The following is a 57671-nucleotide window of genomic DNA, read 5'->3' as shown; positions in this document are numbered from 1 at the left end:
GCGAAAGGATCGAAGCGATCGAGATCTAGACCGTGATAGCTCAGATAAACCTTGTCGCCCGCCCCGATCAGATCGCGCATATGCTCGAAACCGGTCCGCGTGCAGGTCACAGTCCAGCGGGCGCGGCCGAGTTTTTCCGAAAGCTCCCAGTCGGGCGACGTCCAGATGTCCTTGGCATGCGCCGAACACGTCCAGGGGATACCGGTCATGATGCTGGCATAGGAGGTTACCGAGGCCGGCGTGTGGATAAAGTGCGCATGCAGCCATTCACCGCCGTCAGGCCATTCATGCGCCAGCACCAAGGCCTGACCAAAACGCCGCACTCGGTTCGGTGTGATATCCCGTTTGAGATCGGCCCAGAACTGCTTCAGGAGCGGCTTGAACCCGGGCTTGCCGATGCCGGCAAAGAAGGCGCGAAGCACTCTCAGCGGTTCGTCGTGCAGATATTCCGGCAGATAGACGACGCGCGCCTTGATCTCGTCATGGACAGGATGGCGCTTCTTATCAGTGGGTTTGCGCATCGAGATCAGCGTCAGGTCGAAGCCAGCCTTCTCCAGGCCGAGCAACTCCTGCGCGATGAAGGTTTCCGACAGGCGGGGATAGCCTTTCAGGACCACCAGTATTTTCTTCCGCATCGACAGGTTCCGGTGATCTACTCGGCAACGATCGATAGCGGCGTGTAGCGCTCGCGGTCATCGAACCATTCGCCGATGGTGTGCGAGATGTGCACGAGCCCCTCGAGGCGCATATTGCTGTTGCTCGCCGAGGGCGGCGCCCGGTTCGGCAGGCGCTTCAAGGCAGCTGCAAGCTGCTTCGGGTCGGCCGATTCTTCCGGCAGCAGCATGTCGACGAGGCCGAGCTCGCTTGCCCGCTGCGCGCGGATGAGCTGCTCCTCGCGTGGCCGCGTGCGCGGAATGATCAGCGCCGGCTTGTCGAAGGACAGAATTTCGCAGTAGGTGTTGTAACCACCCATAGCCACGACCGCCTTGGCACCGGCAATCAGCTCTTCCATCTTGTTGTCGAACTCGATGACCTGCAGACAGTTGATCTTGCTGGCGCGCTCCAAAAGCTGGCTGCGCTCCTTGGCCGGCATATAGGGGCCAAGCACGATCAACGTCTTCTGCGTGAGAGAGCTGTCCTCCTCGAAAGCGGCGATGACGTCGCTCACGAGATCGGCGCCGTCGCCGCCGCCGCCTGTTGTCACCAGGATATAATCCTCGTCAGGCACATGTTCCGACTTCGTGCCCAGCGTGGAAACGCTGCGCTGCAGGAAGCCGACGAATTCCATCTTCCGGCGCACGCCGGAGGGAACATCGAGGCCGACGAGCGGATCGTGAAAATCCGGCGGACCATAGACCCAGACGCGATCGTAGAATTGATCGATCTTCTGCAGGACGTTGTTCTTCTTCCATTCGGCTTCCAGCAGGTGTGGCGCATCCATCACATCGCGCATGCCGAGAACAAGCGTGGTGCCCCGCGCCTTCAGATAGGTCAGCGTCTCCTCGACCTCGCCTTTCAGCCCCAACGGCTCCTTGTCGACAATGAAAACGTCGGGCTGGAAGGTTTCGGCCGTATGGCGAATGATCGATTGCCGCATCTTCAGCGTTTCCTGCAGCGCGACATGGCTCGCCATAGACGTGTATTCACCGTCGCGCAGCTTGATGACGCTCGGCACTTTGACGAAATCGACACGGGCGCGATAATCGAATGCCCCGGCGATCGTTGCGCCGGATATGATCAGCACGTTCAGGCCGCGATAGTCCTCAACAAGCGCATGGGCAATCGTTCTGCACCGCCTCAGATGGCCGAGACCGAACGTGTCATGGCTATACATGAGGATTCGAGCATCTTCTAAGCGCCGCTTCATAGGCAAAACCTCTGGGGGTGAAAGTTATACGCGGTATGTCGACAAAGGACATCCGCGGGCCGCTTCTCGAATTGCAATCCTGTCTTCGCCGTTCACCCTGCTATTTGTAGGGATCGGCGGCATCGCGCAAGCCGTCTCCTAAAAAGTTGAACGCCAGAATGATCAAAATCACCGGGATCATAGGAAAAAGGAGCCATGGATAGAAGGCGATGACGCTGACGCTCCTTGCCTCGGTCAGCAAAATACCCCAGCTCGTGATTGGCGGGCGAAGCCCCAACCCAAGGAAGCTAAGTGCGGTTTCGCCGAGAATCATGCTCGGAACGGAGATCGTTGCCGAAGCAATGAGATGCGACATGAAGCCGGGAACGAGATGCCGGCCGATGATGCGCGGCGTGCTGGCGCCCATCAATTGCGCAGCGAGAACATAATCCTCCTCGCGCAAGGACAAAAGCTTCGAGCGCACGGCGCGCGCAAGACCGGTCCAGTCGAGAATGCCGAGAATGATGGTGATACCGAAATAGACAACGATCGGGCTCCAGCTCACGGGCATGATCGCCGCCAGCGCCATCCACAACGGTAGGCTCGGTAGCGATTGCAGCACCTCGATCACGCGCTGGACGAGGAGATCGAAGAGGCCGCCGTGATAGCCCGCCAGACCGCCGATGACGATGCCGAGCACGAAGCTGACCGCAATGCCGATCAGCCCGATGGTCAGGGATATGCGTGCGCCATAGATGATGCGCGACAGCACGTCGCGGCCCAAACGGTCCGTCCCAAGCAGGTACATTTGTCCGCCGACCGCAGGACAGACCAGATGGACGTTCGAATCCACCAGGCCCCAGAAGCGATAGGCGTCGCCCCGACAGAAGAAGCGGATCGGCTGTACATCCGAGGGATTATCGGTATAGACCCGGCGGAGCGTATCAATATCGAGCGTCATCTTGCGGCCGTACACAAACGGTCCGACAAACTCTCCGTTGTTGAAGAAGTGCACCGCCTGCGGCGGCGAATGGATGTAATCGACGTTGCGAGTATGCAGCCCGTAGGGGGCGAGGAACTCGGCAATGACGATCATGCCGTAGGCCAGCAGCAGGAAAATGCCTGATGCAAGCGCAAGCTTGTGCTTCTTGAACTTCCACCACATCAGCTTCTTTTGCGAAGCCATGTAATAGCGCTGCTGGCCGGCCGACATGGCCTCGAACTGATCCGGATCGAAATCCGCGCTCGAGACATAATGCTCCAGGGGGGCGCCGGGTTTTGGCAGGGATACGCTCACTTTGTGCTCCTGCCTTGCAAGCGGATGCGGGGGTCGAGAAAGCCAAGAGCGATGTCCGAGATCAGCACGCCGATGACGTTGAGGAAGGCGAGGAACATCAAGAACGAGCCGGCGAGATACATGTCCTGGCTCTGCAGTGCGCGGATCAACATCGGACCGGTCGTCTCCAACGACAGTACGATTGCCGTGATCTCGGCGCCCGAAATGATCGACGGCAGGATGGAGCCAATATCGGCAACGAAAAAGTTCAGCGCCATGCGCAGCGGATATTTCACCAGCGCCTTCAGGGGATGCAGCCCCTTGGCCCGCGCAGTGACGACATATTGCTTCTGCATCTCGTCGAGCAGATTGGCGCGGAGGCGGCGGATCATGCCGGCCGTTCCGGCTGTGCCGACGATGATGACCGGGATCCAAAGGTGCGACAGGATCGAACGCGCCTTTTCCCAGCTCATCGGTTGCGAAAGATACTTTTGATCCATCAGATGCCCGATCGACACGCCGAACCAGACATTGGCGAAATACATCAGGATCAGTGCCAGCATGAAATTCGGAATGGCAATACCGAGCAGACCGAGGAAAGTCAGGCCGTAATCGCCCCAGCTATATTGATGGGTTGCCGAATAGATGCCGATCGGAAAAGCGATCAGCCAGGTCAAAAGGATTGTTGTCATCGACACGAGGATTGTCAGCCAGAGCCGGTCGCCGACGACATCCGATACCGGGAGCTGATATTCGAAGGAATAGCCGAAATCGCCATGCAGCATGCCGCCGGCCCAGTGCAGGTATTGAAGCGGCAATGGCTGGTCGAGCCCGTATTCGTGGCGAAGATTCTCCATATCCTGGAGATTGGCAGTGTCTCCCTGAGCGCGCAGTTCGGCGATCTGGCTGTCGAAGAAGTCTCCCGGCGGCAGCTGGATGATGGTGAAGACCAACATGGAGATGATGACCAGGGTCGGGATCATCACGGCGGTGCGCCAGAGGATATATTTAAGCATTCCGGCGATCCTCCTTCATCCAGAAGGTGTCCGGCATGTACACGCCGAGCAGGCAGGTCGGGTCGAAGCCGTACAACGCCTTTTCCGGTACATTCTGCATGCTGGCCGAATGCGCGATCGGCTGCAAAGTCGCGTTGACCAGACCGATGGAGAAGACTTGATCCGTATAGACCTTCAGCATCTTGTGCCAGATTTCGGCACGCTCGAAGGAGGAGGCGGCCTCTTCCCATTCGCCCAGCAGCTTGATCAGCTCGACGGCTTCCGGCACATCGGGAGCCACCCCCTGCGTCTGGCGCGACAGATAATACATGCCCCAAAGCGGCCATTGCATCTGGTCGCTGGTCGTCGGCGCCAATTCGCCCGGATTCATGTCGGCCGTCGCCACGCCATTATCGAGGCCGTACCATAACGACATCAAAATGCGGCCGCCCATGGCGCGACTGCGGAAAACATCACGTTGGGATACGCGGATGAAAAGCGCGATGCCAATCTTGCGCCAGTGATCGGTCACCAACTCGAGCACGTCGGAATCGAGCGTACTTTCGCCAGGGGTCTCAACGGTAATCTCCATTCGCCGACCATCCGACAGCAAACGGACACCGTCTTCGTCCCGCTTGTCCAGGCCGACAGCATCCAACAGAGCGTTGGCCTGATCCGGATCGTGCTCGATCCAGGCGGAGGCATATTCAGGTTTGAAAAGCGGGCTGTCGGGCAACACCGTGTTGGCGCTTGCCGTGCCGAGACCGTAGAACACGGCCATGTTGATCTCGTGACGATCGATCGCAAGCGACAGCGCTCTGCGCACCCGAACATCGCGCAAGAGATCGCGCCAGACTGCATCGGCGCTATTCAGATTGGGGTATAGGGCAACGCGCGATCCGCGCGCCGCCTTCCAGAGATCGACCTTGATCTTGCTCGGATCGCGCCTTTCCGCCTCCTTCAGGAACGTATAATCGTTGAAGTCTATGCCGGTCGCTTGAAGATCGCTTTCCCCCGCGCCGGTTTTGGCAGCGATAATCGCCGAAGAACTGATGTTCAGGATCATGCGGTCGATATAGGGCAGCTGCCGCCCGTTCTCGTCAACGCGATGGAAATAGGGGTTGCGTTCGAATACGAACTGCTCGGCCGGCGGCGCTGTCGTGTTTTTCCATGGGTCGAGTACCGGCAATTTGGGATTTTCAGGCCTGTAGGAGCGGCCCATCTTGATATGCAGATCCTGCCATTTCTTCACGCGGCTTTCCTTCATCAGCGAGGAAAGGCGAATGCTGTCCTGGTATTTCTTATGGAACTGCTTGAGATAATGTGCCGGCCCGGCGATGACGAGCGGCTGCGGGGCAGCCAGGATCGGCAAGAAATTCGGGTTGGGATCATCCCAGGAATAGCGCACCGTCAGGTCGTCGAGTAACTCGAAACGCGGCAGGCTACCATGCGGGCGCAGCTCCAACGCACCTCCGCCGGGCGTTAGCTCCTTGTTGAGGATAACGTCTTCCCACCAATACCGGAAGTCATGGGCCGTAAAAGGCTCTCCGTCGGACCATTTATGGCCCTCGCGCAGCTTGAAGGTGAACACCATATCGTTGACGGTGGAAAAGGATTCGAGAATATCCGGCTGAAGCGTCAGCGTGCTGTCGTAGCCAACCAGGCGGGCATAGCCATAGATGGTCATGAGGCGGATGTCGTTCTGGCTGCCGATGAGCGTGCGCACGGAGCCGCCGTAACGGCCCGCCACGCGGCCCATGGCTGCGACGTTGATGACACGGGGGAACTTCGGCAGGCGTTTGGCGAGGTGCGGCATCTGGCCGGCCCTCAGCCAATCGGCGAGGTATTCCGGTTCATTGTCGACATCAGCCGCCAGAAGAGGTTGCGGCAAAACTGCGGAAGCCATCAGGCCAAGGAACGTACGCCGGCCGATCATTTGCGCAACTCCTGGGCATCGACACCCCGACGCACGCGCACGAAATGTCCGCCGCCCAAATCCGCATAGGTAAGCTCCCCGTCGGCACCGTCCGAAAATTGCGGCCCCCATTTCTGCCGGGCAGCAGGGCCTTCGCTGTTCAGGGCGGAAAAATCCAGCGGTCGGTCGAGATCGGGAAACGGAACGGCGGCGAGCAGAGAACGCGTATACGGATGGACGGGGGCGCGCAGAATGACCTCCCGCGGAGCGATTTCGACGATGCGTCCTCGCGCCATGACGGCTATGCGGTCAGCCATGTAATCCACCACCGCGAGATTATGCGAAATGAACAGATAGGTCAGACCGAGCTCTTTCTGCAGATCCTTGAGAAGGTTCAGGATCTGCGCCTGAACCGACACATCGAGCGCCGAGACGGGCTCATCGAGGATCAGAAGCTTTGGTCCAAGCGCCAATGCGCGCGCAATTCCGATACGCTGCCGCTGGCCACCTGAAAAGCTGTGCGGATAGCGGCTCAGATAGTGCTTGTCGAGCCCGATCGCCTGCATCAGCGCCTTGACCTTCTCCTTGCGCTCGTCGCTGTCGCCACGCCCATGGATTTCCAAGGGTTCGCTGAGGATGTTGCGGATGGTCATGCGCGGAGAAAGCGAAGAGACCGGATCCTGGAAAACCATCTGAATCTTCGTGCGCAGATCCATCAACTCGTCGCCCTTGACGGCAAGCACATCGATCTTGCCGCTGCCGTCGTCGAAGCTGACGGAACCGCTATCGGCACTGACACCCCGCATCAGTATCTTGCTGACGGTGGTCTTGCCGCAGCCGCTTTCCCCGACCAGGCCAAGACATTCGCCGCGGCGAATGTCGAAACTGACATCATCGACCGCACGGAACTTCGTGCCATCGCGCCGCCCAAACAATCCGCCGGCCTTCGACGTGTAGGTCTTGGTCAGATTGCGCACGCTGAGCAGGACATCGGGCGCGGCGCCCGCAGCCGGCACACCGCTGCCGATAAGCTTCTTCTTGCCGGAAAAGGTGCCGAGATTGACCGGAACATCCCGCAGGGACTTCAATCGCTCTCCCGGCTTCATATCGAAATGCGGCACCGCCGACATCAGCGCCTTCAGATAACGATGCTGCGGCTGGCGAAAGATCGTCTCGACCGGGCCTGCTTCCATGATCTCGCCGTGATAGATGACCACGACTTCGTCGGCCATATTCGCGACAACGCCGAGATCATGGGTGATCAGCAGCATCGCCATGTTGAACGTCTGCTGGAGATTGCGCAGCAGGCCGAGGATCTGCGCCTGAATGGTGACATCCAACGCGGTCGTCGGCTCGTCGGCAATCAGGAGCGCCGGGTTGCAGATCAGCGCCATGGCGATCATTGCACGCTGGCGCATGCCCCCGGAAAGTTCGAAAGGATACATGTCGAAAGTTCGAACCGGGTCCTGAAAGCCGACGAGATGCAGCATCTCTTCCGTCTTTTCACGCTGCTCGGCTCTGCTGGTACCTGCGCTATGAATGCGCAGCGCTTCGCTGATCTGATTGCCGACCGTATGCAACGGCGACAGCGAGGTCATCGGCTCCTGGAAGATCTTTGCCATGCGTGCGCCGCGCAGCGCGCGGATAGCGACCCCGTCACGCGGCAGCTGGAGAATATCGGTGGTCTTGCCGTCGAGCGGATCGGTGAAGAGAATCCGTCCGGTCGCCTTCGCCGCCGCCGGAAGAATACCCATGATCGACTGGCTGATGATCGATTTGCCGGAGCCGGATTCGCCGACGAGCGCCGTGACCTTGCCCGGAAGCACCCTCAAGCCGGCATTTTTGACGACGCGCAGACTATCCCCGTAGAGGGAAAACGAGACGTCGAGGTTCTCGATACGCAGTAGATCAGTCCCTGACGCCATACATATTACTTCCCGCTCACATGACCTTTGTGGCCTTATGCGGCACACTAACGTAGGCCATAACGGGTGTCTAGCTGGTCAAAGCGATGCGGAGACTGTAAAAAAACTGTCGCCTTTCCAGTGATATATCGGCTTATGCTGAAGCATAAGGCATGCGCCGTCACGGAGCGAGGTTTTCGACTTGAAGACGGCCCTCGAACTTCTTGGCATCCCTGTGCAAGAGAATAACCTGTTCGGCCTCGGAGAGGCCGTCGGCCGCCGTCTCCTGAAAGATCTCCAGCGCGCTGCTGGCTGCTGCCGCGGCCTTCGGAGAGACGACTGTGAAGCGCTGGCGCACGCCGCGCAGCTTTTCTTCTCCCAGCGTCCCCCATTCGCAATCGGTGTAACTTGAGAAAGCCTGGCTCGCGACGACCTCCGTCGAATATTTCTTGGTCAGCGACTGCAGCCTCTCGACCTCATTGACCGCTGCGCCAAAGGCCGAAAAGGTCAGCCGGTCCTTCAATCCGACATTGCCGAACATGACGTTGCCGACATGCAGGCCGATCCCGTAGCGCACCTCGCTCAGATTACGCGACTGGCGATCGCTGTTGAGCGCGGCAACGCGACGCTGCGCTTCGAAAACAGCCGACAGCGCGGCTTCGCACGCGACCTTGGACGGGTCCTTGTGCCGGCCGCACGGATAGACCGCCAGAAAACCGTCGCCGAGAAAGCTCAAGATCTCGCCGCCATTGCGATTGAAAGGCGCAGCAATCGCATCGAAGAATTCGTTCAGCGTATCGATATAGGCTTGGCGCCCTTCCTTTTCGGCAAAAACTGTGGATTGCCGCATGTCGCCCATGACGAGCGCTGCTCGGATCGTCTCTCCATCGCCACGGCGGATTTGGCCGTTCAGCACGCGCTTCCCGGCATCGCCGCCGAGATAGGTGGTCAGCATATTGTTGGCGAGCTTGCCGAGAACCGCCATCTTGGCGGCCATGGCGAGATGGTTCTGCATGCGCATCAACGCGCCGATCATATCCTCGCTGAAACCACCGATGTTGTCGGTGGACCAGGAGCCCATCATGCCCTGCATCGAACCGGCCCCGAATGTCTGCACGAAGGCCATGTAGTCGGTCACCTTCTCCTTGCGCAGGTCCTCGAAGATCGGAAACTCGACCGCACCGTCACTGTCGATCCGACGACGCAGGTGCTGAAGATTGTTGGAGAGAAGATAATAATAGGGGCTGCGCATGAAGCGTTCCGGCTGTTCGTTCCCGTGCCGGTAGCCCTCGATCGTCAGACCGCCACCCCGACGCCAGGTAAAGCCGAGCGCGTCATAGAGCGGATGAAGCATGGAGAAGGTGAGATGCACGCGCTTGAGCGGCATCCCGGTAGCGGCCATGCGTTCGCAGAAACCGCGAACGACGGTTTCCAGGTTCTCGCCCGTTAGGGCGGCCTGCGTCAGCCATTCCGCAACTTTATCGATAAGAATATCAGAGACACCCGAATTGATTGCCATTATTCCCGCGGCCTATCCTGCAATGCTGGATGCCTCCACCCGCCTATGGCGTACCGTCGATTTCGCCAGCATCCATATCCGGGACTTCCAGCCCATCGTCAAAGACTGAAAGAAGCATCATGCGACGGCACCGACACGTTCCATTGCCACCTTGGATCGTGCAGGCACCCAAAATATCGACTGTATTTCCTCACACCCCGCACATGAAATGCGGCAAAAGGACAGCCGCCGCAACCAACGACTCTCGTTTTGTTCTCATTGAGATAAGGCGCATATTCAACTGACACAATGGGCAAAAAGCAAATGGATCGATAAAATTGCGACTGCAGCCCTGCGCGTTGCAGATGAAATCATTCGCCCGCTACAAGCGCGGGCGGCCGCTTTCCCCGCAACGCCATGGCTGCCATCGCATACCCCCCGCTCGCCCCATCGATGAAGTGCATATGGTCGCGCATGAGAGGCGTCGGAACGAAACAGGTCATCAGCGCACTGTCCTGCCGATGCAGACCGAAGCGACACACGCCTTCTGCCTCTGCCTGGCGTAAGCGTGCCTCGATACGTTCGAGATGTTCGGTATCGACATCGATGGTCATTTTCAGACCGTCATCGAACTTGCGGAAATCGGAATTCGCAGCGAGATCGCGTCGATAGGCCTTAGCGTCGAAGAATGCTGCCCTCACGCGGAACTTGTCGAGGCTCCAGAGCAGGATGACCTGGGCGTCGATAAGAAGCTTGCGCCACCAGCGGTTGGCCGGAGCGGCAAGAGCCCGGGCTTCGATATCGACACCATCGAACTTCAATGCTGGCGTCGGGCCTTCCACCGGTACGGGGTGGCTGTCGCGGCTCTGCTCTGCAGAGATGGCGATGATATCGGCGACCAATTGCTGAAACTGCGGACCGTTTCCAGCCTCGCCGGGGATGGCGATGATGGAGATGATCTCGCCATTTTGCGCCTTTATCGGATTCCAGCGGCAGGAAAGCCCTGTTAGATCGGGCTCCACCTTTTCCGGCGGCGCTTCGACGATGAAGCGTCCTTCCTTCATCTGCCGTTCTGCCCAGCTCGTGCCGCCACCCGAAAACATGGCGTAGGAAACATGGTCGTTGGGGTTGAAACGCGCGACCTGCACGTCGAACCCCTCGTCGCGGATGGCGGTCATCGGCACCAAGGCGGTGCGGAGATCGAGCTGCAGCTCTTCCATCACCCAGCCCCGCACCGCTGAAAGCGCCTGCCGCGCCCGCTCCTCGCCGGAGGGCGGGACTGCCACCAATGCGCCATCCCCGCCGAAGGCGAAGGGATAATCACCTCGATCCAAAGCGTTCAGCACGGCGGAAATCACGCTGGCGCCAGCCATGTTGACCGACTTGTAATGACCCGCGGCAATCGCCTTTGTCGAGCTGACGATGTCGGCGATCGCAATCAACCAGTCACCCGGCAGGGGCTGGTAGTTGGCGCTATCGGTGACTCCCTCGAAACGAGTGAAGCCCGAAAGCTTGTGGAAGAAATCATCGTTGGACGGCTCGGCCATGATATCCTCCTTTGGTGCGCGCCGCGACAATCTATCCCTACAGCAAATGCCTCGAAAAGCCAGCGGGTGGTCGACGCCGCGATACCCGCCATGCTAGGCCACGGCGGGAGAGGCATAGAACGCCAAGGATATTTCAAATACGATGAGCCGCCTGGATAGTTTCATTCGCCGCCTCAGCGCGCAACGCGACATTCTCAATGCCGTTGCCGATGAGGTGAAAACGCTCGACGGCCCGGTGCTGGAGCTTGGCCTCGGCAACGGCCGCACCTTCGATCATCTGCGCGAACTCTTCCCCGATTATCGCATCGTCGCATTCGACCGGACGGTCAACGCCTATGGTCCTTCCATGCCGTCGGCCGAAAACCTTGTTCTCGGTGAGATCAAGGACACGGCGAGAACTTTCATTGGCGCCAACGCCTCGCTCGCCCATGCCGATATCGGCACCGGCTATGAAGACAAGGACGCGATAACATTGACCTGGTTGCCGGAAATCATGGCTGGCGTGCTGGCACCGGGCGGGCTTGCGATCAGCGGCCTCCCCCTCGAACATCCGGATCTCGCTGTGCTGCCGCTGCCCTCGAGCGTCAAGGACGGGCGCTATTTCATCTATCGGCGCAGATAGGGTCAGCGCAGAAACAGAACGTCGAACTGTTCGCCCGCCACCGGCAGTTCGACTACCTTCATGATCCGCTCGCCGCTTTCGAAGAAGGCGAGACATTCGCCATAGTGTCCGGCGAGATCGGCGATGAAGTCTCTGGTCTGATCCTTGCCGTAGAAGGCCGGCGTGAACTCCATGTAGAGCGGCACTTTTCGAGCCATCAATGCGCCCATCGAACGGCAGGCAACCGGCTCGTACCCCTCGATGTCCATCCAGATCAGTCCGATATCGGCGGGATCGACGCCTGCCTGCAGGAGAATATCGCCAACCGGACGGACGGGGACCGAGATCTTCTCGTCGGTCGGGCTTTGCCGCAGCACGCTGCTTTTGCCATGGTTCTTGTGATTGAGATAGAAATCGAGCTGCCCCTCGCGATCGCCGGCGGCGCAATTGACCGCACTCACCATTTCCTGCAGGCCATTATCGGCAATATTGACTGCCAGCAGGCGAAAATTGCGCGGGTCCGGCTCGACGCTGACTATGCGGTCATAGGCACCGCTGAGGGCAAAATAGCAGGTCTGCGTGCCGATATTGCCGCCAAGTTCCAGGAGCGCCGATCCCTTGCGCAACAGGCCGTGCTCGCGCAGGACGCTCAGCAGGCGATCGACATGGTCGCGCTCGAAATGCCCTTTGCGAAAAACCTTGCGGCCGATGTAGTCGGCCGGCGAGAAACTGAGGACGTGATCGCCGCAATCGACGGTCATCGCCTTCACGCGGGGACCTATGGCACTGATAAGAATATCCCGGCCGAGCCTGGAGTCGAACAGGCGCGTGGCGATCGCGTCCCGCTTGCGGCGAAAAGCTCGCTTCCAGTATTTTCTTGTGAGAATCTTGGCGTCAAACATGAGCGCCATCTCTACACCGGCGCCATTCCGTTGCAAACGGACAAGGGCGACGCCGCCGCCACTCTCCGAAAATCAGGCAAAATGGGCGCTCGCCTCTTTCGAAACGATATAGACCCGCAAGGGCTCACCCCGGCCTCTGACAGCAATCTCGCGGCTTTCGGTGTCGGCGATATCGGTTTCCGAAAGCTGCGCCACCGGCTCCGAAAAGACCAACGCGGCGTTGAATTCCTTGGCGACGCTTTCCAGACGGCTGGCAACATTGACGGTATCGCCAATTGCCGTCACGTTCTTGACGCTGCCATAGCCCATCGATCCCACGACGGCGAGGCCGGTGTGGATGCCGATGGCGATTTCGAGCGGGGCAGCCAAGTCATCAGCCAGCTCGGCACTGAGCTTGTCGATCTCGCGGATGATTGCGGCGGCCGCCTTCAGGGCCTGACGATTGGCCTCCTTCGGGGTTGCGCGAAGGCCGAAGAGCGCCATGGCGCCATCGCCGATGAACTTATCCATCCGGCCACCATTTTCTTCGATGATGCGGCCAACGATGGCGAAATAGCGGTTGAGCAGGAAAACGATGTCGAAGGGTAGCCGCGATTCCGTTAGCGAGGTGAAATGGCGTAGATCGCAGAAGAAGACGACGATCTCGCGCTCGCGGCCGGGACTTGCGGCCTGCGTGTAGACCGGGATCGTCGACTCGGCCATCGGCGTCAGCAGCGGCACCACGCTGACATTGCCGGTCGGACGCAGCTGGCAGGCAAGCCTGACATCCGGTGTGGCGCCGATACGGTTCAAGGTCTTCTGCTCCAACGGCTCGGGCGGCGGCAGGTTTTCCGCCCCCTCGACGATCTGCACGCGGCAGGTGGAGCATTGCCCCTTGCCTCCACAGACCGAATAATGCGGGATGCCGCCGAGACGGCTTGCCTCAAGCACGGTAAAGCCGCGCGGTGCATGCACGACTTCCCCGCCTGCGTAACGAACGGCGACCTGATATTGCCGTTCTCGCAGTCTGCGATGCGCTCGGAAGGCAAAAAGAACGGCGATCGACAGACTGAAGGCGCCATAGAATCCGGCGCGGTAAGGCCACAAGTCTTCCGCCATCCTACCGCCGGGCGCCGAGCCTGTTTCGCCAAAGCTTCGTACGTCGCTGTAATAGCCGCCTGGATAGCCGCGCTCATCCTCCTGGGCGACCTCATGCGCCACCGTCTTGCCCATTGCGGCAAAGCCGAGCAAAGCGAGAATCGGCAGGACGATGGCAAGCGACAGCATGACGGGCGCGATCGTCATATACCAGGGGCGGTAGCGCAGCCAGAAATGAACGCCGATGCATCCGTGAAGCCAAACGATCAGGAGGACGAACGACTGGCGCATCCCATTGAACGGCGAAGTCACCCACAAGGTGCGCACGACCGCCTTATAGGTGTCGTGATAGCCGTAGACCTCATGAACGATGCGTGTCGCAACGATATGGTCGATCAGCAGGAGGGGCACCAGCAGACCGGTAACGATCTGAAAAGCCTCGCCGGCGGGCATGACGAGCGTCCTGCGCTTGTAGAGCATTCGCAGCACGAGCAGGATATGCAGGATCAGCGCCCCATAGAGCAGCACGGTTCCGAGCGGATTGCGCCAAACCACCATGAACCAATGTTGCGCATGTTCGGCCATGCCGAGTGAGATCAGGCCGAGGGAATGGTTGGCCAAATGCATGATGACGAAAGCAAAAACGATAAGACCCGAGCCGAGACGCAGCTTTCGCACAAGGCGATCGGTCATGATTGGCTTTCTTGCCTCTATGGTCATCAAACCCAATGTATATTGCCCGTTCACAACTGATCCGAAAACGGTTATCGCCTATTCATCTACAGCGCCGCGCGTCAAATATGACGCGCAAAGGTCGCTGTAGCACTTTTAACCTGCTGCATAATTTTATCCTCAAATCGATCCCGATTTAAGGAATTATGCAGTAGCCGCAACGCCGCATGCTGTCGAGGATGCGGCTTTTTGAAGCAGGGATCTTATTGTCACGCAACCGGTCGGAATTCGGGCAATCCTTTCACGATTCGGGTTCCTGCCATCACTTAATCGTCAACCGTGTGACGACATCATGAAAATCGCCTTTTACGCTCCCTTGAAGTCGCCTGCCCATCCGGTCCCATCCGGTGACCGGCTGATGGCGCGCCAGATCATCGCAGCATTGAAGATGGCGGGCCATCAGGTTGACGTCGCTTCCGAATTGCGCAGCTTTACGCCCACTCCGGACGCCGGCCCACGCGTGAAGATCGCCCGGCAGGCGAAAAGTGAGGAGGAGCAATTGCTGAAGCAGTGGCAGCATACGGCATCACCGGATCTATGGTTCACCTATCATCCCTATTACAAGACACCCGATCTCATCGGCCCGTTCGTCGCCGGGAGGCTTAATATCCCCTATGTCACGGCCGAGGCTTCCTACTCCCGCCGTCATGACGAGACCGGCTGGCACGAGAACCAGCGCCTGATTGCCGATGCGGTAAGGCTTGCCGCCGTCAATCTGTGCTTCACCGAGCGCGACCGGATCGGTTTGGTCGATGCAATTCCCGAGGGCCGTTACGAGCGCTTCCCGCCCTTCATCGACACCGCGCCCTTTGCACGCTCCTTCGCCGATCCGCGACGGCTGATTACGGTGGCGATGCTACGCAGGGGCGACAAGTTCGATAGCTACGTCATGCTGGCAAGTGCGCTCGATCTCATCCGCGATCAGGATTGGACCCTGACCGTCATCGGTGACGGGCCGATGCGCGGCGAGGTAACGTCGCTGTTCTCCGCATTTGGCGAAGACCGCATCATCTGGCGCGGAGAGCGTTCTACCGCAGAGATCGCGCAAGAGCTGGCGACAGCCGGTCTCTACGTCTGGCCAGGATGCAACGAAGCCTATGGCCTCGCCTATCTCGAGGCGCAGGCAGCGGGCCTGCCCGTCGTCGCGCAGGCAACGGCCGGTGTGCCGGAAGTGGTGATGGCGGGCATGACAGGACTTCTAACACAGGAAGGCGATATCGAGGCCTATGCCGGGGCTATCGCCGAGCTTTTGAACGACGCGAGCCGGCATCGGGCCATGGCAGACGCAGCCTATGACTTCGTGCATCAGGAGCGTTCACTGCCCGCCGCATCGAAGCGGCTGGAAACTATTCTTCGAAAATATCTAGGAGACACCTATTATGAGCGATAGAGCCGACTGGCAGCCCCTGCGCGACGAGCTGCAGCGATGGAGCGCGGCCGGGCGAAAGGCGAAGCTATGGTTCCGCGACGACGACGCCATCGAGCCGACCCCTCCCCTCGACCGGCTTCTATCGCTTGCCAATCGTTTCGACGTGCCTATCGCGCTTGCGATCATTCCGCAACCGACGGGCAAGGCACTCGCCGAACGGCTGGCGGGCGAAAGCCGCGTCACCGCCACCGTGCATGGCTGGACCCACCAGAACTATGCGCCTGACGATACCAAGAAGCAGGAACTCGGCCTGCACCGGCCGCAGGCGGTCGTGCTCGACGAGCTGCATCGCGGTTTCGATAAGCTCGAAGCTCTTTATGGCAAGCAGTTCGTACCGCTGCTGGTGCCGCCGTGGAACCGGATCGACGATGCGCTGCTGCCGCATCTCGCGCCCTTCGGCTATCGCGCCGTCTCCGTCTTCGGATTGGCAAAACAAGGCCCCATCGGCTTGATCAATACGCATATCGATATCATGAGATGGCACGGGGTGCGTGGCGGTTTATCACATGCCGAAGTGATCGGACGTCTCGTGGAAGAGCTCCGGATCCGCTTCGACGGTCACGACGAACCGATCGGGGTGATGACGCACCATCTCGTCCATGACGATCTCGCCTGGGATTTCGTCGAGACACTGTTCGAGGAAACGGCCGACCATGCCGCCATCGAATGGCGGCCAGTCGGCAACTTCGTATACTAAAGCGCATCGCGCTTAGCTAAGTTCCTGAGCAAGCCCGATGAGGAGCCCTTCAGGCCCGCGGATATAGCAGAGGCGATATGCGTTGCCATACTGGACGACTTCGCCGACGAGCTGCGCGCCGCGCATGCGGAGCCTTTCAAGCGTCTCGTCGATGTCGTCGACGGCGAACATAACCCGGAGGTAGCCCAAAGCGTTGACCGGTGCATTCCGGTGGTCCGCAACGACAGCCGGCGCGAGAAAGCGGGAAAGCTCGAGCCGGCTGTGCCCATCCGGTGTGCGCATCATGGCAATCTCGACGCGCTGATCGCCGAGCCCGGTGATACGCCCGGCCCACTCTCCCTCAATCGTCGCCTGCCCTTCGAGCTCAAGGCCAAGCTCGCCAAAGAAATCGATCGCGCCGGAGAGGTCTTCGACGACGATTCCGACATTGTCCATCCGTTTGACGGCCATGCTTGCAACCTCCCGAAAGTCGTTCCAGTCTAAGGGGTGCTGCCCGGTCTAACAATGGGTGCTTGCGGCCAAACGTACGTCAGAGCTGCAGCGATTGTCCGTCAAAGGCGAAGAACGCTTCGGGGAAGCTCTTCTGCGCATCATGCTGCATGTCATCCAGTTCTCGATCAGTTCGGCCAGGCGCATGATGGAACATGGCAAGCCGCTTGGCACCGGCCTTCTTGGCGAGCTTGATGCCCTCCTGCCATGTAGAATGGCCAAAACCGAGATATTTCTGCATCTCCGCTTCGAGATAGGTCGCATCGTAGATGGCAAGATCTGCATCCGCCATCAGTTCAAGCGCCGCCTCATCGAGTTTGCCTGCCACATGCTCGGTATCATAGACCATGGCGATCACCCGACCCGCCCATTCGATGCGATAGCCGATACAGCCGCCGGGATGGTTCAGCCTCGTCGTATGGATGACGATGCCCGGATGCGGCTTCAACGTATCGCCGGCGGCGAAATCGCGGAAATTCATCGTCGCACGACAGATGTCGGGTTCAACAGGAAACCATGGCGGCCGCATGAACTGGCCGATCAGCTGCCGCGTCGTCGTCTTGCCGGCCAGATGGCCCGACCAGAGATCGACGCTGACGCGCGGATCGTAGATCGCGTTGAAGAAAGGCAGCCCGATGATGTGGTCGTAGTGGGAGTGAGTGAAGAAGAGATCGATATCGCGGACCCCCTCCTTGGCAAGCGAACCGGCCGCTTCGCGCAAACCCGTTCCGGCGTCGAATAAGATATGCCTGCCCGCATGCCGTAACTCTATGCACGACGTATTACCGCCGTACCGCTCAAATTCCGGTCCCGATACAGGGATGCTTCCCCGCACGCCCCAAAATTTCAGCTCAAAACTATCGTTGTTCATGGAAGTTTTTACACCATTCCCCTTTCGGTCAAAAAAAGCACACTTTTGCTATCGTGCGAAGCCAGCAATTTCCAAAAGTTGCGCGGTGGTAAAAACTGGATCTCATCGGTCTGCCGACATAGATCGTTGAACGGATTGCCGCCAACGGATCGCACAGATCTAATATAGGTATGAAATGGCAGAATAGATAAGAGGCGGGAATTTGCGTGTGACGCCGGCGACCCAAATTATATTAGCGCTCGATGAAAAGCGAATCTTGGGAAGAGCCAAAAAGATTTGGGAGAAACTTGCGCGCCTTTATCTTACAGCGTCGCGGCCGACCGTGCGGCCTGTTCGTAATAGCCGGACAATGCCCTGAGATGCGAGGCGATATCGGAGAGGTCATCTTGCGAGAGACCCGATACCTTCGTCGCCTCGACAAGCAGCCGCTCGCGAATTTCGGTATAGCGCTTCAGCGCGTCCAGGCCCTTGTCGGTGACCCGGATAGTCTTTTCCTTGCCGGCCTTGCCGCTTTTGACAAGGCCGGCCGCCTCGAGCTTCTTGATGGCGTAATTGGCGACATGCGTGTCCTCGATGTCGAGGACGAGGCAGAGATCGGCAAGCGTTTTCGGCCGGTCGCGATGCCGCACGGAATGGATGATCAGGATCTCGATCGGCGAAAGGCCAGGCACGCCGGCCGCCGCCATACAGCGCACCAGCCATCGATTGAAGGCATGCGAAAAGAGGATCGACCCATATTCCAGCTCCGACAGGGCAGGCGAGCTACCACCGGCCAGATGGGCCGACGATACGATCAATTCACGCCGTTCGCTCTTTTCCTCGGACGTCACCTGAAACTCCTTCGAACCCGGATCAAGGCCCTGCAGATCAACAGGCCGAGCGGGCGATTGCCGCTCGGCTCCAACATTAGATGCCTATTCGCTCCGCTTTCCGTAGCCGCCACCCGTGGGAGTGACGACGGTAAAGGTCTCACCCGCTTCGAGCACAGTATGGGCCGAGCCGATCAGCTCTTCGATCCTGCCATCGTTGCGACGGACATAGTTGCGGCCGGTTTGGCCGGCTTCGCCGCCGTTGACGCCGAAGGGTGCCACACGCCGGTGGCCTGATAGGATGGCGAATTCCAGCTTTTCGCGCGTGCGGATGGTGCGCTGCGTACCGTTGCCGGCATTCCACTTGCCACGGCCGCCTGAATTCGGACGAATGTGGAAATCCTCCAGCACGACCGGGAACCGCGTCTCGAGAATTTCAGGGTCGGTCAGGCGCGAATTGGTCATGTGCGTATGCACGGCATCGGCGCCGTTGAAACCTGGCCCCGCCGGCGCTCCCGAGCAAATCGTCTCGTAGTACTGATAGACGTCGTTGCCGAAGGTCAGATTGTTCATCGTGCCTTGAGCGGCGGCAAGCGCCTCGACGGCGCCGAACAGGCAGTTGGTCACGGCCTGGCTGACCTCGACATTGCCGGCAACGACGGCGGCCGGATATTTCGGCGTCAGCATGGTGCCTTCGGGAATGATGATGCGGATCGGCCTCAGGCACCCCGCATTCATCGGAATATCTGCCTCGACGAGAACACGGAAAACATAGAGTACGGCGGCCCGCGTCACCGGCTGCGGCGCGTTGAAATTATCCGGGCGCTGCGCCGACGTACCGGTGAAATCGACCGTTGCCTCGCGCTTGTCTTTGTCGATCGAAATCTTGACGACGATCTTGCAGCCCTGATCCATCTCATAGCTGAATTCACCGTCCGACAGACGGTCGAGAACGCGGCGCACGCTTTCGGCGGCGTTGTCCTGAACGTGACCCATATAGGCGTCGACGACATCTTCACCGAAGTGAACGATCATCTTCTTCAGCTCGGCGACGCCCTTCTCGTTGGCAGCGACCTGGGCCTTGAGATCGTTGATGTTCTGCGCCAGCGTCCGCACCGGATAACGCGCACCTGTCAGCAGTTTGGTAAGTTCTGCCTCACAGAATCTGCCGCGATCGAGCAGCTTGAAATTGTCGATATAGACGCCTTCTTCCTCGATATGAGTGGCAAGCGGCGACATCGATCCCGGCGAAATGCCGCCGATATCGGCATGGTGGCCGCGGCTGGCGACCCAGAAGCGGATCTTCTCACCCGCATCGTCGAAGACCGGGGTACAGACGGTGAGATCGGGCAGATGCGTTCCGCCATTATAGGGCGCATTGATCAGGAAGACGTCGCCCGGATGAATGACGGCATTCTCGCGGATCGCGGTTGCGACGGAGGCATCCATGGAGCCCAGATGAACCGGCATATGCGGCGCGTTGGCGACCAGATTGCCCTCCGCATCGAAAACGGCGCAGGAGAAATCCAGCCGCTCCTTGATATTGACCGAATAGGCGGTGTTCTGCAGCGTCATGCCCATCTGCTCGGCGATCGACATGAAGAGATTGTTGAAAATCTCCAGCATGACAGGATCGGCCTTGGTGCCGATGGCACTGCGCTCCGGCAGCGCCTTGATGCGCGTGAGGACGATATGATCTCTGGCGGTCAGTTGCGCCTGCCAGCCGTCCTCGATGACGATCGTCTGGTTCGGTTCGATGACGATGGCCGGGCCGGTCACGGTCTGGCCGGGCTTGATCGCCTGGCGCAGAACGACGGCCGCATCGTGACTTTCGCCGTTCGAATAGAAGGCAGTGCGCCTTGCCGCCTCAGCTTCACCTTCGGCTATCGTCTCCAGCTCGACTGCGATATCGGCGGCAGCACCGCCGATCGTTTCGATCTCGACGGCTTCCACCACCAAAGGCTTATCCTCGGCAACGAAGCCGAAGCGGCGCTTGTGCAGCGTCTCGAACTGACTGCGCAGCCGCGCGGGAGCGTCAATCTCAGGAAAGGTCGTCTCGACCGCCAGCAGCGTATCGGTGCCGGCATAGCGGATGTGGGCACGCTGGACCGTCTTGATGTCGGCCGTTGCGACGCCCTGCGCTTCCAGCTCGGGCACGCATTCGCCGCGCAGTTCGCTGCCAAGCGCTGCGATAGCTGCTGGCGCGGCATCATCGAGGGAAACACCGAGCGCCTTCTGGCGCGTTGCGCGGATATCGGCAAGCCCCATGCCATAGGCGGAGAGAAGACCGGACATCGGATGCAGAAGGATGCTCTTCATCCCAAGCGCATCTGCGACCAGGCAGGCATGTTGCCCACCGGCACCGCCGAAGCAGTTGAGCGCATAGCGCGTTACGTCATAGCCGCGCTGTACCGAGATTTTCTTGATCGCCTCGACCATATTGGCAACCGCGATGCGGATGAAGCCGTCGGCGACATCTTCCGGGCTGCGGCCATCGCCGATCTCGGCTGCTAGCGCTGCGAACTTGGCGCGCACTGTCTCGACATCGAGCGGCTGATCCTGGTTCGGTCCGAAGATGGAGGGGAAGAATTCCGGCAGAAGCTTGCCGGCCATGACATTGGCGTCGGTGACGGCCAGCGGGCCGCCGTTGCGGTAGCAGGCAGGTCCAGGAAAGGCGCCGGCCGAATCCGGGCCGACACGGAAACGATCGCCATCGAAATGCAGGATCGAGCCGCCGCCTGCAGCGACGGTATGGATCAGCATCATCGGCGCACGGACGCGGACACCCGCCACTTCCGTTTCAAAGGCGCGCTCATATTCGCCGTCGAAATGGGCCACATCCGTCGAGGTGCCGCCCATGTCGAAGCCGATGACATTGGCAAAGCCCGCCTGTTCGCCGGTCTTGGCAAGGCCGACCACGCCGCCGGCCGGACCTGAAAGGATCGCATCCTTGCCCTGGAACATGTCTGCGGCCGTCAATCCGCCCGACGACATCATGAACATGACGCGCGCGCCGGTCCGCTCGACATCTAGCTCATCGCAGACCTGGCGGATATAGCGGCCGAGCACCGGCGACAGGTAAGCATCGATCACAGCCGTATCGCCACGGCCGACCAGCTTGATCAGCGGCGACACTTCGTGGCTGACGGAAACCTGATCAAAGCCGATCGATCGTGCGATCCGGGCGACCGCCGCCTCATGCGCCGGAAATTTATAGGCATGCATGAAGACAATGGCGACGGAGCGATAACCCCTAGCAAGGAGATCGCGCAGCGCAGCGGCCGCAGCCTTTTCATCCAGAGCCAGTTCGGCGGTGCCGTCGGCAAGCACCCGTTCCTCGATCTCGACAACATCTTCGTAAAGCGCTTCCGGCTTGACGATCTCGGTCGCGAAGATCTTCTTGCGTTCCTGGTAGCCGATGCGCAGCGCGTCGCGGAAACCCTTCGTCGTCACCAGCGCAAGGCGCTCACCCTTGCGCTCGAGCAGCGCATTGGTGGCGACCGTCGTGCCCATGCGGACCTCGCCGATCGCACCTTCAGGAACCGGCTCGCTCTTGCCGAGACCGAGATGCAGGCGGATGCCGTGGACGGCCGCGTCGCGATAAGCCTCGGGATTTTCCGAGAGGACCTTCCGGGCGTGGAGAGCGCCGGACGGATCACGCCCGACGACATCGGTAAAGGTACCGCCGCGATCGATCCAGAAATCCCAACGATCCGAAATCTTCTCCGACAAATCCGCCTCCAGCAGCATTACACCAACAACGATGATAATATATCGATAAATCGTCAACGTTTTGTCGTCAACATGAATCGATGCTCGTCGCCGTTAACAATTTTTGCCATCATAACGCTTGCAGCGAACCCAACCTAATCCTCGAAGCGGCTCGTTCCCTCGCGATCGCCGTCATATCGTCTCTCGACCGCAAACGGCGGCAACCAGGATTCGCGGCGAACGGTCCAGAGTTCGTAGGTCGGCGTCAGCTGATCCGGAGCATCGAGAGACCCGAGGTTCACTTCGATTTCGTCTGCGCTTCGCGAGAAAACGGACGAGCCGCAGTGAGGGCAGAAAAAGCGGCCGGCATAGTCGCGTGTTTCACCTTCGATCGTCACCGCATCCTCGGGAAAGATCGCGGAGGCATGGAAAAGCGCGCCGTGATGCTTGCGGCAGTCGAGACAATGGCAAATGCCGACCCGATAGGGGTGCCCCGAGGCCACGATCCGCACCTTGCCGCACAGGCAGCCACCGGTAAGTCGATCCATCTTGCACCTCCTCAAAAACAGGCAGGCGGACTGTCTACGATAAACGGAACAGTCGCCGCGATCGTAGCGGCGAGAAGGATGAGGTTTCATCATAAGGCCGCGCTCCGTTAAAGCACAGCCGGAGTGGATGCGCTAATGTAGTCCACCGACGCCGAGCAGACGCTCGACCGCACCATGATCCGCAGCTAGCGCCTCGGGCGTCCCCTTCCAGGCAAGCCGCCCGCGCTCCAGAATGACGACATCGCTGGCAAAATCCAGTGCGCTCTGGATCCGCTGCTCGACGAGCAGGATCGTCATGTCGCCCGCCTCGGCAAGCTCGGCGAAAGCCGCCATCAGCTCCTCGCAGATGACGGGCGCCAGCCCCTCCAGCGGCTCATCCAGCAGCAGGACGGAGGGGCGGCCGAGGATGGTGCGCGCCGTCGACAGCATCTGCTGCTCGCCGCCGGAAAGCTGGCTGCCTAAATTTTTGCGACGCTCCTTCAGGCGCGGGAACATGTCATAGGCTTCCTGCAAAGCGCTCTTCGGCCGTTCCTTCAGCCCAACGGAGAGATTTTCCTCCACCGTCAGTGTCGGAAAGACGTCGCGCGTCTGCGGCACGTAGCCGAGGCCCTGATGGGCGCGGCGGGCGCTCGGCAGGCTGGCGATGTCGGCCGAACCCAGCCGGATGCGGCCATCATAGCGCCGGGTCTGGCCGGCGAGCGTGGCAAGCAGCGTGCTCTTGCCCATGCCGTTGCGGCCGAGCACGGCAAGCCGGCCGCCGGCCGGCACGGAAAAGGAAACCCCTTCCAGCACCCGCGTCGGACCATAGCCGGCCGACAAGTTTTCGACTTCAAGCGGCGTGGCCGGCATTGGCGTAGCTCCCAAGATAGGCTTCGCGCACCCGCGCGTCCTGTGTCACGTCTTTTGGCGACCCGTCGAATATGATCGTGCCGGCGGCGAGCACGACCACGCGCTTGGCAAAACGGAAAACGAGGTCCATGTCATGCTCGATCATCAGCACGGCGAGATCAGCGGGCAGATCGGCCAGTGCCTGCTCGATGCGGCCGGTATCGCTCTGCGGCACACCGGCGGCAGGCTCGTCGAGCAGAAGCACCTTCGGCTTCAGGGCCATGGCAACGGCAATTTCCAGGAGCCGCTGTTGGCCGTAAGCAATCTCACTGACCTTGCGATGCGCGAGGGATGCGAGACCAAGCGTGCCGAGCAGCTCCTCCGTTTCGGCCATGACATCGCGCATCGCGAGGAAATTGCCGAATATGCGACCAGAACGGCCAGTCCGCTGCAGCACGGCCATGCCGACATGCTCGGCCGGCGTCATATCCTGAAACAGCCGCGTCACCTGGAACGAGCGTACGAGGCCGCGCCTGACACGGCCGATGGCATCGACCTTGTTGACGCTCTGACCGCCGATGCGGACCTCGCCGGAATCCGCTTGCAGATTGCCCGTGACGAGATTGACGAAACTGGTCTTGCCCGCGCCGTTCGGGCCGATGAGAGCCACACGATCTCCCGGCGCCATCGACAGGCTGACATTGTTCGTCACCGTCAAGCCGCCGAACGCCTTCTTCAGATTGCTAACCTCGAAAATCGCACTCATGCCCGCGCCTCCCGGCGACGGGCAACATAGGCGGCGGCCGTACCGTAGATACCCTTCGGCGCGAAGAGAACGACGAGGATCAACAGCGCACCGACAATCGTCAGCCAGTGGAAGGGATTGGCGGCAGAGACGTAATCCTCGAACAGCATGAAGATCAGCGTGCCGACGAGCGCACCGAACAGCGAACCTGTACCGCCGAGCACGAGCATGACAAGCGCCTCGGCCGATTGTGTGAAAGAAAGGCTGTCGAGGCCGACGACCTGCGTCGAGATCGCGGTCAAGGCGCCGCCGATGCCGGCAACGGCACCGGAAATGACATACATCTTGATGAGAGCCACCTTGGGCGAGGCTCCCATGGCGCGGATGCGCAAGGGATCTTGCCGAATACCGCGGCAGAGCATGCCGAAGGGCGAACGAACGAGAAAGCGCAAAAGCACGAGCACGATCAGCAGGAGTGCCACGCCGTAGAGGTAAGCCGTGTGCCCATAGAGATCGAACTCGAAAACACCGAACAACGGATCGGCTGAAATGCCCGACAGGCCGTCGCTTCCGCCTGTCCAGCTCGATGCCTTGTTGGCGAATTCGTGGAAGAGATAAATCAGCGCGATCGATAGCACGAGCTGCGGCAGGCCATGAGCTCTCAAAATGACGATGGAGCAGACCAACCCGGCAACCGCGCCGCCGGCGATGCCGGCAAGCGTCATCAGCAGCGGGTCGTTGATGCCGTAATGGGCGGATGCGATGCCGGCAGCGTAGGCGCCGGCACCGAACAGCGCTGCATGGCCGAGGGTCGCCACGCCGCAATAGCCGGTGACAAGATCGAGCGACAGCACCAGAAGCGCGATCGCGATCAGACGGGTTAGAAGAGCGAGGTTATCCGGAAACAACAGGTAACCGGCAGCAGCGAACAGGACGATGACCGCGACCGCGATGATATCCTGCCCAAATGTACGATGTCTGGTCACGATCGGAGCGGCCTCTCTTTCAAGCGTCAGCGCCATGTTACTTCATTCTCCCTGCAAAGCCGCGCGGGAAGACGCAGATGATGACGATGACGGCCAGATAGAAGAAGAATTCCCCGTATTCCGGCATAAGGTAACGGCCAGTCGTATCGATACAGCCGAGGATGAGGCAGGCGAGCAGCGCACCGGAGATCGAACCGGCGCCGCCGACGGAGACGACGACCAGAAACGTCACCATATAGCGCAGGGCATAATAGGGTTCGACCGGCAACAATTCCGCACCGACCACGCCGCCGAAGGCGGCAAGCCCAACGGCAACGGCGAAACTGACGGCGTAGACCACTTCCGTTCTGACACCGAGAGCCGCCGCCATTGCGGCGTTATCGACGGAAGCGCGCAACTTCACGCCGAAGGAGGTCTTCTCGATCGTGTACCACAATGCCAAAGCAACGATGAGGCCGCAGACGATCGCGAAGATGCGATGGGTGCCAATGGTACGGAAGCCAAGGTCGACGGAGCCTTGCAGGCTGCCTGGCAAGGGAATGGTCTTCAAGGTCGGACCGAAGACGTAGTTGGCGATACCGATGATGCAGAAGGTGATGCCGATCGTCATCAGAACCTGCGTCAACTCAGGCGCACCATAGATGCGCCGATAAAGCAGCCGTTCGATCGGGATGGAGATGATGACCGTGCCGACCACGGCCAGCAATACTGCGGCGGCATAGCCAAGCCCCAGATCGCGCGCGGCATAGGAGGCGATATAGCCGCCGATCATGGCAAAGGCGCCATGGGCCAGATTGACGACGCGCATCAACCCCATAGTGACGGAAAGCCCGATGGAAATGACGAACAGCACCATGCCGTAAGCGAGGGCATCGACTGCTATGCTGAGCACGGTTTGCATTGAAATTGCTGGTCCGGTTGTTGTTGCGCGGCCGCTGTCGTCACACCCCTGACCGGAGGCTTCCGATCAGGGGTTGGAGCTTCAGGAGCGCTTACTTCGCGGCAGCAAGGCCTGGATCGCCCTGCTTCTCGAAGGTCTGGATTTCCTTGTTGTAGTACTTGCCGTCACCGCCCTTGGCGACTTCGCGCAGATAGATATTCTGCGTGATATGCCGGCTTTCCGCATCGATGGTCACCGGGCCGCGCGGGCTGACCCAGGACAGACCCTTTACGGCGTCGACGGCCTTTTGCGCATCCTGCTTGCCGCCGGTCGCCTCGATCATCTTGTAGATGACATGCATGCCGTCGAAAGCACCGACGGCCGGGAAGGTCAGCTCGGCCGGATTGCCGATCGCCTTGTCGGCAGCGGCAACGAAAGCCTTGTTTTCGGGCGAGTCATGCGAGATCGCATAGTGGAAGGTCGTCTGCATGCCGAGTGCGGCGTCGCCAAGTGCCGGTAGATCGGATTCCTGCGTGAGGTCGCCGGGTGCAAAAAGCTTGATGCCCGCGGACTTCAGGCCATTCTCGTTATAGGCCTTGACGAAACCCAGCGTCGTCGGGCCTGACGGCAGGAAAGCGAAGACACCCTGCGCGCCGGAATCCTTGATGCGCTGCATGATCGGGCTGAAGTCGTTGGTCGACAGCGGCATGCGGATCGCCTGGACAACTTCGCCACCCTGCTTCTCGAAACCGGCCTTGAAGGCATTTTCGGCATCGACACCTGGACCGTAATCGCTGACAACGGAGATGACCTTCTTGACGCCGGCATCATAGGCAACCTTGGCGATCGGCGTCGAGGTTTGCCAGGTGGTGAAGGAGGTCCGCACGACAAGCGGGCTCTTGGTAACGATGGCCGAAGTCGCGGCGTTGAAGATCACCATCGGCACATTGGCCTGCTTGAGGATCGGCGTCACGGCCATCGCATCCGGGGTAAAGTAGAAGCCGGCGAGATACTGGACCTTCTCCTTGACGACGAGTTCCTGGGCCAGCGCCTTCGACTGGGCGGGATCGGCCTGCGGCACGTCGCGGTAGATCACCTCGACCTCGTCATTGCCAACCTTTTTGCCGTTGATTGCCATATAGGCATCGATACCAGCCTTGAAATTCTTGCCTTGCAGCGCGAACGGGCCAGAAAACGGACCGATGACGCCGACCTTAATGGTATCGGCATAGGCAGCGCTGCCAAGAGCAACGGCCGCAAGGGCGGCCAAGACAAACCGTTTCATTTTTTCTCCTCCCGGCAGCCGTTTCTTATGCCGCCCTTGATTATTTAAATCCTCATCATCGCCAATTTCTCATAGGAAATGGTGATGTAAAATGAAATAAAACGTTCCATCCATACTTATTTGGTTATGAATAGCGACGAATATCCTACTCGGTTATCGTTCCCAGGCGCTTGATCATGCCGATCAGTTGCAGGGCATGGCGTAGCGATGTCGCCGTCGCCACCACCATGGGCGGCAGCAGCAGCCATTCCAACGTCCAGGCAGCCCCCGAGCGCTCCTGCTCGTGTACTAGCGAGTGATGAATGCCCGAAAGCTGCACCGCATTGAAGCGGGCAAACGTGACCAGCGTTTCGGCGGCGACGGGGTTCTGCTTATGCGGCATGGCGGAGGAACCGCCACCGCCGGCAAGCTCGATCTCCTCGCCCGCCTGCGCCAGAAGTGCAACGTCCTGGCCGATCTTGCCGAGGCTGCCCGAAATCATGGACAGGAGCCCCGCCAGTTCGGCAATGCGCCCTCTCTGGCTTTGCCATTGCGGCTCGTCCGTCAGGCCGAGCGCCTGCGCCAGCGAGCTCCTGATTTCGGCGGCCCGCGGGCCGAATTTTTCCAGCGTGCCGGCGGCCCCACCGAACTGCAGCGGAAAACTCTCCTGCGTCAGCCGGTCGCGATACTGATCGAGGGGATGCCGCCAAGCCCGCAACCGATCGGACACGGTGATCGCGATCGCCGCCTGCATCCGGGTGCGGCCCATGAGCCGGTTCGATCCCAAACGCTCATCCAGCTTGGCGAGCGCGGACGATACGGCAAAGAGGCGGCCGCTCAGGATGAAAATCGCTGCCTTCAGCCGCAGCATCAGGCTGGTGTCGATGACGTCCTGGCTGGTTGCGCCGAAATGGACATGTTTGCCTGCATCCTCGCCGACAGCCTCACGCAACTGCCTGATAAGCTCAGGAACGACGACGCCATCCGATGCCGTTGCCGTCTTCAGGCTTGGCAGGTCAGGCTCGAAATCCGTGCAGACCTCCGCGATCCGCCCAGCCGCCGCTTGCGGGATCAGCCCATGCTGCGCCTCGACCTGCGCAAGCGCAGCTTCGAAAGATAGCATGGCGCGGATATCGGCCTTGGCCGAGAAATAGGCCGCAATCTCCTCGTCGCCGAGGAGGCCGGACAGGAATGGATGATCGAAGGGAGAAACGCTCATGGCCTATATATCGAGGAAAACCGTTTCCTTGTCGCCCTGCAAATGGATATCGAAGGTGTAGACGGAGCCTTCCTTTGCGGCAATCAGCGTTGCGAGGCGATCCCTATGTTCGATGCGTGCGAGCAAGGGGTCCTCGGCGTTGGCCGCAGTCTCTTCCGGAAAATACATGCGTGTATGCAGGCCGATGTTGATGCCGCGTGCGACGATCCAGACGGTGATGTGCGGCGCCATCTTGCGGCCGTCCTTGAAGGGAACACGGCCGGGCTTGATGGTCTCGAAGCGGAAGAGGCCGTCGGTGGACTTGGTCGGGCAACGCCCCCAGCCGGTAAAGTTCGGATCGGCCGTGCCGCGCAGCTCCGACGGGCTGTTGTAAAGCCCGGCGCTATCGGCTTGCCAGATTTCGAGAACAGCATCCTTGACCGGCGCTCCCGCGCCGTCCAGTACCCTACCCGTCACCGTGATGCGCTCGCCGAGCGTCTTGTCGTTGACCATGACGGAGCCGAGATCACTCTCATAGACGCCGCCGATTTCGCTGTAATTCGGTGTCAGGCCGATGTGGACGTAAGGGCCTGCCGTCTGCGACGGCGTTTCCTTCAGATAGCCGAGATCCTGTACCATCAATTGCCCTCCAGCCGGTTTTCGAACAGGGTCGAACGGCGACCGCGCAGCACGATATCGAATTTATAGGCACGGGCATCCATCGGGATCGTATTACCCCAGTCAAGCGGCGCGATCAGCTGTTCGATCGCCTGTTTGTCGGGGATCGTTCCGACGATCGGACATTTCCAGATCATCGGGTCGCCCTCGAAATACATTTGCGTGATCAGCCGCTGCGCAAAACCATGGCCGAAAACGGAGAAGTGGATATGTGCCGGCCGCCAGTCATTGACGCCGTTCGGCCAGGGATAGGCGCCGGGACGGATGGTGCGGAAGGCATAACGCCCTTCCCCATCGGTAATGGCGCGGCCGCAGCCGCCAAAATTCGGGTCGATCGCGGCGAGATAGGTTTCCTTCTTGTGGCGATAGCGCCCGCCGGCATTGGCTTGCCAGAATTCAAGCAAGACGCCCGGAACTGGCCGGCCGCGCTCGTCGAGCACGCGACCATGAACAATGATCCGCTCGCCGATCGCGCTCTCGCCAGGCTTGGCGAAATTATGGATCAGGTCGTTGTCGAGCTCGTTCAGTATGGAATGGCCAAAGACCGGTCCGGTGATCTCCGAGATCGTCCCGTCGAGCGAGAGCAAGGCGCGCTGTGGAGAGCGCAAAACGGAGGTTTTGTATCCCGGCGCGAAGGCCGGCGGATGCCAGGCGCGATCCCGCGCAAAAAATGCGCCCGTTTCGGGCTTGCTGTTGCTTCTATCGGACATGTCTGCCTCGTTTCATGCCGCCTGTTCGGCGTCCATCTGTTCGAAAACCTGCTTCGCTATCTTGATCGCGTGGTTTGCGGCCGGCACGCCCGCATAGATCGCCACATGCAGGAGCGCCTCGCAAATATCGTCGCGCGTCGCGCCGGTGTTGCGCGTGGCGCGCACATGCATGGCGACCTCATCATCCTGACCGAGCGCTGCCAGAAGCGCGATCGTCACGATCGAGCGCTCCCGCCGACTGAGAGTCGGGCGCGACCAGACGTGCCCCCAGGCCGCTTCGGTGATCAATTCCTGGAACGGTTGATCGAAATCGGTCGACCCCTGCTGGGCCCGATCGACATGGCTGTCGCCGAGCACGGCGCGACGCGTCGCCATGCCCTGTAGATAACGCTCGGACGGCGCGGTAGGGTCATTCATCAGGCTTATTCTCCACGCAGGACGACGTCGATGAAGGCACGGATGACTTCGGTCAACGCCTCGGGTTGTTCGACGCAGGGAATATGGCCGGCGTCCTTGATCACTTCATAACGCGCATTCGGAATGAGCTTTGCCGTCGACAGCACCAGTTCCGGCGGGGTCGAGCCATCTTGATCACCGACGATGCAGATGGTGGGCACGGCGATCTTGGCCGCGGCTTCAGTCAAATCGGCATCGCGAAGGGCAGCACAAGTGGCGACGTAACCTGCGACCGGCTGGCGGATCAGCATGTTGCAATAGCCATCATAGGCAATGTTTTCCGGGCGGCGGAAGGCGGGAGTGAACCAGCGCTCCATGATGGAATCAACGATGGATTCGATACCATCAGCCTCGACCTTGGCGATGCGCGCATTCCAACTCTCGGCCGTGCCGATCTTATGAGCGGTATCGCAGAGGATCAGCGCTCTCACCAGATCCGGGCGCCGCTGATAGAGCGACTGCGCGACCAGGCCGCCGACCGACAGCCCGCAGATAATGGCATTCTTGACCGAGAGGAAATCGAGCAGGCCGGCAAGGTCGGTGGCGTGATCCTCGATGGAATAGGGCATCTGGCCGAGATCGGAGAGCCCATGGCCGCGCTTGTCGTAGAGCACGATGGCGAAATCGCCGGCGAGCCGCACGATCACATCCCGCCAGATCCGGAAATCGGTGCCGAGCGAATTGGCAAAGACAAGAACCGGCTTGTCGGACGGACCGCCGATGATCTGATAGTGGATCGTGACGTCGTTAATGCGGGCAAACTGCACTGGAAATCTCCTCGGACGCGAGATTGGATGTATAATCCGGTTAGGTAAAATGATATTTCTTTGCTCTACGATAACTCCAGGGTTATGAGTGAGCATGCTCGACGCACGCATCAAGTTCCGCCATCTGCAGACTTTTGTCGAGGTTGCGCGCCAGAAAAGCGTGATCAAGGCGGCTGGCCTGTTGAATATCAGCCAGCCGGCAGTGACGAAGACGATCCGCGAACTCGAAGAAGCACTTGGGGTCGCCGTCTTCGAACGCGACGGGCGCGGCATCCGCATCACCCGCTACGGCGAAGTCTTTCTCCGCCATGCCGGCGCGGCACTCACCGCCCTCAGGCAGGGGCTGGATTCCGTCTCGCAGGAGCGTTCCGGCGAAGCACCACCAATCCGCGTCGGTGCGTTGCCGACGGTCTCGACACGCATCATGCCGCGAGCGATGGACCTGTTTCTCAAGGAGGAGACCTGGAGCCGCATCAAGATCGTGACAGGCGAAAACGCGGTGCTTCTGGAGCAGTTGCGGATCGGCGATCTCGACCTCGTCGTCGGCCGATTGGCAAGCCCCGACAAGATGACCGGCTTTTCCTTCGAGCATCTCTACTCCGAACAGGTCGTCTTCGCCGTCCGGGCCGGCCATCCGCTGCTTTCCGCCCAGCAGTCGCTGTTTTCCGATCTCAATCGCTACACGATCCTGATGCCGACGCGCGGCTCGATCATCCGCCCTTTCGTCGAGAGCTTTCTGATCGCCAACGGCGCCGGCGGACTGCCCAACCAGATCGAAACCGTCTCCGATTCCTTCGGCCGCGCCTTCGTGCGATCGAGCGATGCCGTTTGGATCATCTCAGCCGGCGTCGTTGCCGGGGATGTCGATGACGGGCTGCTGGCGCTTCTACCGATCGATACCAGTGAGACGAAAGGACCTGTCGGCTTGACCATGCGCACCGACGCCATTCCAAGCCTGCCCCTGTCGATCCTGATGCAGACAATCCGGGAAGCGGCAAGCGAGGTCGCCAAGAAGTTTTGAGGCGGCTTAGAAAACTGGAAATGCCCCTCACCCCAGCCCTCTCCCCGTTTTGACGGGGAGAGGGGCGACAGTGCCAAACCCCTTCGCCCCGCGTGCGGGGAGAAGGTGGACTCGAACAGTTGAGCGAAGCGAACTGTGAGAGGACGGATGAGGGGCTTGCCTATCCATATGCGATTGCCCCGCTTCAAAACGGCAGGCCCACATAATTCTCAGCGAGCGCGGTCGATGCGGCGCGCGAACGGGTGAGATAATCGAGCTCGGCTTCCTGGATCTTCTGGTCGAAATCGCTGGTATCGGGAAAGCGATGCATCATCGTGGTCATCCACCAGGAAAAGCGCACCGCCTTCCAGACGCGAGCGAGCGCGCGGGCGGAATAGGCTTCCAATCCGGCATTCGAGCGATCTTGATAATGCTCTACGAAACCCGAGAACAGGTAATGCACGTCGCTGGCCGCCAGATTGAGCCCCTTGGCTCCGGTCGGCGGCACGATGTGAGCGGCGTCGCCGACAAGGAAGAGACGGCCGAAGCACATGGGTTCGGCGACGAAGGAGCGCAGCGGCGCGATCGATTTCTCGAAGGACGGCGCGGTGATCAGCGCTTCGGCATGATGGGCCGGCAGGCGGCAGCGCAACTCATCCCAGAAGCGATCGTCGCTCCAGTCCTCGACCTTCTCGTCGAGCGGACACTGAATGTAATAGCGGCTGCGTGTCATCGATCGCATGGAGCATAGAGCGAAACCACGGGGATGGTTGGCATAGATCAGCTCGTGATTGACGGGCGCCACCTCCGCCAGCACGCCGAGCCAGCCGAAGGGATAGACCTTCTCGAAGCTGCGGATCGCCTTTTGCGGAACCGATTTGCGGCTGACGCCGTGAAAGCCGTCGCAGCCGGCAATGAAATCGCAGTCGATGCGATGGGAAACGCCATCCTTCTCATAGGTCAGATAGGGCGTATCGCCATCGAAGCCATGCGGTTGGACGTTGGCGGCGCTGTAGATGGTTGGAGCACCGCTTTCCTCGCGGCGGGCCATCAGATCGCGGGTCATCTCCGTCTGACCGTAAATGACGACCCGCTTGCCGCCGGTGAGACCATGAAGGTCGATGCGATGATCGCGGCCGTCGAAGGCAAGCGAGAAGCCATCATGTGGCAAGCCCTCGGCATGCAAACGTTCGCTTGCCTTCGCCTGATCCAGCAACCGGACGGTGCCTTCTTCAAGAACGCCGGCGCGGACGCGGCCGAGAATGTAATCCTTGCCGACGCGATCGAGAATGACGTTGTCGATACCGGCCTCCGTCAGCAATTGGCCGAGCAGCAGCCCGGACGGCCCCGAACCGATAATGGCGACTTGAGTGCGCATCGTCTCCTCCCATGCGTATTTCTTGCTTCAAGTCTCTTCGGCGCGAGGCAAGTCCGCAATGGACATTTCGGTCATGAAATTGCACAAATCGAGCATGGCAAGGGAGGAGAGCCGCGATGAAGACCGTGCCGACCTACGAGCTTTATGGCGAAAATACCGGCCGGAAGCCGGATTTCTGGCTGCATTGCGAGACAATTCCCTCACGCAGCAGTCTTCATCACTGGGAAATCCGTGCGCACCGGCACGAGAGCTTCTTTCAAATCTTGTACATCGATGCCGGTTCCGGCGACGCAATCTTTGACGGAACTCCCCATCCCATCACGCCACCCGCCGTCATTACCGTTCCGCCACGGCTCAATCACGGATTCCGATTTTCGCGAGATATAGACGGCTTCGTCATCACGGTGTTGATCTCGCATCTGAAGGCATCCCCGGGCGATCGCAGCCGGCTCGGAACATGGCTTGCCGAGCCGCATCTGACTTTGCTCGACACTCAAAACGAAGACGCGGCGTATGTCGCCAAGACGCTAAAACGCCTGGGCGAAGAATTTGCCAGCCATCGTAACGGCCGCAACGATCTACTCGATGCCTATCTGACCTCGGCCTTGCTGCTGACGGCGCGCATAGCTCAAAAGGCCGATGAAGGATCGACGCTCAGCGACGAGAACGAGCGCCGCATGGAGATGCTGCAGGGTCTCATCCAGCGCCACTTCCGTTCGCACAAGCCGGCCGCCTTCTATGCCGAGAGCCTCGGCATCTCGCCGGCCCATCTCAGCCGCATCGTCCGCAGCAAAACCGGGCACGGCGCGCATGAGCTCATTACACGCAAGCTGCTGGATGAGGCCAAGCGCGAACTGGTCTTCACCTTCGCGACCGTCCAGGAAATCAGCTATCGCCTCGGCTTTGCCGACCCCGCCTATTTCTCCCGCTTCTTCATGAAGCAGACGGGCCAGACGCCGCGCACCTGGCGGCTCGAGGAGCGGGTGAGGCTGGGAATGTGATGGTTACGGCAGCACCAGCCGCAAAGCCTTCTGCGTTTCCTTCAGCAGCGGCAGAAAGCGCTCGGCCATGTCGGAAGCCGCGACGTAAGCAGCCGGAGCACCGATATTGATCGCCGCCACCGTCTGACCGCGATCGTTTTCCACCGGCACGGCAATCGAGCAAAGGCCGATTTCCAGTTCCTGGTCGATAACCGCATAGCCCTGCTCCCTCACCCGGCGGAACTCCGCCATCAATTCCTCGGGATCGGTCTTGGTATTCGGCGTGTTCGCTCTGAGGTCGGTCCGCTTGAGCACCGAACGGGCCTCGCTTTCCGGCAGAGCGGCGAGCAGGACACGGCCCATCGAGGCGCAGAAGGCCGGAAGCCGGCTGCCCGGCGTCAGGTTGATCGACATCACCCGGCGCTGCGAGGCGCGGGCAATGTAGACGACCTCCGTGCCGTCGAGAACCGAGGCTGAAGCATTCTGCCCGGCGCGCTCGGCAAGCTGATCGAGATGCGGCTGGATGATGGTCGGCAGCGGCGTCGCGGCCAGATAGGCATGGCCGAGCCTCAAGATCTTCGGCGTCAGCGTGAAGAACTTGCCGTCATAGACGGCATAACCGAGTTCGGAGAGCGTCAGCAACGAACGGCGCACCGTGGCGCGATCGAGGCCGGTCAGCTTCGACGCCTCGGCAATCGTCAGACGCTGCCGCGTCTCGCCGAAGGCTTCGATGACTTTCAATCCCTTGGCAAAGCCGCTGACGAAATCCGTTTCGCGCATATCAGCCTCCGATCTCTCACTCATTTTGTGCGATATATGAACAAAAATCAAATAACGCACAAAATGATTGCCGTCCAGACCATGCTGATCTATTCGAAAGGAAGAGGACGGGTCGTCTCAATCCGCCCGCATGGCAAGTGGGAGTTTCGGCATGGACAAGACAATTGCGAGCACGGCAGCCGCCGTCTCCGACATCGGCGATGGCGCGACCGTCATGATCGGCGGCTTTGGCGGCTCCGGCGCGCCGATCGAACTCATTCACGCACTGATCGACAAAGGCCCGAAGAACCTGACCGTCATCAACAACAATGCCGGCAACGGGCGTATCGGCATCGCTGCGATGATCGACGCGGGCATGGTCAGGAAGATGATCTGCTCCTTCCCGCGTTCATCCGATCCACGCGCCTTCACGGACCGTTACCTGGCCGGAGAAATCGAGCTGGAGCTGGTGCCTCAGGGGACTCTTGCCGAACGCATCCGCGCCGGCGGTGCCGGCATTCCAGCCTTTTACACCCCGACCGCCTACGGCACCGAGCTTGCCAACGGCAAGGTCATCGCCGAGTTCGACGGCCGCCACTATGTTCAGGAGCGCTGGCTCAAGGCCGATTTCGCCATTGTCAAAGCTGAAGTCGGCGATGTGCAGGGCAATCTCATCTACAACAAGGCCGGCCGCAATTTTAATCCACTGATGTGCATGGCCGCGGCCAAGACGATCGCGCAGGTCTCGAAAATCGTTGCCGCCGGCGAACTCGATCCGGAGCACATCGTTACCCCCGGCATCTTCGTCAACGGCGTCGTTGAGGTCGCCGATCCGCAGCAGGAAGAAAATCTCATTCGAGCCGGAGTGGCCTACGTATGACCATCGACACACGCGAAGACATCAAGCTCTCCAACGCCCAGATCGCCTGGCGCGCAGCTCAGGAAATCGAAGATGGCGCCTATGTTAATCTCGGTATCGGTTTTCCGGAAATGGTCGCCCGCTACCAGCCCCCAGGCCGTCAGGCGATCTTCCACACTGAAAACGGCATCCTGAATTTCGGCGAGCCGCCGGCGGAAGGCGAAGAAGATTGGGATCTGATCAACGCCGGCAAGAAGGCTGTCACGCTGAAGCCCGGCGCTTCCTTCTTCCATCACGCCGATAGCTTTGCCATGGTGCGCGGCGGCCATCTGGATGTCGCGATCCTCGGCGCCTACCAGGTCGCGCAGAATGGCGATCTCGCCAATTGGCGCGTCGGCTCCAAGGGTGTGCCTGCCGTCGGCGGAGCCATGGATCTGGTCCATGGCGCCAAGCAGGTTTTCGTCATCACCGAACATGTGACGAAGGACGGCAAGCCGAAACTGGTGGAGGCCTGCACCTTTCCTCTGACCGGCGTCGGCTGCATCACCCGCATCTATACGAGCCATGCGGTCATCGACATTGGCAAGCAAGGTTTCGTCGTCCGTGAAAAGCTCGCTGCGATGACTATGGACGAACTGCAGGCGATGACCGGCGCGCCGCTCCACATAGATCGTCCCGTTGCCGACCTCGTCGTGCCGAAGCTCTGAAGCCGGTTGCCATCTTTCAGACTCGCGCGCGATGCTTTAAGCTTATAATATTTCGCAGGCCGCTTTTGCGCAACATGCCGTTGGGAGAAGACCATGACCGAAGCCTTCATCTGTGACTATATCCGCACGCCGATCGGCCGCTTCGGCGGATCGCTCTCCTCGGTTCGTGCCGATGATCTCGGTGCCGTGCCGCTGAAGGCGCTGATCGAGCGCAACGGCTCGGTCGATTGGGAAGCCATCGACGACGTGATCTATGGATGCGCCAACCAGGCGGGCGAGGACAATCGCAACGTCGCGCGCATGGCAAGCCTGCTGGCCGGCCTGCCGATTTCGGTGCCCGGCACGACGATCAACCGGCTTTGCGGCTCGGGCATGGATGCCGTCATCGCGGCTGCCCGCGCCATCCGCGCCGGCGAGGCTGATTTGATGATCGCCGGCGGCGTTGAGAGCATGTCGCGCGCGCCATTCGTCATTCCCAAGGCCGAAAGCGCCTTTTCGCGCAATGCCGAGATCTACGACACCACCATCGGCTGGCGCTTCATCAATCCTGTCATGAAGAAGCAGTATGGCGTCGACTCCATGCCGGAAACCGGCGAGAACGTCGCGGAAGATTACAAGGTCAGCCGCGAAGATCAGGACGCCTTTGCCGTTCGCTCGCAGGCAAAGGCTGCCGCAGCGCAGGATAACGGCAGGCTTGCCAAGGAAATCGCACCGGTGACGATCCCGCAGCGCAAGGGCGATCCTGTTATCGTCGGCAAGGACGAGCATCCGCGCGCAACCACCATGGAAGCGCTTGCCAAGCTCGGCACCCCCTTCAAGAAGGAAGGCGGCACGGTGACGGCCGGCAACGCCTCTGGCGTCAATGACGGCGCGGCCGCGCTCATCATTGCGTCTGAAGCAGCTACCAGAAAATATGGCCTGACGCCGATAGCGCGCATCCTTGGCGGCGCGGCCGCCGGTGTCCCCCCGCGCATCATGGGCATCGGCCCCGTACCGGCTTCGCGCAAGCTCATGGCCCGCCTCGGCATGCGCCAAGAGCAGTTCGACGTCATCGAATTGAACGAAGCCTTCGCCTCGCAAGGGCTTGCCGTGCTGCGCGAACTCGGCATCGCCGACGACGACGCGCGCGTCAACCGTAATGGCGGCGCCATCGCGCTCGGTCATCCGCTTGGCATGTCGGGTGCGCGCATCACCGGCACGGCTGCCCTGGAGCTGAAGGAAATCGGCGGGCGCTATTCGCTTTCCACCATGTGCATCGGCGTCGGCCAGGGCATTGCCATAGCGCTGGAACGGGTCTGATCGTTCCGGCCAGCCCATGGTCTGCAGCCCGATGCGCGGCGGACCATGCCCGCTGCTGAGTGCCCGATATTAGCCCGCGACGGCGGCGATCAGCGATGATCTGGAACGGTAAAGGCTTTGGCGCGTTTTCCCGCTGCTCAGTGGGATCAGTCCATGCCGTCACGCCAGAACGTCTTAAAAGCATTTCCGCCAAGCGCCGTTATCATTCTCATTGCCATCACCCTGTTGCTGTCGATTGCGCAATCCGCCTTCGCAGCCGAGGGGCAGAAAGCCAGCCACCCTTCGGAAGGGCTGTTTCTGGTCCAGATCATTCTGCTTGTCGTATCGGGCAGGCTGCTCGGCGAATTGATGGTGCGCATCGGCCAGCCATCGATCATGGGCCAGATCATCGCCGGCATCATTCTCGGCCCCTCCCTTTTCGGCCTGATCTTCCCGCATGCGCGAGCGAGCCTTTTTCCTTCAGACGGCGCACAAAAGAGCATGACCGACGCGATCGGCCAGCTCGGCATTCTCTTTCTCCTGCTGCTTGCCGGCATGGAAACCGATCTGGGTCTTGCAAAACGCTTGCGCAAATCTGCGGCCGGCGTCTCGCTAACCGGTATCGTCATCCCGTTTGCTGCGGGATTTGCCTTGGGCGAACTCATTCCCGACGCCTTGCTTCCCGATCCTCAAAAGCGGCTGGTAACCTCCCTCTTCCTGGGCACTGCGCTTTCCATTTCCTCCGTGAAGATCGTCGCTTCCGTGGTTCGCGAGATGGACTTCATGCGCCGGAACGTCGGCCAACTCATCGTCGCCTCCGCCATCATCGATGACACGATCGGATGGGTCATCATTGCCATAACGTTCGGCTTGGCCGAAAAAGGCACGGTCGATCTGACGACGCTCGCGACCAGCGTTATTGGCACATTGGCCTTCATGGCCGTCAGCTTCACCGTCGGCAGACGGGCGGTCTTCGAAATCATCCGCTGGACCAACGACAATTTCCGTAGCGACCTGCCCGTGCTCAGCGCCATCATCGCAATCATGGGCACGATGGCGATCATCACCAATTTCATCGGGGTCCATACCGTGCTCGGCGCTTTCGTCGCCGGCATTCTGGTCGGTGAATCCCCTATTCTCACACGTCAGATCGATGTGCAGCTTCGGGCTTTGACGACGGCTCTGTTCATGCCGGTCTTTTTTGGACTGACCGGTCTGCAGACCGATCTCACCGTACTTGCCGATCCTTCCATCCTGCTGCTGACGGCTGCTGTCGTGATCATAGCAAGTATCGGCAAGTTCGGAGGCGCTTTTGCCGCCGCCAGGTTCGGCGGCTATTCGGCATCGGAGGCCCTGGCGCTCGGCTGCGGCATGAATGCACGCGGATCGACGGAGGTGATCGTCGCGACCATAGGCCTGTCGGTCGGCGTGCTGGACGAAAAACTCTTTTCCGTCATCGTCGCCATGGCCGTCATCACCACCATGGCGATGCCGCCGACGCTTCGGTGGGCGCTTGCCCGCCTGCCACTGCGTGAGGAGGAGCGCAATCGTCTGGAGCGCGAACAGTTCGAGCGCGAGAGCTTCCTCGGAAATTTTGAGCGCATCCTGCTGGCTGTCGACGGTTCGCAAAGCAGCCGCCTGGCAACCTGGATTGCCGCTTTCTTCGCGGTGACACGCAAGATGCCCGTCACGGTGATGGATGCACGCGGAGCCGATGAAACTCCAGACACGCCCGGTGCTATGGGAGCCTTGCATCCAGCGTCGCACGCCAAGGCAATCGCCGAAGATCTGCGCCAATACGCCACTGATCTGCTTGCGTCGGCGCCACCGGAGCAGAACCTGGCCGGCGAAGGCGATATCCATGTGACAATCCGAGAAAAGAGCGACAAGCTCGAAACCGTACTCGAAGACGTCTCCGATACAGGCCACGATCTTCTCCTGGCGGGCATCGAACCCTCCTTGGGAGACGATGGTCGCTTCGGCCCGTCGCTACAGGTCATGACATCGGCGTTCCAGGGAACTCCGGCGATCATCACGGCACGCGGCCCGCTTCCAAAGCATCCGGGAGATCTGCGGATACTGCTTCCCGTCAGTGGCACCGAGCGCTCCATCCGCGCCGCCGAATTCGGGCTCGCGATCGCAAAGGCGGCAAACGCCCATTGCGCGCTGCTATTAATCGTCGAGCCGCGCCGCGCCAGCGCTATTCCGCGTATCAGCGACCGAGGCAACGACCATCAGGATATTTTGAATAAGGTCGGCGCCATTGCAGATTATTATGGCGTGCAGATCGAAAAGGTCGTTCAGCAAGGACCTTCGCCGGAACTCTCGATCCTGCGGCATGCGCGCAGCGGCGGATATAATCTGATCGTGCTCGGCGTAAGCAAAAGAGCCAGTGGCAGCCTTTCCTACGGAAGCATCGCCGACACGGTGCTGCAGACCGCCGACAGATCCTGCATTTTCATCGAAACAGATCTGGCCTCCTCCTCGCAGGCAATTCGCGAATAGGCCGACCATCAGCCGTGAGATGGATCAGGAGAATCAATAAAACACATCAACGCTATTCATTTTTCCTATGCTGCCTCCTAGTCCATATTGGCCGGCAATATGATTTGACCGAGCGCACCGATGTCCGACCTTGCCCTTTCGCGTGACCACGAAGAAGCCGATGCGCGGGAGGGATGGAAGGTCGTCGCCGCGACCCATGTGCTGACGGCCGTGACCTTCGGAGCCGCCTATTCCTTCTCCGCCACCTTGCCGGGACTTGCCGCGGAGTTTAGCGCCTCTCGCGGCGAGATTGCCCTCGTCTTCTCCATCTCCGCATTCCTCTTCTATTCCCTGGGCGCGATTGCCGGGCCGCTCGCCGACAGATGGTCGCCTCGCAGCTTGGTTCTTCTGGGGCTTGCTGCCATGATCCTCGGCTACATCGGCGCGAGCCGCGCCGGGTCTCTCGTGTCGCTCTATGTCTGGTACGGCTTCGGCGTTGGTTTGGGGATCGGCCTCTCCTATGTTCCAGCCCTAGGAGCCGTGCAATCCTGGTTTATCCGCAGACGCAGCCAGGCCTCGGGCATCGCGACTGCCGGAATTGGACTTGGCACCCTGGTGCTGCCCTTTGCGATCGGCCAGGCGCTCCCCTTCATCGGCTGGCGAGGCTGCTTCACCGCGCTTGCGTGTCTATTTGCCGTGTTCGGATTGCCGGCCGCAATGCTCATCCGCAAAAGGCGTGACAATCCGGATCCATCCCGGGGTCGAGCGGACAAGCATGCAAATGCTGCCATATGGCGGGACGGACGGTTCTATCTTTTCTATGCCGTGCTTGTTCTGTCGTCGTTTTGCACTTTCATTCCCTATGTCCATATCGTTGCAGCAGCGCAGGACATGGGTCTCTCGCTGCAAGACGGAACCACTCTTGTTGGCCTTATTGGCGTCGGCAACGTGGTCGGGCGCTTTTTCCTGGCCGGGCTCGGCGATCGCTTCGGCCGGCGCCGGCTATTGGCGTCTCTGACATTTGCCGTCGCCGCGTCCTTTGCTCTCTGGGCATCGGCATCAGGCATGATCCAGCTGGCGTTGTTCGCACTGACGTTCGGCATGAGCTATGGCGGCTGCGTCGGCCTTTATCCCGCTGTGGCGGCCGATCTGTTCGGGACGCGCAATATCGGCGCCGTCATCGGATATCTCTATACGGCGGTCGGTATCGCAGCCTTGATCGGGCCGACGGCAGCCGGTTTTATTTTCGACCATACCGGCAGCTATTCCGGCCCGATTATCGCAAGCGGCCTCGCCGCTTTTGCGGCTGGTTTCATGGCACTGCGCCTTGGGCACGAATAGCACCGTTGGTGGCGGTGATTGTCAGAGTTGGGCTGCGATGGCGGCCTTGTCGATGATTGACCAGACATGCCGAATTCGTCCATCCAGAAACTCATAAAAGACATTCTCAGCGAATTGGACCCTTCTGCCGTTCACCGCCATGCCGAACAACAGCCCCGTCGGTCTGCAATCAAATTGCAGGCGACATGCGACACGCGGCGGCTCGCAGATGAGCAGAGCGATATCGAAATGAAGATCGGGGATGGCGCGAAAATCACCTTCGAGCATTTGTCGATAGCCTGACAACCCCACATGAGCGCTATTATAGCACACGTCTTCATGGACGAATTTGCGCAGGTTCGGCCAATCCTGCCCGTTGAGACAGGCAATGTACCCTCGATAGATATCGGAAAGGTCGGTGCTTGCCATTCTCATCACCCTCGGCTGGGTGACAGCCGGTTTCTCAGGCAGTCGCCTGCAAACGACGGTGGCCGGCATTCATCACTCCAATCGGATGCTTGAGCGCCGGTGCCGGTCGGCCGATATGGTATCCCTGAACGGCGTCGATGCCAAAGGATTTGACGAGATTGAGCTGCTCTTCGTCTTCCACGCCTTCGACCAGGATGCGGTGACCGCGATTACGCACCAGGCCGATAATATCCTCAAGCAGAATCTTGGCGCCGTCGTTGTTTGCCGCATCATGCAGGAAGGATTTGTCGATCTTGACGGTTTCGAACTCCATCAGGCGAAGCCATGACAACCCGGCAAAGCCTGTGCCGAAATCATCCAGCCAGAATTTGATGCCGAGCTTCTTCAGATCCTGGATGCTGTCGAGCACATCCGGACGTATCTCCATGTCGACGCCCTCGGTGATTTCGAACGCTACCCTATGACCCGAGACGCCCGTTTCCGCCAGAATGGCTGCGACCTGCGCAGCGAAGCCTGGGGCCCGCAGCTGGATCGGGGAAACATTGATGCTGACGGTGTCGACAATGTCGCGGGTGAGCAAATCGCAGCATGCTCTTCTAATTGCCCAGTAACCGAGCTCGATGATGGCGCCCGTGCGCTCCGCGACAGGAATAAAGACAGCCGGTGAAGAATTCGACCCATCGAGCAGCTGCAGACGCATCAGAGCCTCATAAGCGCCGATCTCTCCGGTCCTGAGATATTGAATCGGTTGATAGACCAGCGAAACGAGATTTTGCTGAATGGCGATCTTCAGGATGGCCGCGATGTTCTCGCTTGCGTCGCCGCCCGGCAGCTCGTTCGGGTCGAAGATCCGCGCGCAATTGCGGCCGCTCGCCTTTGCGGAATAGAGCGCGCGGTCGGCCTCATTGATCACATTCTCCAGCTTTGCACCAGCGAGATCTCTGGTAATGGTCGCGCCGACACTGACAGTGACATGCCGGAAACCGTCCAGGCGCTGGGCGTGAACGATATCGAGAGCTTCGATCCCCTGGCAGATCGCCTCCGCCAGCGCCAGCGCATCCGAGCTGCTCTCCAGATCGAGAATAACGATGAATTCCTCGCCGCCATAACGCCCGACCGTCGCCCCTAGTGGCGCGACGATATTCGACAGCGCGTTGGCAACCGTGACGAGACAGTGATCGCCCTCCTGATGGCCATAATAGTCATTGTACTTCTTGAAGAAGTCGACATCGACCAGAAGAATGGCAAAAGGAGCGCGCTTTTCGCGCCAACGATCCCAAAACTGTTTCAGCCTTATATCGGCGGCTCTCCTATTTTCCATTCCAGTCAGGGAATCGGTAATGGAAAGCCGCAGAAGCGCCTCGCCGCGCTCCGTTGCCTGCTGCTGCTGCAATTCCGCTTCTCGCGCATTGAGGAAGACGTTGAAACGTTCCTTGTTCAATTTCCAGTTCACATAGGAGGTGAACACGAAGCAGCAGAGATAGAAGGTCGTAAAAGCCAGGCAATAGGCGGCGCTGTAGTGAAATTCCGTCAGCGATAGCAGGAAGAAGGCAAAGATCAGCCCCGACGAGGCAAGTGCAAGACCGAACTCGAGACTGAAGAACAAGTTAACGCCCATCATGAAGATGGCACCGAACGCGGCGTAATAAGAGAATGCCTCCGCATTCGTCGTCTGCAATGCCGGCAGCAGCCACACGACATATCCGAGAACGACAGCCGCCGCACAGGTCGCCTCCAGCTCGCCGGCACGACGCAGGCGGGAAAACTGGATTTCCAGCACCAGAAGCGAAAACCCGCCGATTAGAAACCGTGCAGGGATCGTCACATGCGAGACATCCGGAATGAAGACCAGATCCGTGATGAGGAAAAGGACATAGACGGGCACGGCAAGCCACAGACCGCTGCGAGCCAGGGCGCGCCGCGCATCATTGCTATAGGCTTTGTAGAGCACACGCAGCTCATCGGGATGATCCGTGCCCAGAGCAGCGCTCCGGCCAAGTTCGCTTCCTCCCGACAATTGACGCATGCTCATCATCACCCGAGTTAGCCGAGACTTCATGTCCACCGCGTTACCTTTGCGTCGCTCGAATGAACCAATCGCTCGCTTCACCACGGCGGCCAATTTGATCCGTTTGATAACGACAGCGTTGACGCAGCGACATTAACAAAACCATAGCGCTCAATTTTTATCTGAGATATGGTTTGCGGAGTGTTCACGGAATGATTTAAAATTGAAACAATTTCAAACCGCTCTAGATGGCTTCAGCCTCGTTACCACTCAGTCCATCTCGGAACATACGAGATCGTCCGGTAACAACATTGCAACCGACCAAATAAAGGAGGGCGAGGCCGAACTCGCCCTCATTCTCTCGCTTACGCAACAGGCGTTCGAAGCAAACGCGCCCGTTCCAGGCACCATGAAAGCCTTGACGGAGCGTCTGCAGGCGCTGAAAAACAAGACGACACCCCTGACCTGGGCGCATCTGGCCTCGGTGGCGCAGGGGCACCCCGTGTCGTCCTACCTGCTGCAGGACCCTCTGACGCGATGGTCTTTCGAAAAGCCGCGCGGCTATAGCGGGGACGCGTATCTGCTGGATTTCATCTATGAACATCCAGCCGTTGCCGCACAGGTGGCGGAAGCTTCGGCGCTGGGCGCAGAAGTTTACGATTTCACCCGGCGCGCAGCATCCGCCGTCGCCGTGCGCGAAAGGCGCGAGATCCTGGCAGCCCATGTCGATGCGGTGGCGGAGGCGACGGATGGCGCCGAAGTCCTGGCAATCGCGGCCGGCCATCTTCGCGAAGCCGAGCTCTCCCAAGCTCTGCAAAGCGGCAGGCTCAAGCGCTGGGTCGCACTTGATCAGGATCCGGTCAGCGTCGGGACGGTGGCCTCGGCCTTCCATGGCAGCTGCATCGAAGCGATCAACGGCTCCGTTCGCACCATTTTGGGACGCGCGCAGAAGCTCGGCACGTTCGACTTCATCTATGCAGCCGGCCTTTACGATTATCTGGCCGAAAGCGTAGCCGTGCGCCTGACGGAGCGCTGCCTGCAGATGCTGAAGCCCGGCGGCAAGTTCCTGCTTGCAAACTTCGCCAAGGATATCGGTGTCGAAGGTTACATGGAAACCTTCATGAACTGGCCGCTGATCTGGCGAACGGATGAGGATGTCCAGTCGATCATCGACAAGGTCAAGCACCCGATCGCGGATGTTTCTCTGACGCGCGGCGAAAACGGCGGCGTCATATACGCCGTTCTGACCGTATAGCCGACCGCAAGCGTGATAGCCGGCTAAGCCGCGCTGCGGCTTGGCCGGCAAAGTCGCAGCAGCGCAAGCACCAGAAGATTGACCAAGATGATTGCTGCGATAGCGGCAGGCGCTGCTGTATCTGGCGCCAATATCTGTTGACGCAACAAATAACCCGATACCAGAAACGGCGTATTCCAGATCAATGCGCCGCAGAATGTCGCGATGGCAAAGCCTGGCGCCGGTATGGCAAGCACGCCTGCCGGCAAAGCCATATAGGCGCGAACGACAGGCACAAGCTGACCGAAGAACGTGGCCCGCACGGGATGACCATGATAATTGCGCTTCAGGCGCAGATACCACTCTTCTTTAATCTCCAGACGCCGGACCATCTTCAGCACGAAGAGGTCGCCACGCTTAGGTCCCAGCCAACGGCCTATTCCATACCAGAACAGCGAACCTGCCATTGAACCGGCAGCGGTAACGGCGATCACTGCGGGCAGATCAACCGGGTGGGCGATGCCCAGCATGCCCAGCATCAAAAACAAGCCGATCGAAGGCAGGATGGGGACAAGCTTCTCGATTGCGGAACACAATGCAAGGCCGAACAGCCCCCATGCCGCCAGATCGGGCAGAGCATCCAATAGATAGGAGGAGCCGCTCATGTGGCGGCAGCCGGAGAATTTATCGGCCTGCGGCGGACGATCTTATAGACCCTGGCAGGCGGAAAATTGCGCAGCACCTGGCCCTGCAGCGTTGCCTTGAAACCAAACCGGTCAAGCAGGCGATGCGGTATCGGACAGCGCAGGCCATAGGTGAACTGATAGAGCGCCCCGCCCTCGCGCAGTCTCGCCGAGACCGCGGTCAAAATGGCAATGACCGCCTTCGGCGACATGTTGAGCAGCGGCAATCCGCTAATAGCACAGCCAAACTGCTTTCCTTCCGGCAAGCCGTAAGCATCAAGCCGCGCGGCATCGGCGCAGATGACACGGGCATCAGGAAACCGCTGGCGAAGCAGGCTGGCAAAACTATCAGCGGATTCAATCAGCGTAATATCGCTTTCGCATATGCCGCGTGCGAGAAGGGCTCGTGTGAACACTCCCGTGCCCGGGCCAAGCTCGAGAACCGGTCCCGCCGAAGGACCGATTTCGCTTGTGATCAGATCGGCCAGTACCGGGCCGGAGGGGGCGATCGCTCCCACCATGCGCGGATTGGTCAATAGAGTTCGCAGAAATAGTGATGTGTTTGACATGTGTTCCCGCCAATAGGGCCTCAGGAGATTCGCCTGCACGACAGGCTTTTCCTAAGAGGAGCCGATTGCGAGAACATTGCATCGGGAGCCGATAGGCTATCCGGCCATCGGAAAGCTCAGTCTGAAGGCCGCGCCACCCGTCGGTCCATCGAGGACACAAACCTTTCCACCATGGAGCCTGGCAATTTCCTGGACGAGGTTCAGCCCGAGGCCGAATCCCTTAGTGCGTCCTTGGAGACGATGAAACGGCTCGAAGATACGGTCCCGTTCTTCCTCCGGGATACCGCTTCCTTCGTCGCTTACGGTGATACCGGTGGCGCGGCTGACATGGACGGTGATCCTGCCACGGCGACCGCCATGCTGGATCGCGTTCTGTACGAGGTTGGTAACGGCTCGCTCGATGGCCATGCGATCGCCAAGAACTTCCACGGCCTCCTCGTCCTTGATGAAGCAGGGTTCATAATTGGCGGCGATCGCGAGCGGCGCTAGTTCCGAAACGACGTGTTCAGCGACCTCCACGAGATCGACCGAAACCGGCTCGAAGCGGTGATTGAGGCGCTGAAGATCGAGGAACTGCTCGGCAAGCGTCGCAAGGCGGACGGTATCTTCGAAGAGCCGCTCCTTCAAAGGGCCTGCCGGCAGGCCATCGAGACGTGCCTGCAGGATCGCAACCGGGGTCCGCCATTCATGGGCAAGATGGGAGAAAAGACGCTTCTGCCGCTCATAGCCTTCGTCCAGCCGCCTTAATGCATCATTGACGGCTTCGACAAGCGGCAGGATTTCACGCGGGACATCGTCGACCGGCAGCCGCGTCCCCTGGCGATTGATATCGATCTGCCCGGCGCGGGCAACGGCGGAATCCAGCGACGAAAAAGCGCGGCGAACCACCAGCGGCGCGGCAATCATCGTTGCGATCGCCGTGACGATCAACAGCGGCAGAAGGGCGCTGAAGAAGACGATGCCGACCGCACCAAGGATGCGGACCGTCGACACGGTACCGTCCACGCCCGTCAGGACCTGGATCTCGCCGGCCGGAGACGACACCCATTGCAGCCGGGCGGCGGGCACGGTGCTGCCTCCGAGATTGCTGCCAAAGCGGGCCTGTCCGATGCCGTCGAGCGCAGCGCCGAACGCTGCATAGGCCGCAGGCACGTTTCCGTCCTTGATCGTGGCGCCGCTGCGATCGCGCACGACGAACCAGAGACCTGGCAGGTTCTCGCGCCGCGCCAAAAGCGCCGGTGTTTCCTTCAGTTCAAGGGCGCCATTCTGATCGCGGCCAATCGACCGAGAGATGGCATCGATGGTCTCGTCTTCCGGCTGAAGCGAGATAAAGCTGCCGGTCGCCCACAAGGCGGCGACGATCAGCACCGCAAGCAACGACAGGAAGATCGCCTGCAGGAATGACAGGCGCGATACGAGACGCCATCGCAGGGAAGGCTGGCTTGCGCTCATGATTTCAATCTCATCAGATAGCCGATGCCACGAACGGGATGAATCTCCAGGCCGGACTCCACCAAGGCAAGTTTGCGACGAAGACGGGAGATATGCGCATCCAGCGTATTCGACTGGATATCTTCGCTGAACCCGTAAACGGCCTCTTCCAGAGCATGACGCGGCACCGTGCGGCCAAGCCGGCGCGCAAGCGCCTCGAAGACCAGAACTTCCCGGCGCGGCAATTCGAGTCGCTCGCCTCCAATCAGGATATCGTGGCAGCCGAAGTCATAGGACAGCCTGCCGAAATTCACCACCTCGGTCCGCAACTCGCCGGGGCGTCTCAGAATGGCGCGCAATCGCGCCAGCAGTTCTTCAATGGCAAATGGTTTGACGATGTAATCGTCGGCGCCGGTATCGAGACCACCGATGCGATCGCCGAGATCGCCGCGCGCCGTCAACACGATGACGGGCGTATCGATGCCGGCAGCCCTCAGCTTTGGAATGATCGACAAGCCGTCTCCATCCGGAACCTGCCGGTCGAGGAGAATGACATCATAGGGAAGATTTATCGCAGCCTCTTCGGCATCGGCCAGCATCGACGCGTGATCGACGATGGCATCGCGAGCCTGCAACGCAGCGCTCAGCGCCGCAGCCATTTCCGGCTCGTCCTCTAGTAACAAGATCCGCAATGAACCATCCCCAAAAATGGAGCGACTGCATTGCATAAGCGGATTGCGGGAAGATTGCGACCCTATCCGGGCTACACTTTATTATTCATTGGAGAATTTGAACCGATATGCTGCCGGTATCCGAAGATCTCGGCCAGTTCGGCTTTCGACGCCAGTCAAGTCGCAGGGGAAGGCATCGCCTCCCCTGCGATATCCGCCGTGCGGCGGCCGATAGGTAAGCTACAGCGAACGGAGGAGTGGACCCGCCATGCAAATGGTTTCTCGCCCGTCCTGATTTTGCTGCCGCGCCGCCATTCTCGAAGCAACAGAGATCGAGAAGGAAGAGCCGTGAAGCGTTTACCTGCATCAAGCCCACCTCATTTGAGGCGGCTCACATGCAATGCCAGCAAGCTGCGATAGTCCAGACCTTCCTCACGCTCGGGAAGGCCGATATCACGAAGCTGATAATTCGATAGTTCGGATACCTGCTGATAGATCTGCCGCCGTTTCCAGGCGACAAACAACAGGGCACGTACAGTCCTCCAGGCACCGAATTTCTGGTACAGTTCATCGACCGTTGCCGTCAAACTTTTGGCAACTATAAATTGTGAATGAGTCATCGTTTTTCCTGGCGCAATCACGCGACCAGGTCCTCTTGAAGCTTGACCGACTTCAGGAGTGGATGCGTCAACGACGCACCAAGTCATTCCCTGGGCAGGTCATATAGGTTTAATGGGAAAACGCCTAAACGGCGACAGATAAAGCTATTTAAAGCTTTAATTGTAGAGTCGTCGTGCAGTTGGTGCAGCACACACCAAGGCCATCGACATCATTCCGCCGGAGACGTATGTAAACATATGTAGATTATGCATATCACGCCTCCCTGTTCGATTTGCGGATGCGTCTATCATACGCAAGATTCGGAAATCGGCAACCCCACAATTTCGAATTGCAAATATCCGGCACAATATGTTGCATCAAAGCAACGGTGATGACGGTGTCAAATCAGCTGCAAGGCAGGTCCGACGACCAGCAGAACTTTCAGAGCTCACTAGAACGAATTGACGATGCCCCCTCCCGTGCGCATCTGCTGCACCATGATATGGGCATGGTAGTGCATGGCGCATTTGATCGCGTAGATTTGCAGGACGACGGGCGAGCGCCGATGCCGCAGGAGATTGAAAAGCCGTGCACGGTAAGTGGCGCGCAGATCCGCTTCCTTCACCCGGCGCATCAACCGGAGGAAAATCCCGACCGCCTCGAATGCCCATGTCGCGTTGAGCGCCAGCAAACGCAGCGGATGGCGGCGCAAGTGGCGTAAGCGGGTACTTTCCGGTTCGATACGCGCATCGATGTAAAGCGCATCCAGCCGATCAAAATAGGCGGCCGGCTCATGCAGATCGCTCAAGACCGAAAGATATCCGTCCCGCAAGGTTTCGCGCGAGAGCTTGAGCGGGATGACATTGGTGCCGTAGGCGGGCGGATCGTCATGATCGAGACGGCCCTCCTTGGCGAGACGTGTATAGAGCGGCGTCTTCGGGATCGCCGCCAGCATGCCGATCATGGCGTTGACGATGCGCGCATCCCTGATGAAGACCCGCTGCGCATCGAAAATGGTCGCATCGTCGCTATCGAAGCCCAGGATCATGCCGCACCAGACTTCCATGCCGGTCTGCTGGATCGCGTGGATTTTCTCCAGCATCGTCCCGCCCTTGCGCAGGTTCTGCAGCTTCTTGGTTTCGCGCAGAGCCTCTTCGTTCGGCGTCTCAATGCCGATGAAGACGGTGCGGATATTGGCATCAACCATCAGCTTCATCAGTTCGGCATCGTCAGCCAGATCGATCGATGCCTCCGTCAGGAACGTCATCGGGTAATGATAGCGCTCCTGCCAGGCGACGACATCGCGCAGCACCTCCTTGATCGCCTTCTTGTTGCCGATGAGATTGTCGTCGACAATAAAAGCCGTATCCATTCCGGAAGCGAGCAGGGCCTCCATCTCGGCGACGATCTGCGTGCTGGTCTTGATGCGCGGCTTGCGGCCGAAAACCACGATGATATCGCAGAAATCGCAGGTAAACGGACAGCCGCGCGAGAACTGGATGCTGCCAACAGCATATTCATCCATCTTCAGGAGATCGAAGCGCGGCACGGGCACCTTGCTCATATCCGTCTTGTCAGCCTGTTCATAGCGCCGGGCATGATGGCCCTCCTGCCATTCAGCCAGGAATTTGGGCCAGGTCTCCTCGGCCTCGCCGATGAAGGAGACATCGACGAGGTTGCCGAAATAATCCTCCTTGACCGTAACCCAAGGTCCGCCGACGACGGTGAAACAGTTGCGCCGTTTGAGCTCGGTCAGGATTTCCGTCATACGAAAGCGCTGGACGATCATCCCCGTCAGCGCAACGATATCGGCCCTCTCGCAAAGGCCGTAGTCTATCGGCTCGATATTCTCGTCCACCAGAGTGACGGTATGTTCCGCAGGCGTCAGCGCCGCCAGCAAAGGCAGGCACGCCACCGGAAGGTTAGCTTTGACGTCGAACAGCGGCAGAGCGTGCTCCATGCCCCAATAAGAGGTTTCGAAACGCGGATTGATGATGACGATATGAGCCATTGAATGGTCCGCTCCATGATATGAAGATCTGGTTCGGTATTGCTTTGAGCCTGTATGTCATTTGCAGCTGCATGCGCCGGCCTTCCGGCTGCGAAGCAGGGTCTTCCAGCATCAAGGCGGCTGTCTTAGCAGCCCTATATGAGCTCAGGATTAAATTCGGGATGCTGACGACGCCATTGCCTCCTGGCGATCTCGTCGGCAGGTACTCATAAACATGGTTTGCAATGCCGCTAAAAATTTTTTCGGCAGCAATGTCGAAATCGTCCCGATGCAATCGTCTTTATTCCAGACATGGCGCGAAAGCATATTATCGGATCTTTCGCGCCTTGAGCTGAACCGGATGAAGGGAGCTGCAAATGAGTTCGTCCTATCGTTGGGTGATCGTTGGCGCCGGCGCGCTGATGACCTGTGTTGCGCTCGGCGCGATGTTTTCCCTGGCAATCTTCCAGGTGCCGATCGCCGCCGATACAGGTTGGTCGCATGCCGGCATCGCCGCCGCCATGACGCTGAATTTCCTGACCATGGGCCTCGGTGCCTTTGCCTGGGGTGCTGCAAGCGATCGCTTTGGCATCCGCATCGTGGTTGTGATAGGCGCGCTGCTGCTCGGGCTGGCGCTTGTCCTGGCAAGCCGGGCGGGCTCGCTTCTGCAATTCCAGCTGACCTACGGCATTCTCGTGGGCCTTGCCGCCAGTGCCTTCTTCGCACCGATGATCGCGGCAACGACCGCCTGGTTCGACAAGGGCAGAGGCCTGGCGGTGTCGCTGGTCTCAGCCGGCATGGGCGTAGCGCCGATGACGGTGTCGCCTTTCGCCCGCTACCTGATTTCGGCTTACGATTGGCGTTTTGCCATGCTTGTCATCGGCATCATGGCCTGGGTTCTGCTAATACCGGCGGCGCTGCTGGTGCGGCGAGCACCGGTCTTAGCCGAGACGACCGGCGCAGACAGGCAAAGGGAAGAGCAGCGCCTGCCCCTTGGCCGGATCTTCCGCTCGCCGCAGTTCCTCGTGCTCGGCGCGACCTTCTTTGCCTGCTGTGCGGCCCATTCCGGACCGATCTTCCACATGGTCAGTTACGCCACCATCTGTGGTGTGGGGCCGATGGCGGCGGTCAGCATCTATAGTGTCGAGGGCCTTGCGGGTCTTGGCGGCCGCCTCCTTTACGGGACGCTGGCGGACAGGCTCGGTGTGAAACCGGTGCTGGTCGCCGGCCTCCTGGTGCAGGCGGCGGCACTTGCCACCTATCTGCTGGTCAGCGAACTCGGCGAGTTCTATGCGCTGGCGGTCGTCTTCGGCAGCGCCTATGGCGGCGTGATGCCGCTTTATGCCGTGCTGGCGCGCGAATATTTCGGGCCGCGCGTCATCGGCACCGTCTTTGGAGCGGCATCGATGCTCTCGAGCATCGGCATGGCAGCCGGACCTCTGATCGGCGGCTGGATCTTCGATACGTTCGCCAACTACTCCTGGCTCTTCATCGGCTCGTCGATGGTGGGGTTGGGGGCGGCCGCCATCGCACTTGCCTTTCCGCCAATGCGACGCCTGCAGCTGCAGCCGGCTTGAAACAAGCCGAAAACGGCCCGAATCCGCTTCTGTGAACCGTGCCGGGTGCCTCATATTTCGCCGCGCCCGGCAGCGCTTTTCTCGGCGACAAGCCCTTGCCGCCACGCTGGGGAGGACACATTCGTATTTCTTGATGCTTACACACAGATTTTCATAAGCGGCAGCGGTTGCAGCCATTGCAATTTTCAATTTTTGGCCAACACTCACATATGCATCAGGTGCGTGATCTTCTGGGGGAGGAAATCAGGAGAGCACCCACTGGCGCGACTTTCCGCGCCCGTCGGCAGGAAAGTCCTGCGTAATGTCATTATGGGGGACATGACACGGGTCTTTTGACCATGTCCCTGGTGCAATTGGGAGGATTGATTCATGGCATCCACGTCCGTGGCCGAGACGACGAGTCGAGGCATGACCAGGGAGGAGAAGAAGGTCATCTTCGCGTCCTCCCTTGGAACCGTGTTCGAATGGTACGATTTTTATCTTTATGGTTCTCTGGCCGCCTTCATCGGAACGGCCTTCTTCAGCGACTATCCGGAAGCAACCCGCAATATCTTCGCCCTGCTCGCCTTTGCCGCAGGCTTCCTCGTGCGGCCGTTCGGCGCCCTCGTCTTCGGGCGCATCGGCGATCTTGTCGGACGCAAATACACCTTCCTCGTCACGATCCTGATCATGGGTCTTTCGACCTTCCTGGTCGGCGTCCTTCCCGGATCGGCGAGCTGGGGTTTCGCCGCGCCTGTCATCCTGATCATCCTTCGCATGCTGCAAGGTCTGGCGCTTGGCGGCGAATATGGCGGTGCTGCAACTTATGTCGCCGAACATGCGCCCGACAACAAACGCGGCTATTACACCTCCTGGATCCAGACGACTGCGACGCTCGGCCTGTTCCTGTCACTGATCGTCATCCTGATCGTCCAGAATGCGCTGGGCAAGGAGGCTTTCGCGGCATGGGGCTGGCGTATTCCCTTCCTTCTCTCCTGCCTTCTGCTCGCCATCTCCGTCTGGATCCGGCTGTCGCTCAGCGAATCGCCGGCCTTCAAGAAGATGAAGGAGGAGGGCAAGGGCTCCAAAGCTCCGCTCTCCGAAGCCTTCGGCCAGTGGAAGAATGCCAAGATCGCCTTGATCGCGCTGCTCGGCCTCACCGCCGGCCAAGCGGTCGTCTGGTATGCCGGCCAGTTCTACTCGCTGTTCTTCCTGCAGAACGTACTTAAGGTCGACGGCCAGTCCGTCAACATCATGATCGCGATCGCGCTTCTGATCGGCAGCGGCTTCTTCGTGTTCTTCGGCTGGCTTTCCGACAGGATCGGCCGCAAACCGATCATCATGGCGGGCCTGGCGCTGGCAATCCTCACCTATTTCCCGCTGTTCAAGGCATTGACCCACGCCGCCAACCCCGCCCTCGCCCAAGCGGAGCAAACCATCCGGGCGACGGTGACAGCCGCTCCTGGCGATTGCACCTTCCAGTTCAATCCTGTGGGAACCGCCAAGTTCAACAATTCGTGCGATATCGCCACCTCCTTCCTGGCGAAGTCTTCCGTGCCCTATACGATTGTCGACGGCCCAGCCGGGCAGCCGGCGACAGTCAAGGTCGGCGACGCGACCATAACCTCTTACGATGCAACGGCGGCAGGGGCCGGTGCAGCGGCAAAGAATGCGGCATTCACGCACGACATGAACCTTGCCCTGCAGAAGGCCGGCTTCCCGCTGGCGCGCGATCCCGCCAAGGTGCCGGACGCCAAGCTTGATGCCTTCATCGCCGCCAATCCCGAACTGGGGCTTAACGCGGCGACCGTACGGGCGGGCGACAAGACCGTCACGCCGGTTACGGATCTCGTCAAGGCGAAGCTTCTGACCGCGGATCAGGCTGGCGGCGCCACCGACATGCCGGTCTACACCATCGCCAATGGCGGTACCTTCAAGATGGTTGCCGATCCCAAAGCCATCAATTGGCCACTGACCATCCTCATCCTGACGATCCTGGTGATCTACGTGACGATGGTCTACGGCCCAATTGCCGCGATCCTGGTCGAGATGTTCCCGACCCGCATCCGCTATACCGGCATGTCGCTGCCCTATCATATCGGCAACGGCTGGTTCGGCGGCCTGCTGCCGGCAACGGTCTTCGCCATGAGTGCTGCCACCGGCGATATCTATTATGGCCTTTGGTACCCGATCGCGATCGCTGCGATGACCCTTGTCATCGGCCTAATTTTCGTTCGCGAAACCAAGGGCGTCGATCTGAACAGCATCAAGTAACCGCATAAAAGCCCGGCGTTCACATGCGGCACGCCGGGCTTTTTTCTTCGTCTCATCCATTTCTGATCGAAGCTCGAATCTCAGCTTCCGCAAAATGCATGCAGCAGCACCAGAAGCGAAAAGAGGACCATCAGGCCCGCCAGAAAATGCTGCAGGATCGACCAAACGCGTTTGGTCGCAGCAAGACTTGGCCGCGTTGCGAGAGAAGCGAGATAGAGTACTGTATCCATGAAAACCCCTGCCGAACGTTTCCGCAAGCGCGACGTGAATACTCACCACCGCGGAAATTGCTGACATTTATTGGTTTTATATTGTCTACAAAAATAGTAGATTAAAGGAAGGGTTTTGCGGTTCCCCTGCAATTTCAGACAAATTAAACTCCCCGGAGACAGGCGTGAGCGAGGCTTACTTAGTCCCGCCGCCCACCTGTAGAGACCGGAACGGGAGCGAACAGAAGCGCAGAAAAAATTTATTCTATAGATTAAATAAACAAAGCAAGGCTTGTCCTTTTAATTGAATGCCAGTGGCTTACGAGTACCGCTGACAATCGGTGACCCCTTGCCCATGACCTTGCTGGATGCCCAAAATCTTTCGCTTGCTTTCGGCTCGACACAGGCTCTGGCTGGAGCGTCTCTGACCGTCGATCGCGGCGAGGTCGTCGCGCTGATGGGGGCCAACGGCGCGGGCAAGTCGACGCTGGTTAAAATCCTGTCGGGCATTCATCGCGCCGATTCAGGCAGTATTCTATGGAATGGCGCGGATTATCGCCCCGAAAGCCCCGCCGAGGCGACGGCGCGAGGCATCGTTACCGTGCATCAATCGACCGACGTCGTGGGGATCGCCGGCCTTTCGGTCGCGGATGCCCTGCTGCTCAACCAATATGTTGACGGACGCCAGCCCTTCTTTCTGTCGAAACGTTCAGTGCGGCGGAAGGCGGAAGCAATCCTATCGGAAGCCGGCTTCGACCTGCCGCTCGACCGCGATTTTGGCGATCTGGGCACAGCCGACCGGCAGATGGTCGCCATAGCCCGCGCCCTTTCCAACAAGGCACAGCTGCTGATCCTGGATGAGCCGACCGCAAGCCTTTCTGCGCGCGAAACGGCCCGGCTTTACGATATCGTCCGCCGGCTGAGGGCCCGCGGCCTGGGCATTCTTTATATTTCGCACCGTACGGCAGATCTCGATGCGCTCGCCGATCGCGTTGATGTCCTGCGGGGCGGCCGCAATGTCGGTGCCTTCTCGCAGCCGATCGACTTCGACGCCGCCATCGAAACCATGATTGGCCGTTCCATGAAGGCGGCTCGCCCACATCGCCGTGAACAATTCGACCGGACCATACTGGAACTTCAGGCTGTCCGGCTGCTTGCCGACAGCCCACCGATCGATCTGAGGCTCCATGCCGGCGAGGTCGTCGCCATCACCGGCGTTCTCGGCGCCGGCAAGAGCCGGCTTCTGTCGACACTTTTCGGCCTTGAGCGCTTTGCCTCAGGCACTGCACTCCTGGACGGCATTGCATTTCAGCCGGGCTCACCCGCCGATGCAATCGCCCGCGGCGTCGTCATGGCCGCAGCTGACCGCCATCGCTCTTCTCTCATGCCATCGGACTGGCCGGGAGAGAGTATTGCGGCAACGATCAGCCTGCCGCATCTGAAACATTGGTACCCGTCGGGCTTCCTGTTTTCCGGGCGGGAAAGCCGCGAGGGAGAAAAGGCCATCCGGCGCCTCGGCATCAAGGCCCCCGGTCCCGAGGCATCCGTCTGGTCGCTTTCCGGCGGCAATCAGCAAAAGGTCGTGCTCGCCCGCTGGGAGGCGGAGCCAAGCCGGCTCATGCTTCTCGACGAGCCCTTCCAAGGGGTCGACGTCGGCGCATGCCAGGACATTATCGCGGCCATACGCGCCCACACCGACCGCGCCACGCTGATCGCGACATCCGATCCGGAAGAGGCGCTCGAAGTCGCTGATCGGGTGCTGTTGATGGAGCATCATGGTCTCACAGACGTCGCTGACGCGGCCGCAGGCGGCCGACAGAACAAGGAATATGCCTGATGAGTGAAGGTACCGCAGAAATCCCCGAACAGGTCAGGCCAGCAAGCAATACGGTT

51 protein-coding genes (2 of these 51 only partly in view) are annotated in these 57671 nt (G+C 59.9%); 15 read left to right on the top strand and 36 right to left on the bottom strand.

All coding sequences use genetic code 11. The features are described from left to right. The 8 genes from FHT73_RS10645 to FHT73_RS10610 all read right to left on the bottom strand — a co-directional run. Window positions 1-641: the 5' portion of a glycosyltransferase family 4 protein gene (locus tag FHT73_RS10645; protein ID WP_183711826.1), read on the bottom strand. It extends 625 nt beyond the left edge of the window; 641 of the gene's 1266 nt are visible here — the first part of the coding sequence; its start codon is at window positions 639-641; its stop codon lies beyond the left edge, outside the window. Between the two features lie 11 nt (window positions 642-652). Then, a complete protein-coding gene (locus FHT73_RS10640; protein ID WP_112335846.1) occupies window positions 653-1867 on the bottom strand; it encodes a glycosyltransferase family protein in 1215 nt (404 codons plus the stop codon). Between the two features lie 100 nt (window positions 1868-1967). After that, the gene (locus FHT73_RS10635; RefSeq protein WP_183711485.1) at window positions 1968-3143 is read right to left on the bottom strand and encodes an ABC transporter permease; all 1176 of its coding nucleotides are present in this window, start codon (window positions 3141-3143) and stop codon (window positions 1968-1970) included. Further along, on the bottom strand, window positions 3140-4138 hold the full coding sequence (locus FHT73_RS10630; RefSeq protein ID WP_015343453.1) for an ABC transporter permease: 999 nt from the start codon (window positions 4136-4138) through the stop codon (window positions 3140-3142). The genes FHT73_RS10635 and FHT73_RS10630 overlap by 4 nt, the downstream gene beginning before the upstream one ends. Further along, on the bottom strand, window positions 4131-6053 hold the full coding sequence (locus FHT73_RS10625; RefSeq protein ID WP_112608711.1) for an ABC transporter substrate-binding protein: 1923 nt from the start codon (window positions 6051-6053) through the stop codon (window positions 4131-4133). The genes FHT73_RS10630 and FHT73_RS10625 overlap by 8 nt, the downstream gene beginning before the upstream one ends. Then, window positions 6050-7957, bottom strand: a complete 1908-nt coding sequence (locus FHT73_RS10620) for an ABC transporter ATP-binding protein (protein WP_112410354.1) — start codon at window positions 7955-7957, stop codon at window positions 6050-6052. Before FHT73_RS10620 ends, FHT73_RS10625 begins: the two co-directional genes overlap by 4 nt. Window positions 7958-8117: 160 nt before the next feature. After that, window positions 8118-9455 (bottom strand): adenylate/guanylate cyclase domain-containing protein, encoded by a 1338-nt coding sequence (locus tag FHT73_RS10615; RefSeq protein ID WP_183711483.1) that lies wholly within the window; start codon window positions 9453-9455, stop codon window positions 8118-8120. A gap of 350 nt (window positions 9456-9805) precedes the next feature. Continuing rightward, window positions 9806-10981: a DUF3095 domain-containing protein gene (locus tag FHT73_RS10610; protein WP_183711481.1), complete on the bottom strand. Its 1176-nt coding sequence runs from the start codon at window positions 10979-10981 to the stop codon at window positions 9806-9808. A gap of 142 nt (window positions 10982-11123) precedes the next feature. Here FHT73_RS10610 and FHT73_RS10605 point away from each other — a divergent pair, with 142 nt between their 5' ends. Then, complete coding sequence (locus FHT73_RS10605; protein ID WP_183711479.1) at window positions 11124-11603, top strand: class I SAM-dependent methyltransferase; 480 nt, start codon at window positions 11124-11126, stop codon at window positions 11601-11603. Window positions 11604-11605: 2 nt separating this feature from the next. Here FHT73_RS10605 and FHT73_RS10600 read toward each other — a convergent pair whose 3' ends face one another. After that, a complete protein-coding gene (locus FHT73_RS10600) occupies window positions 11606-12484 on the bottom strand; it encodes an FkbM family methyltransferase (RefSeq protein WP_183711477.1) in 879 nt (292 codons plus the stop codon). Between the two features lie 72 nt (window positions 12485-12556). Further along, window positions 12557-14281: an adenylate/guanylate cyclase domain-containing protein gene (locus FHT73_RS10595; RefSeq protein ID WP_183711824.1), complete on the bottom strand. Its 1725-nt coding sequence runs from the start codon at window positions 14279-14281 to the stop codon at window positions 12557-12559. Window positions 14282-14585: 304 nt separating this feature from the next. Here FHT73_RS10595 and FHT73_RS10590 point away from each other — a divergent pair, with 304 nt between their 5' ends. Both FHT73_RS10590 and FHT73_RS10585 read left to right on the top strand, forming a co-directional pair. After that, entirely contained in the window at window positions 14586-15683 is a 1098-nt protein-coding gene (locus tag FHT73_RS10590) for a glycosyltransferase family 4 protein (protein WP_183711475.1), read from the top strand. After that, window positions 15673-16419: a polysaccharide deacetylase family protein gene (locus FHT73_RS10585; protein WP_183711473.1), complete on the top strand. Its 747-nt coding sequence runs from the start codon at window positions 15673-15675 to the stop codon at window positions 16417-16419. The genes FHT73_RS10590 and FHT73_RS10585 overlap by 11 nt, the downstream gene beginning before the upstream one ends. Window positions 16420-16431: 12 nt before the next feature. Here FHT73_RS10585 and FHT73_RS10580 read toward each other — a convergent pair whose 3' ends face one another. From FHT73_RS10580 to pcaD, 15 genes are all read right to left on the bottom strand, one after another. Further along, the gene (locus tag FHT73_RS10580; RefSeq protein ID WP_183711471.1) at window positions 16432-16869 is read right to left on the bottom strand and encodes a VOC family protein; all 438 of its coding nucleotides are present in this window, start codon (window positions 16867-16869) and stop codon (window positions 16432-16434) included. A 79-nt stretch (window positions 16870-16948) separates the two neighbouring features. Then, a complete protein-coding gene (locus tag FHT73_RS10575) occupies window positions 16949-17779 on the bottom strand; it encodes an MBL fold metallo-hydrolase (RefSeq protein ID WP_112410346.1) in 831 nt (276 codons plus the stop codon). Window positions 17780-18081: 302 nt separating this feature from the next. Further along, a complete protein-coding gene (locus FHT73_RS10570; protein ID WP_112335858.1) occupies window positions 18082-18609 on the bottom strand; it encodes a winged helix DNA-binding protein in 528 nt (175 codons plus the stop codon). 84 nt (window positions 18610-18693) lie between these two features. Further along, the gene (locus tag FHT73_RS10565) at window positions 18694-22338 is read right to left on the bottom strand and encodes a hydantoinase B/oxoprolinase family protein (protein WP_183711822.1); all 3645 of its coding nucleotides are present in this window, start codon (window positions 22336-22338) and stop codon (window positions 18694-18696) included. Between the two features lie 116 nt (window positions 22339-22454). After that, a complete protein-coding gene (locus tag FHT73_RS10560) occupies window positions 22455-22847 on the bottom strand; it encodes a GFA family protein (RefSeq protein WP_183711469.1) in 393 nt (130 codons plus the stop codon). Between the two features lie 132 nt (window positions 22848-22979). After that, the gene (locus tag FHT73_RS10555) at window positions 22980-23696 is read right to left on the bottom strand and encodes an ABC transporter ATP-binding protein (protein ID WP_183711467.1); all 717 of its coding nucleotides are present in this window, start codon (window positions 23694-23696) and stop codon (window positions 22980-22982) included. Beyond that, on the bottom strand, window positions 23677-24441 hold the full coding sequence (locus tag FHT73_RS10550; protein ID WP_183711465.1) for an ABC transporter ATP-binding protein: 765 nt from the start codon (window positions 24439-24441) through the stop codon (window positions 23677-23679). The genes FHT73_RS10555 and FHT73_RS10550 overlap by 20 nt, the downstream gene beginning before the upstream one ends. Then, window positions 24438-25442, bottom strand: coding sequence for a branched-chain amino acid ABC transporter permease (locus tag FHT73_RS10545; RefSeq protein WP_183711463.1), 1005 nt, complete (start codon window positions 25440-25442; stop codon window positions 24438-24440). Before FHT73_RS10545 ends, FHT73_RS10550 begins: the two co-directional genes overlap by 4 nt. A 1-nt stretch (window position 25443) precedes the next feature. Then, window positions 25444-26307, bottom strand: a complete 864-nt coding sequence (locus tag FHT73_RS10540; RefSeq protein ID WP_183711461.1) for a branched-chain amino acid ABC transporter permease — start codon at window positions 26305-26307, stop codon at window positions 25444-25446. Between the two features lie 91 nt (window positions 26308-26398). Further along, window positions 26399-27571 (bottom strand): ABC transporter substrate-binding protein, encoded by a 1173-nt coding sequence (locus FHT73_RS10535; protein ID WP_183711459.1) that lies wholly within the window; start codon window positions 27569-27571, stop codon window positions 26399-26401. Between the two features lie 145 nt (window positions 27572-27716). Next, a complete protein-coding gene (locus FHT73_RS10530) occupies window positions 27717-28769 on the bottom strand; it encodes a 3-carboxy-cis,cis-muconate cycloisomerase (protein WP_183711457.1) in 1053 nt (350 codons plus the stop codon). A 3-nt stretch (window positions 28770-28772) separates the two neighbouring features. Then, a complete protein-coding gene (gene pcaG / locus FHT73_RS10525; RefSeq protein WP_183711455.1) occupies window positions 28773-29387 on the bottom strand; it encodes a protocatechuate 3,4-dioxygenase subunit alpha in 615 nt (204 codons plus the stop codon). Next, window positions 29387-30136, bottom strand: coding sequence for a protocatechuate 3,4-dioxygenase subunit beta (gene pcaH / locus FHT73_RS10520; protein WP_183711453.1), 750 nt, complete (start codon window positions 30134-30136; stop codon window positions 29387-29389). Before pcaH ends, pcaG begins: the two co-directional genes overlap by 1 nt. 12 nt (window positions 30137-30148) lie before the next feature. Beyond that, the gene (pcaC, locus tag FHT73_RS10515) at window positions 30149-30553 is read right to left on the bottom strand and encodes a 4-carboxymuconolactone decarboxylase (protein WP_112335869.1); all 405 of its coding nucleotides are present in this window, start codon (window positions 30551-30553) and stop codon (window positions 30149-30151) included. Window positions 30554-30558: 5 nt separating this feature from the next. Further along, window positions 30559-31359, bottom strand: a complete 801-nt coding sequence (pcaD, locus tag FHT73_RS10510) for a 3-oxoadipate enol-lactonase (RefSeq protein ID WP_183711451.1) — start codon at window positions 31357-31359, stop codon at window positions 30559-30561. A gap of 94 nt (window positions 31360-31453) precedes the next feature. Here pcaD and pcaQ point away from each other — a divergent pair, with 94 nt between their 5' ends. After that, window positions 31454-32380, top strand: a complete 927-nt coding sequence (gene pcaQ / locus FHT73_RS10505) for a pca operon transcription factor PcaQ (RefSeq protein WP_183711820.1) — start codon at window positions 31454-31456, stop codon at window positions 32378-32380. Between the two features lie 184 nt (window positions 32381-32564). On the opposite strand, the gene pobA is transcribed toward pcaQ, so the two are convergent. Next, on the bottom strand, window positions 32565-33737 hold the full coding sequence (pobA, locus tag FHT73_RS10500) for a 4-hydroxybenzoate 3-monooxygenase (protein ID WP_183711449.1): 1173 nt from the start codon (window positions 33735-33737) through the stop codon (window positions 32565-32567). 116 nt (window positions 33738-33853) lie between these two features. On the opposite strand from pobA, the gene FHT73_RS10495 reads away from it, so the two are divergent. Then, window positions 33854-34738, top strand: a complete 885-nt coding sequence (locus FHT73_RS10495) for a helix-turn-helix domain-containing protein (RefSeq protein WP_183711447.1) — start codon at window positions 33854-33856, stop codon at window positions 34736-34738. A 3-nt stretch (window positions 34739-34741) separates the two neighbouring features. Here FHT73_RS10495 and FHT73_RS10490 read toward each other — a convergent pair whose 3' ends face one another. Further along, a complete protein-coding gene (locus FHT73_RS10490; protein WP_112414116.1) occupies window positions 34742-35497 on the bottom strand; it encodes an IclR family transcriptional regulator in 756 nt (251 codons plus the stop codon). Window positions 35498-35648: 151 nt separating this feature from the next. Between FHT73_RS10490 and FHT73_RS10485 the strand changes: the two genes are divergently transcribed. The 5 genes from FHT73_RS10485 to FHT73_RS10465 all read left to right on the top strand — a co-directional run bounded on the left by FHT73_RS10485 (window position 35649) and on the right by FHT73_RS10465 (window position 42145). After that, entirely contained in the window at window positions 35649-36356 is a 708-nt protein-coding gene (locus FHT73_RS10485) for a 3-oxoacid CoA-transferase subunit A (protein WP_112608665.1), read from the top strand. After that, on the top strand, window positions 36353-37042 hold the full coding sequence (locus tag FHT73_RS10480) for a CoA transferase subunit B (RefSeq protein WP_183711445.1): 690 nt from the start codon (window positions 36353-36355) through the stop codon (window positions 37040-37042). Before FHT73_RS10485 ends, FHT73_RS10480 begins: the two co-directional genes overlap by 4 nt. 93 nt (window positions 37043-37135) lie before the next feature. Next, window positions 37136-38341 (top strand): 3-oxoadipyl-CoA thiolase, encoded by a 1206-nt coding sequence (pcaF, locus tag FHT73_RS10475; protein WP_183711443.1) that lies wholly within the window; start codon window positions 37136-37138, stop codon window positions 38339-38341. A 153-nt stretch (window positions 38342-38494) separates the two neighbouring features. Continuing rightward, window positions 38495-40825: a cation:proton antiporter gene (locus FHT73_RS10470; protein ID WP_183711441.1), complete on the top strand. Its 2331-nt coding sequence runs from the start codon at window positions 38495-38497 to the stop codon at window positions 40823-40825. Window positions 40826-40945: 120 nt separating this feature from the next. Continuing rightward, the gene (locus FHT73_RS10465) at window positions 40946-42145 is read left to right on the top strand and encodes an MFS transporter (protein ID WP_183711431.1); all 1200 of its coding nucleotides are present in this window, start codon (window positions 40946-40948) and stop codon (window positions 42143-42145) included. A 21-nt stretch (window positions 42146-42166) separates the two neighbouring features. Here the strand turns inward: FHT73_RS10465 and FHT73_RS10460 are convergent, their stop codons facing one another. Beyond that, window positions 42167-42553, bottom strand: coding sequence for an ester cyclase (locus FHT73_RS10460; protein WP_183711818.1), 387 nt, complete (start codon window positions 42551-42553; stop codon window positions 42167-42169). A gap of 34 nt (window positions 42554-42587) precedes the next feature. After that, window positions 42588-44588 carry a GGDEF domain-containing phosphodiesterase gene (locus FHT73_RS10455; protein WP_183711429.1) on the bottom strand — a complete coding sequence of 667 codons (2001 nt, stop codon included), beginning with the start codon at window positions 44586-44588 and terminating at the stop codon, window positions 42588-42590. Between the two features lie 196 nt (window positions 44589-44784). Between FHT73_RS10455 and FHT73_RS10450 the strand changes: the two genes are divergently transcribed. After that, window positions 44785-45816 (top strand): class I SAM-dependent methyltransferase, encoded by a 1032-nt coding sequence (locus FHT73_RS10450; protein WP_112335882.1) that lies wholly within the window; start codon window positions 44785-44787, stop codon window positions 45814-45816. Between the two features lie 23 nt (window positions 45817-45839). Here FHT73_RS10450 and FHT73_RS10445 read toward each other — a convergent pair whose 3' ends face one another. From FHT73_RS10445 to FHT73_RS10420, 6 genes are all read right to left on the bottom strand, one after another. Further along, window positions 45840-46460: a DedA family protein gene (locus tag FHT73_RS10445; protein ID WP_112608651.1), complete on the bottom strand. Its 621-nt coding sequence runs from the start codon at window positions 46458-46460 to the stop codon at window positions 45840-45842. Further along, the gene (locus FHT73_RS10440; RefSeq protein ID WP_210290315.1) at window positions 46457-47047 is read right to left on the bottom strand and encodes a methyltransferase domain-containing protein; all 591 of its coding nucleotides are present in this window, start codon (window positions 47045-47047) and stop codon (window positions 46457-46459) included. Before FHT73_RS10440 ends, FHT73_RS10445 begins: the two co-directional genes overlap by 4 nt. 96 nt (window positions 47048-47143) lie before the next feature. After that, window positions 47144-48499 carry a HAMP domain-containing sensor histidine kinase gene (locus FHT73_RS10435; RefSeq protein WP_183711425.1) on the bottom strand — a complete coding sequence of 452 codons (1356 nt, stop codon included), beginning with the start codon at window positions 48497-48499 and terminating at the stop codon, window positions 47144-47146. Next, complete coding sequence (locus FHT73_RS10430) at window positions 48496-49170, bottom strand: response regulator transcription factor (protein ID WP_183711423.1); 675 nt, start codon at window positions 49168-49170, stop codon at window positions 48496-48498. Before FHT73_RS10430 ends, FHT73_RS10435 begins: the two co-directional genes overlap by 4 nt. 356 nt (window positions 49171-49526) lie before the next feature. Continuing rightward, window positions 49527-49769, bottom strand: a complete 243-nt coding sequence (locus FHT73_RS10425) for a DUF1127 domain-containing protein (RefSeq protein WP_183711421.1) — start codon at window positions 49767-49769, stop codon at window positions 49527-49529. 431 nt (window positions 49770-50200) lie between these two features. Continuing rightward, the gene (locus tag FHT73_RS10420; protein WP_183711419.1) at window positions 50201-51760 is read right to left on the bottom strand and encodes a DUF4070 domain-containing protein; all 1560 of its coding nucleotides are present in this window, start codon (window positions 51758-51760) and stop codon (window positions 50201-50203) included. Window positions 51761-52116: 356 nt separating this feature from the next. On the opposite strand from FHT73_RS10420, the gene FHT73_RS10415 reads away from it, so the two are divergent. Both FHT73_RS10415 and FHT73_RS10410 read left to right on the top strand, forming a co-directional pair. Then, the gene (locus FHT73_RS10415; protein ID WP_112608639.1) at window positions 52117-53316 is read left to right on the top strand and encodes an MFS transporter; all 1200 of its coding nucleotides are present in this window, start codon (window positions 52117-52119) and stop codon (window positions 53314-53316) included. Window positions 53317-53685: 369 nt separating this feature from the next. After that, window positions 53686-55569, top strand: a complete 1884-nt coding sequence (locus tag FHT73_RS10410; RefSeq protein ID WP_112608637.1) for an MFS transporter — start codon at window positions 53686-53688, stop codon at window positions 55567-55569. Between the two features lie 80 nt (window positions 55570-55649). Here FHT73_RS10410 and FHT73_RS10405 read toward each other — a convergent pair whose 3' ends face one another. Continuing rightward, the gene (locus FHT73_RS10405) at window positions 55650-55799 is read right to left on the bottom strand and encodes a hypothetical protein (RefSeq protein WP_154660813.1); all 150 of its coding nucleotides are present in this window, start codon (window positions 55797-55799) and stop codon (window positions 55650-55652) included. Window positions 55800-56133: 334 nt separating this feature from the next. Between FHT73_RS10405 and FHT73_RS10400 the strand changes: the two genes are divergently transcribed. Together FHT73_RS10400 and FHT73_RS10395 are read left to right on the top strand one after the other, a co-directional pair. Beyond that, window positions 56134-57615: a sugar ABC transporter ATP-binding protein gene (locus FHT73_RS10400; protein WP_183711417.1), complete on the top strand. Its 1482-nt coding sequence runs from the start codon at window positions 56134-56136 to the stop codon at window positions 57613-57615. After that, window positions 57615-57671 carry the start of an ABC transporter permease gene (locus FHT73_RS10395; protein ID WP_183711415.1) on the top strand. 978 nt of this gene lie beyond the right edge of the window, so only the first 57 of its 1035 coding nucleotides appear in the window; its start codon is at window positions 57615-57617; the stop codon falls past the right edge of the window. Before FHT73_RS10400 ends, FHT73_RS10395 begins: the two co-directional genes overlap by 1 nt.

This window comes from Rhizobium sp. BK098, from assembly GCF_014193155.1.
GTDB lineage: Bacteria > Pseudomonadota > Alphaproteobacteria > Rhizobiales > Rhizobiaceae > Rhizobium.
This window is presented reverse-complemented; position numbering and strand designations above follow the sequence as displayed.

Excerpts from the sequence above, each read along its gene's own strand:
- FHT73_RS10640 (WP_112335846.1), bottom strand. The coding sequence starts at position 1,867 with ATGAAGCGGCGCTTAGAAGATGCTCGAATCCTCATGTATAGCCATGAC.
- FHT73_RS10630 (WP_015343453.1), bottom strand. The coding sequence starts at position 4,138 with ATGCTTAAATATATCCTCTGGCGCACCGCCGTGATGATCCCGACCCTG.
- FHT73_RS10625 (WP_112608711.1), bottom strand. The coding sequence starts at position 6,053 with ATGATCGGCCGGCGTACGTTCCTTGGCCTGATGGCTTCCGCAGTTTTG.
- FHT73_RS10620 (WP_112410354.1), bottom strand. The coding sequence starts at position 7,957 with ATGGCGTCAGGGACTGATCTACTGCGTATCGAGAACCTCGACGTCTCG.
- FHT73_RS10615 (WP_183711483.1), bottom strand. The coding sequence starts at position 9,455 with ATGGCAATCAATTCGGGTGTCTCTGATATTCTTATCGATAAAGTTGCG.
- FHT73_RS10610 (WP_183711481.1), bottom strand. The coding sequence starts at position 10,981 with ATGGCCGAGCCGTCCAACGATGATTTCTTCCACAAGCTTTCGGGCTTC.
- FHT73_RS10605 (WP_183711479.1), top strand. The coding sequence starts at position 11,124 with ATGAGCCGCCTGGATAGTTTCATTCGCCGCCTCAGCGCGCAACGCGAC.
- FHT73_RS10600 (WP_183711477.1), bottom strand. The coding sequence starts at position 12,484 with ATGTTTGACGCCAAGATTCTCACAAGAAAATACTGGAAGCGAGCTTTT.
- FHT73_RS10595 (WP_183711824.1), bottom strand. The coding sequence starts at position 14,281 with ATGACCATAGAGGCAAGAAAGCCAATCATGACCGATCGCCTTGTGCGA.
- FHT73_RS10590 (WP_183711475.1), top strand. The coding sequence starts at position 14,586 with ATGAAAATCGCCTTTTACGCTCCCTTGAAGTCGCCTGCCCATCCGGTC.
- FHT73_RS10585 (WP_183711473.1), top strand. The coding sequence starts at position 15,673 with ATGAGCGATAGAGCCGACTGGCAGCCCCTGCGCGACGAGCTGCAGCGA.
- FHT73_RS10580 (WP_183711471.1), bottom strand. The coding sequence starts at position 16,869 with ATGGCCGTCAAACGGATGGACAATGTCGGAATCGTCGTCGAAGACCTC.
- FHT73_RS10575 (WP_112410346.1), bottom strand. The coding sequence starts at position 17,779 with ATGAACAACGATAGTTTTGAGCTGAAATTTTGGGGCGTGCGGGGAAGC.
- FHT73_RS10565 (WP_183711822.1), bottom strand. The coding sequence starts at position 22,338 with ATGCTGCTGGAGGCGGATTTGTCGGAGAAGATTTCGGATCGTTGGGAT.
- FHT73_RS10560 (WP_183711469.1), bottom strand. The coding sequence starts at position 22,847 with ATGGATCGACTTACCGGTGGCTGCCTGTGCGGCAAGGTGCGGATCGTG.
- FHT73_RS10555 (WP_183711467.1), bottom strand. The coding sequence starts at position 23,696 with ATGCCGGCCACGCCGCTTGAAGTCGAAAACTTGTCGGCCGGCTATGGT.
- FHT73_RS10550 (WP_183711465.1), bottom strand. The coding sequence starts at position 24,441 with ATGAGTGCGATTTTCGAGGTTAGCAATCTGAAGAAGGCGTTCGGCGGC.
- FHT73_RS10545 (WP_183711463.1), bottom strand. The coding sequence starts at position 25,442 with ATGGCGCTGACGCTTGAAAGAGAGGCCGCTCCGATCGTGACCAGACAT.
- FHT73_RS10540 (WP_183711461.1), bottom strand. The coding sequence starts at position 26,307 with ATGCAAACCGTGCTCAGCATAGCAGTCGATGCCCTCGCTTACGGCATG.
- FHT73_RS10535 (WP_183711459.1), bottom strand. The coding sequence starts at position 27,571 with ATGAAACGGTTTGTCTTGGCCGCCCTTGCGGCCGTTGCTCTTGGCAGC.
- FHT73_RS10530 (WP_183711457.1), bottom strand. The coding sequence starts at position 28,769 with ATGAGCGTTTCTCCCTTCGATCATCCATTCCTGTCCGGCCTCCTCGGC.
- pcaG (WP_183711455.1), bottom strand. The coding sequence starts at position 29,387 with ATGGTACAGGATCTCGGCTATCTGAAGGAAACGCCGTCGCAGACGGCA.
- pcaH (WP_183711453.1), bottom strand. The coding sequence starts at position 30,136 with ATGTCCGATAGAAGCAACAGCAAGCCCGAAACGGGCGCATTTTTTGCG.
- pcaC (WP_112335869.1), bottom strand. The coding sequence starts at position 30,553 with ATGAATGACCCTACCGCGCCGTCCGAGCGTTATCTACAGGGCATGGCG.
- pcaQ (WP_183711820.1), top strand. The coding sequence starts at position 31,454 with ATGCTCGACGCACGCATCAAGTTCCGCCATCTGCAGACTTTTGTCGAG.
- pobA (WP_183711449.1), bottom strand. The coding sequence starts at position 33,737 with ATGCGCACTCAAGTCGCCATTATCGGTTCGGGGCCGTCCGGGCTGCTG.
- FHT73_RS10495 (WP_183711447.1), top strand. The coding sequence starts at position 33,854 with ATGAAGACCGTGCCGACCTACGAGCTTTATGGCGAAAATACCGGCCGG.
- FHT73_RS10490 (WP_112414116.1), bottom strand. The coding sequence starts at position 35,497 with ATGCGCGAAACGGATTTCGTCAGCGGCTTTGCCAAGGGATTGAAAGTC.
- FHT73_RS10485 (WP_112608665.1), top strand. The coding sequence starts at position 35,649 with ATGGACAAGACAATTGCGAGCACGGCAGCCGCCGTCTCCGACATCGGC.
- FHT73_RS10480 (WP_183711445.1), top strand. The coding sequence starts at position 36,353 with ATGACCATCGACACACGCGAAGACATCAAGCTCTCCAACGCCCAGATC.
- pcaF (WP_183711443.1), top strand. The coding sequence starts at position 37,136 with ATGACCGAAGCCTTCATCTGTGACTATATCCGCACGCCGATCGGCCGC.
- FHT73_RS10470 (WP_183711441.1), top strand. The coding sequence starts at position 38,495 with ATGCCGTCACGCCAGAACGTCTTAAAAGCATTTCCGCCAAGCGCCGTT.
- FHT73_RS10465 (WP_183711431.1), top strand. The coding sequence starts at position 40,946 with ATGTCCGACCTTGCCCTTTCGCGTGACCACGAAGAAGCCGATGCGCGG.
- FHT73_RS10460 (WP_183711818.1), bottom strand. The coding sequence starts at position 42,553 with ATGGCAAGCACCGACCTTTCCGATATCTATCGAGGGTACATTGCCTGT.
- FHT73_RS10455 (WP_183711429.1), bottom strand. The coding sequence starts at position 44,588 with ATGATGAGCATGCGTCAATTGTCGGGAGGAAGCGAACTTGGCCGGAGC.
- FHT73_RS10445 (WP_112608651.1), bottom strand. The coding sequence starts at position 46,460 with ATGAGCGGCTCCTCCTATCTATTGGATGCTCTGCCCGATCTGGCGGCA.
- FHT73_RS10440 (WP_210290315.1), bottom strand. The coding sequence starts at position 47,047 with ATGTCAAACACATCACTATTTCTGCGAACTCTATTGACCAATCCGCGC.
- FHT73_RS10435 (WP_183711425.1), bottom strand. The coding sequence starts at position 48,499 with ATGAGCGCAAGCCAGCCTTCCCTGCGATGGCGTCTCGTATCGCGCCTG.
- FHT73_RS10425 (WP_183711421.1), bottom strand. The coding sequence starts at position 49,769 with ATGACTCATTCACAATTTATAGTTGCCAAAAGTTTGACGGCAACGGTC.
- FHT73_RS10420 (WP_183711419.1), bottom strand. The coding sequence starts at position 51,760 with ATGGCTCATATCGTCATCATCAATCCGCGTTTCGAAACCTCTTATTGG.
- FHT73_RS10415 (WP_112608639.1), top strand. The coding sequence starts at position 52,117 with ATGAGTTCGTCCTATCGTTGGGTGATCGTTGGCGCCGGCGCGCTGATG.
- FHT73_RS10410 (WP_112608637.1), top strand. The coding sequence starts at position 53,686 with ATGGCATCCACGTCCGTGGCCGAGACGACGAGTCGAGGCATGACCAGG.
- FHT73_RS10405 (WP_154660813.1), bottom strand. The coding sequence starts at position 55,799 with ATGGATACAGTACTCTATCTCGCTTCTCTCGCAACGCGGCCAAGTCTT.
- FHT73_RS10400 (WP_183711417.1), top strand. The coding sequence starts at position 56,134 with ATGACCTTGCTGGATGCCCAAAATCTTTCGCTTGCTTTCGGCTCGACA.